The sequence below is a fragment of the Pseudarthrobacter sp. TRD_SC_9 genome, assembly GCF_055361265.1.
The window spans coordinates 3,198,628-3,254,103 of sequence record NZ_CM143956.1 but is presented as its reverse complement, the minus strand read 5'-3'; the positions used below and the strand labels follow the sequence as shown (position 1 = coordinate 3,254,103).

The window sequence follows — 55,476 nt, the reverse complement described above, 5'->3', positions numbered from 1 at the left end:
GACGCCGGTCTTCCTGTTGATGCTGGGCTCCCTGATGTTGCCAGGGCACGTCACACTGCTGGTGAACTACATCACCGTGGGAAACCTCGGGTGGCTGAACACTTACCAGGGCCTGATCCTCCCCAACGTAGCCAGTGCCTTCGCGATGTTCCTGATCTACCAGCAGATGCGTCAGGTGCCCAAAGAACTGATCGACGCCGCAATCATGGACGGAGCAGGTCACTTCCACCGCATGCGCAGCATTGTGATCCCCATGTGCCGCTCCATGATCCTCACCGGCACCATCATCGTCATGGTCACTAAGTGGAACGACTTTGTCTGGCCGCTGATCGTCACCAACACCGCAGATATGCGGACCTTGCCCATTGGGCTTATGTTCCTGCGCAGCCAGGAGGGATACAACAACTGGGGCGCCATTATGGCCGGAACGGTCATGGTTGCCCTGCCCATGCTGCTCGTCTTCTTTGTAGCCCAAAAGCGCATCATCGGCGGTCTCGCTGCCGGCGCCGTCAAGGGCTAGAAGCCACTCAAACCGCACCATCAACAACACCTCTACGGGGAGAATTACCATGTCTGATTCATTCTTGTTCAGCCGCCGCAGCCTCCTGTCCGCCATGGGCATCGCCGGCGCAGGGCTTGGTTTGGCCGCCTGCGGAGCTCCGGGAGGCAGCGGTACAGCTGCTGACGCGGACTCCAACCTGCGCAGCAACTTCAGCCAGGCAGGCGTTAACGTACCGGCTGAATACGCAGGACGCACCAATATCCTCTTTTGGGCGCCCTTCACCGGCGTCAACTTTGAAGCTGTGCAGGCGCAGTTCAAGCTCTTCAATGATTCCCAGACGGAGATCTACGCCGCTGCCGAATCCCAGGGCACCTACGCAGACCTGAACCAGAAGTTCACTGCGGCACTGCAGGCCCGCCAGGTACCGGATATTGTGTGCTTCCCCGAACTGCAGTGGCTCCAGTTCTACACAGCAGGTGCACTGGCTCCACTCGAGGGATACTTCGATGACAAGTGGTCCCTTGATGTCTACCTGGACAACTATGTCAATGAAGGCAAAGCCGCGGGTGGGACGTACGTCGTTCCTTTCGCCCGGTCCACGCCGCTGTTCTACTACAACAAGAGCCGTTACAGGGAGCTGGGACTTCCCGAGTCCGGCCCGCAGACCTGGGACGACCTGGCAGCGTTCGCGCCGGAGTTGAAGAAGGTCGATGTCAACGGCCGTCCGCTGATGCCCATGGCGTTCGGTGCCGACGACGGCTGGTTCGGTCAGGCCCACGTGCGTGCCTGGGGCGGAACTTTCTCTGACGGCCTGACGGTGACGGCAGATTCTGATCCCGTCCGGAACTGGCTGCAGTGGAAGGCAAAGTTCATCCACGAGGACACGTTTGGCTACATGGCACAGGCTGCCATGACAGACTTCACCACCGGCGTTGCCGCAGCCTGCCACGGATCCACCGCGTCGCTCAGGGGTGCAACCAAGGCCGCTCAGTTCGACATTGGAACCGCCTTCATGCTGGGCAAAAACGAGAAGGAAACCAAGGTTCCCACCGGAGGCTCAGGGCTATCCATCGTGAAGGCCGAATCCCAGGAACGCCAGGACGCCTGTGCAGAACTGTTCCGTTTCCTTGCCGAGCCGGAGAATGCGGCGCTGTGGCATGCCAGCACGGGCTACCTGCCGATCGTCAAGGAATCGCTGAACACCAGCACCGTCAAGGACCTGGTAGCCCAGGACCCGAACTTCGGTGTGGCCCTCAAGCAGCTGCCCAACGCCGAGACGGCCGATCCCATCATGTGGTACCAGTCGGCAACGACGGAGATTGCGGCGGCCATGGCCAAGGTCTACGGAGACAACGCTGAGGTGTCCTCCACCCTGGCAGGGCTCCAGGAAAAGCTCGAAGACATCATGGACGACCACCGCAAGGACCTCGAAAAGGTCATGTCTGCTTAAGGAGTTATTCCCGTGAAACCGAACAAGCTGGTTGTTGTATCCGTTGATGCCATGGTGGGCGAGGACTTTGAGTTCGCCCGGACGTTGCCGGCCTTCTCCCGTCTTTTGGACAATGCCGCGGTCGCAGAGATCGAAGCCGTCTTTCCCACTCTGACCTATCCGAACCACACCGCGCAGCTGACTGGTTGTGGTCCTGCTGCCTCCGGGATCTACAACAATCTCCAGTTCCAGCCGGGCGAGGAGGAGCCTGAGTGGTTCTGGTACAGCAGCGCCATCAAGGTCCCCACGATCCTCGAGAAGGCAAAGGAAGCGGGCCTCACCACCAGCGCGATCCAGTGGCCTGTTACCGCCCAGGCCGACGTCGATTTTCTGATGCCGGAAATCTGGGACACGCAGCGGTGGGGCAGTGAAGGAGCCCTGTACCGTGGCAACGCCTCGACCAATGTTTTCGAAACTTACTATCCCAGGCACCGGGACAAGATTGTCTGGGGTCCGAAGCGGGCATTCAACGAATTCGCCTGTTCCATTGCCGAAGAAGTATTGGCAAAGGAGCAGCCGGACGTGATGTTCCTGCACCTGGTGGCCGTGGACGCGGCACGGCACCTGACCGGACCGTTCACCCCCGCAGTACACGACGCGCTACGGGAAGTTGATGCCCAGCTGGGCCGGCTGCTCGCAGCAATCGACGCCGCCGGCAACGCTGACACCACAAACTTCGTCATCGTCAGCGACCACGGCCATCTCGCCACCGAGCAGACTACCAACCTGAACACGTTGTTCATGGACCGTGGTTTCCTGCGCGTGGACGAGGCTGGCGGTCTGGTGGACTACGACGTCTTCTGCCTCAGCGCCGGCTTTTCCGCCCAGCTGTTCCTGGCGGAGGGACTTTCTGATGCCCTCCGTGATGAGGTTGAAGCCTTCCTCAAGGAAATCGAAGCCGAGCCGTCCTACCGGATCGAAAAAATCCACACCGTCGCTGAGGCTGAGGCTCTGTTCGGGCTGGCCGGTCCGTTCAGCTATGTAGTCGAATCCGAGCCGGGCGTGCTGGTGGGCGCTAACTGGAACGAGCGCCCGCTGGTGCTGGTCGGGGATGAGGACTTTACCGGCTACCTGGGCAACCACGGCCACGCTCCGCAGCATGGCGCCCAGCCCGTGTTCATCGCCAATGGTCCCGATTTCCTGCCGGGAACACATGCGGGAAGGCGCAGCATCCTGGACGAAGCACCTACCTTCGCGGCGGTCCTCGGCCTTGGACTGCCCCAGGCAGAAGGCACTGCTATGACTGAGTTGCTGGCTCCGGCTAATGTGACGGCAGCAGTTTCAGGCCGATAATCCCGCCCTGCCCGGCACACCCCGGCGCCCTGCCAGAAGCTCATGCGAACCTCTGGCAGGGCGTCGCACTTTGACCCCCGACCATTGACAAACCTGCAAGCGAGGCATAACGTACAACCAAATGGTTGTATATCAGGGTTCCGATGCAGAAATCGACAGGGTCTTCCAGGCACTGGCGGACTCCACGCGGCGCGACATCGTCAGCCGGGTGGCCGTCTCGGAGTTTTCGGTATCGGGACTCGCGTCGCTGTACACCATGAGCTTTGCCGCCGTGCAAAAGCATGTGGCGGTATTGGAGCGCGCCTCCCTGGTGACCAAGGAGAAGCGCGGACGGGAGCAGATTGTGCGGGGAAACCACGAGGGTCTGGTCAAAGCGCGCCGCCTGCTCGATGAGTATGAGGCACTGTGGCGGCAGCGTGCCGGCCGCATCGCCGACATCCTGAATGAAAAATAGGGAGCACCGAGAAGGGGATCATCATGGCAGTCGTCAGTTCCACCAAGAACCTGGAGGCACTCAGCCTCACCCTGGTAGCGGAGTTTGACGCCGGCGTCGAACGCGTGTGGGAACTCTGGCAGGACCCGCGCCAGCTTGAGCGCTGGTGGGGACCGCCCACCTGGCCGGCCACCTTTGAGCAGCACGACTTCGTCCCCGGAGGCAAGGCGAGCTACTACATGACCGGGCCGGACGGCGAGAAGGCCCGCGGCTGGTGGCGTTTCACCGCTGTGGACGCGCCGAACACACTGGAGTTCGACGACGGTTTTGCTGACGACCGCGGCGAGCCGGTAGGGGATATGGGGACTACTCACGCCGTGGTTACCCTGGAGTCCGCGGGTGGCGGGACCCGGATGACTGTCCATTCCACCTTCGAGTCCGAGGAGCAGCTCGAAAAGATGGTGGAAATGGGCATGGAGGAAGGCATGAAGGAAGCCATGGGCCAGATCGACGGCATCCTGGCAGAACAGCCGCAGCACTGAGCCCTTTTGTTGACTCCCGTGCGCGGGCCGGCTAAAGCGCCAGTGTCATAAAGACGCTGTTCGGGTCCTCCACATATGAGCCGAAGGGCGGGCAGGGCTCAAAGCCGGCTTTTGCGTAAAGGGCCCGGGCGGGCTTAAAGAAGTCCATGCTACCGGTCTCCAGGGAGACCCTGCGGACCTGCCGCAGGCGGGCGTCAGCCAGGGTGTGGGCCAGCAGTGCTGATGCCACACCCTGGCCGCGCCGGGCCGGATCTGTCCGCATGCTTTTGAGTTCCTCGTGGCCGGATTCGAGCACGGGTGCTGCGGCCAGCGCGGCGGTTCCGGCAATACTGGTTTTGGCCATCGCCACCCAGAGCCTGACGTGGGGGCTCTGCAGTGCCGTCAGGTCCAGGGCGTGCCGGCTCTCGGCGGGCGCTGTGGGGGCCATATCGTCCAGGTGGGCCTGAAGGAAGCTGCCAAGGCGCGGATCTGAAAAGTCGGCGCGCTCAATCCGCAGGGTCATGACTCCTCCGCCAGGCTTTTGATGAAGTCGTCGGCTTGGGCCAGGTTCCGTGCCAGCTTGGCGCGCTCGTGGACGGCCCGTTCCAGGAACTCTTTCAATCGGCGCTCCTCCTCTTCCGTGGGAGTCCTCCCCGATGACAGGATGGTCAGGATTTCCGCCATCTCCTCGAGCGAGAACCCGAGGGGTTTCATCTGCTTGATCACCATCAGGCGGTCGAAGTCGTCCTCCGAGTACACCCGGAAGCCGCCCTCGGTTCGCGCCAGGGCGGGTAGCAGGCCAACGTCGTCGTAGTGCCTGATGGTCCGCAGGGACAGGCCGGTGCGTTCCGCGAGCTCGCCAATATGCATGGTCAAGCTGCCGATCTTTGCCGTCATGGGACGCCTCCATCCTGGTCGGGTTCAAACTCTACCATCACGTTAGGGTAGGGTTTGAGGAGCAGTGAGTCTCTAAGACTAGTCCCTGCCCGGGTGCGATGCCGCGCCCCCCACGTTCTTCCAACAAAGAGAAGGCGCTTCCAGGCGTCTTCAGGACCACGAAACGGAGCCAGCAATGGCCGTCAGAACCACAGGGTATGCCCCGACGGAAACCCCCGAAGAGCTGCAGTCAGTCCTTGGCACGCTAAAGTCCCCGCGGCGGCTCAAGACTGAAGTGCTGGCAGGCCTGGTGGTGGCCCTGGCGCTGATTCCTGAGGCCATCGCCTTCTCGATCATCGCCGGCGTCGATCCGCGGCTGGGACTGTTCGCTTCCTTCACGATGGCTGTGACCATTGCCTTTGTGGGCGGCCGGCCTGCCATGATCTCCGCGGCCACTGGAGCCATCGCACTGGTCATTGCTCCGTTGGTGAGTTCCCACGGCGTGGACTACCTCATCGCCGCCGTGATTCTCGGTGGTCTCTTCCAGATAGTCCTGGGACTGTCCGGGGTAGCGAAGCTGATGCGCTTTATTCCGCGGTCGGTCATGGTGGGGTTCGTCAATGCGCTGGCCATCCTGATCTTCATGGCCCAGGTGCCCGAACTCCTTGGGGTGACCTGGTTGGTCTATCCGCTGGTGCTGCTGGGCCTGGCGATGATTTTTGGCCTGCCGAAACTGAGCAAAGCAGTCCCTGCCCCCTTGGTTGCCATCGTCGTGCTGACTCTGATCACCGTGTTGGCGTCCGTTGCCGTCCCCACCGTTGGGGACAAAGGCGACCTGCCGGAGTCGCTGCCGTCACTCCTGATACCGAACGTTCCGTTCACCCTGGAAACCCTGCAGGTCATCTTCCCGTTCGCAATGGCCATGGCGTTCGTTGGCCTGCTCGAATCGCTGATGACCGCCAAGCTGGTGGATGACGTCACGGATACCCGCTCCAACAAGACCCGTGAGGCATGGGGGCAGGGCGTAGCCAACATCGTCACCGGATTCACCGGCGGCATGGGTGGTTGCGCGATGATCGGCCAGACGATGATCAACGTCAAGGCATCCGGCGCCCGCACCCGGATTTCCACCTTCCTGGCCGGTATCTTCCTGCTCATTCTGGTGGTGGTCCTGGGCGACGTCGTCTCAGTGATCCCGATGGCCGCGCTCGTGGCCGTGATGATCTTCGTCTCCGTGGCCACCTTCGATTGGCACAGTATCCGTCCCGGAACTCTGAAGATGATGCCCAAGAGCGAAACCACCGTCATGCTCGCCACCGTCATCGTTACCGTAGCCACCCACAACCTCGCCATAGGCGTAGGCGTGGGCGTGCTGGTTGCCATGGTGATGTTCGCCCGACGGGTGGCGCACTTCGTCACCGTGGAACGCACCGTCAAGGTCGTGGATGGGCAGGAAACCGCCATGTACGTGGTGGACGGCGAGTTGTTCTTCGCGTCGTCCAATGACCTGTACACGCAGTTCGAATACGCCCACGACCCGGAGCATGTGGTGATCGACATGCATTCCTCGCACCTGTGGGACGCGTCCACCATCGCTGCACTCGACGCCATTACCGAGAAATACCGGCACCACGGCAAGGACGTGAAAATTATTGGCCTGAATGATGCCAGTGTGTTGATGCGTGAACGCCTGGGTGGCAAACTCGGCGGCGGCCACTGAACCAAGGGGACCGGAGATTAGCCTAGGTGCCGGAGCGGGGATTCTCCCGATCCACGTGTGAGCCGCCGTCCTGGGCAGGATCGGCGTCCGGGTTGCGGCGGTCGTCGCGGGCACCATCACGGGTACCTCTAACGTCAGGGTCAAGCTCATCTGCTTTCCGCGTCCGCTGGCCCACATCTTCGCGGAGCGTACTGGCCTCTGTAGCGTGCTGGTCAGCCTGCTGGCGCAGCCGCGCCGCGTCCACCTGCGCCTGCTCTGCCTCGGCCCTGGCGTGCGCCGCCTTGGCTTCCCGTTCCCGTGCGTCGAGTTCCCTTTCCTCCGCCTCACGGCGGATTTCCGCGGCCTCGTCGCGGTGCGCATCATCGCGCCTTTGCTGCAACGCCTTGCGGCGCCGTCCGGTTGCGAGCAGCAGAAGCACAACCAGCACCACCACCACGGCAACAGCAACCCAAATCCATACAGTTGTATCCAAAGTACCCACCACTTTCGTTCGATGTGACCGACCGGCGGAAGCCGCTCCGGCTGAATCTGTCCAGAGCATCAATACTTGGCCAACAGCGGCACCTACCGTTCATTAGTAATCCTACTTACTATTTTACGACCAGTATTTTGCGGATGGGAGATTTTCCGGAGCCGCAGGCAATCAGTAAGTGAGGCGGTGGCACGCTGTGGGCAGCAGTGATTTTCGACGGCGGCGGCTGGAGCGCCTCGCGGAGCTCCGGTCATACCGCGGCGCCGGGATCACGGCCGAGGAGGAAGCGGAACTTTCAGCCGCAGAGGCAGCAGACCGGCAGAGACGCCGGAAGACCAGCGAGGCCGCCCGCGCCGACCACCTGGTGCGGGAAGCCATGGCGCAGGGCAAGTTTGACAACCTTGAGTACGCGGGGAAGCCGATTCCGGGACTGGGCGAGGGCTACGATCCGGACTGGTGGATCAAAGGACTCCTCCAGCGCGAGGACGTCAGTGGTCTGGGACCCAAGGCCATCCTGCTGCGCAAGGAAGACGCCGAACTGAACGCCAGGCTGGATGCGCAGCACACAGAAAAGCTGGTCCGGGACATCCTCGTGGACTTCAACGCCCGCGTGGTTGACGCCCGACGGCAACTCCAGGGCGGGCCTCCGGTGGTCACGAAGACCAGGGATGTCGACGCCGAACTGCGGCGCTGGCATGAACGGCGGGCTGCGCAGAAAGTAACGGAGCCACCGCCGGCTGAACCTCAAAAGGGCGGCTGGCGGCGGCTCCTGAACCGTCGTTCCTCTCGAAAAACTACCTAGATGGTGCGCGGAGCCTCGGCCAGGCCTGCGCGCAGTTCCTCTGCGTTCTGCCTGGTTCCGTAGGCCGGACGGTCGCGCTCGACGCGCCAGCTTTCGGACAGTGGGCCAACGTTGACGGTGTCGAATCCGAACTCGTCGTACAGCTTCGTGACCAGCGCGGCCGCCTCCGCGAAATCGCTGGCGGTGGCCAGTGCCCGACGGTTTGGGACTTCGGCTGGGGTGCCGTCCTTGGTAATTTCCGCGGCCACGATGTGGTTGAAGCCCTTGGCCACCTTGGACTGTGGGAGATGATCCTGAAGCAACCCTGACGTGGTGGCCTCGCCGTTGTCCAACGCGGGGATCCGGCCATCCCGTTCCCAGTAGTAGTTGTTGGTGTCGATCACAACCTTCCCGGCAAGAGGCTCCACGGGGATGTCCTGATAGTTCTTGAGGGGAACAGTTACCACCGCAAAGTCGCCGGCGGCTGCCGCGTCCGCCGCCGTCGCGGCCCGCGCCCGTGGGCCCAGTTCCTCCACCAGGCCGGAGAGCGTCTCCGGACCGCGTGAGTTGCTGATAACCACTTCGTATCCGAGGTCGACTGCCTTGCGGGCAATCTGGCTGCCAATATGTCCTGCACCGATGATTCCGATTGTTGTCATGTCCCGGGCAACAGCGCCGGGCCCGGTGAAAATTCCGTGATGACGCAATATGTCGTTAGATGACCGGCTCCCGTTAGGTGGAGCTGCCCAAGGCCACCGCTCGCAGCGACGTCCGGCACGCTCAACACAGCTGTAATCATTCAAACTGTCTGGCGCTGAGACACTGATCCTCGGCGTAAGCTGCACAAATGCTCGATGACACCGGCAACGACGGCAAAGTTCTCGGGGTGACCGTTTTGGACATCCAGGATTTGCCCGGCGAAGAAACTGCCATCGTCCTGCTTGACTACATGGAAATGGGCAAAGGCCCTGTCCGAAATTTAGTGAAGCTTACGCGGTGCGGTTCAGTTGTCTGGATAGCAGATCTTCCCGATACTGGCCCCGGGGAATGCTACGTAGCTATGGACTTGGCTGATCCCGGCAAAGTTTTCGCCAATACCTGGAACGGCTACCGAGTGGCTATCGATTCGGAGACCGGCAAAGTCATGGGGAGGAAGTTCACCAAATAGCACTTCGTGACGAGGCTTCGATTTCCCACTAGGCACTCCAGGTGATGAGCCCTTAAAGGGCGTTGACGGGGTTTGCTATTCCCGGGCAATAAGGGCCGCCAGAGCGGTGCGGGGTTCTATGTCGAAGCCAGTTGCGCGTTCGCCGGACCAGTTGAGTCCAAGTAGCAACCCGTCTCGCTCGAGGCCCTCGATCCATCGGGATCGCCAATCAATGAGAGGAATCGCTGCTGGGGTAAATCCGGCATACTCCGAAAGTGAGTTAATGACAGCCTCGGCACGAGAAGCCGAGGACCAAAAGGGCATTGCTCGTTTTCCGCCGCCTCCATAAGGTGCCGGGATTCCTTCAGAATCACGGATAGTCCACACTTGTCCTTCACGGACAATCTCGACGAAGAACGATGCCGCATGCGCGCTACTGATGCTCATGTGGTCTTCCAGGCGTGCAACTCACCCAGCTGTACGCTCATTTCCCCCAACTGGACTCGTTTGCGGAATCGGGTCCGGCCATAGTGCGCGAGGATCACAAGTGCTACTCCCTCGGAGTGCTCCAGTTCGATCTGGATTGCGTCGCTCCCCCCGGTCCGCGCATCAGCCACATAGGCGGCTGCCCGCAGCGAATCCCGGTGAGCAGCCACACCATCGCGTAGAAGTGACAGTCCTTCTATCGAATCTTTCCCTTCCGCCATTGCCAGATCCGCTATGGGCGCAGGCGTCGGTGCATCCGCAGCAATGGTGGCGCCGAACGGATACAGCTCACCGTGACGTCCAAGCGTCTGTACAGCGAAGGGCAGAACCGTGTTGAGTAGTTCGTCCAGGTCACCCTGCGCCAGTTGCGATGCAGAGTTTCGCCATGTAGTCATTTGTTGAGTCTGGCATACGAAAAACCCGTCAGCTGATCGGTATGTGAATACACGACCGGCGCTCAGGGGCAGTACTAGTCGGCGTGTTTCTTTGGCGGCCGAGATCACCAACCAGACGTGTTGGGCGGTAATCTCGACTGGCTCTTCCCTTTCGACAAACATTGCCCCATAGCAACGGGCGGCCACCTCCAAGGGTGACCGCCCGCCGTCGAATTTCACCTGAAGAGCTAGCCTGCGAGGCCCGCCAGTCCGAAGATGGCGGCTGCGATGCCGAAGCCCATCACGCCGATGAGGGTTTCCATCACGGTCCAGGTCATCAGGGTGGTCTTGACGTCCATGCCGAAGAAGCGGCCCACCAGCCAGAAGCCGGAGTCGTTGACGTGGGAGACCACTACCGAGCCGGCGGCGACGGCGATGACCAGTGCCGCAACCTGCATGCCGTTGAGTCCGGCGAGGGCAACCGCGGGGGCGATCAGGCCCGCCGTCGTCGTCAGGGCCACCGTCGCGGAACCCTGGGCGATCCTGAGGATGGCGGAGATCAGGAAGCCAGCCAGAATCAGCGGGATTCCGGCGTCGCCCAGGACGTCCGCCAGGGCGCTGCCGATGCCGGAGGTGCGCAGCACGCCGCCGAACATGCCGCCGGCACCGGTGATCAGGATGACCGAGCAGACCGGGCCCAGCGAGGATTCAAGCAGCTTCTCCAGAGCGCCGGCGCTCTTGCCGCGCCTGCGGCCCAGGACGAACATGGCTACCAGGACGGCAATGAGGAGGGCCACCGGGGTTTCGCCGATCGTCCGCAGCACCTGGTACCAGGTTTCACCCTTGGCAGTCTCCGGCAGAAGGCCTGAGGAAGTGGCTGTGCTGAGGCCCGTGTTGAGGAAGATCAGCACCAACGGGAGCAGCAGGACCAATACAACTGTGCGGAAACGCGGCGGGTTGGCTTCGGCTTCGGCGTCGGCACGGCCCAGCAGTTCGGGAACGGGGAGGACCAGCTTCTTGCCGGTCCAAAGGCCGAAGAGGTAGCAGGTCACGTACCAGGTGGGGATCGCAGCGATCAGGCCGACGATAACAACCAGGCCAACGTTGGCGTCAAAGAACGTGGCGGCCGCAACGGGGCCGGGGTGCGGCGGCAGGAAGATGTGCATCACGGAGAAGGCGCCGGCAGCCGGCAGACCGTAGCGGAGAACCCCGCCACCAAGGCGGTGCGCAACGGCGAAGACCACGGGCAGCATGACTACCAGGCCGGCGTCGAAGAAGATGGGGAAGCCGAAGATCAGCGAGGCGACGCCCAGCGCGAGAGGGGCCCGCTTTTCGCCGAAGAGGTTGATGAGGTAGTCAGCCAGCGACTTGGCGCCGCCGCTGGTTTCAACAATGCGGCCCAGCATGGCGCCGAGGCCCACCAGGAGCGCAACTGCTCCCAGTGTGCTGCCGAAGCCGCTGACCAGGACGGAGACCACCTTGTCCGCCGGGATTCCCGTAGCGAATGCCGTCGCGAGGCTGATCAGGATCAGGGCCAGCAGTGCGTGCATGCGCAGTTTGATAATGAGGAACAGCAGGGCCAGGATCGCCAGGCCGGCAATCAGGAGCAGGGGACCTGCGCCGAGGGTTTGTTCCCATCCTTCGATGGTCATGATTCTCCTTTGAAACGGGGGGAAAGGGACTAGTTGTTGGCGTGCAGGTGGAGCGCGGACAGGACGTCCTCCACCAACTGCCCGGGGGTGCGGCTGATATCCAGTACCAGGCTGCCGGTGGCCGTTTCCTGCACCGTCAGCGGTTCGAGGGTGGCGAGCTGGCTGGGCAGCAAGGTGGGCGGCATAAAGTGCCCCGTGCGGTTGTGGATGCGTTCGCCCAGGAGGTTGGGATCGCCGTCGAGGTGCAGGAAGACGACGTTCCCCTGGGCTTCAGTGAGCAGGTTGCGGTAGCTCCGTTTGAGGGCCGAGCAGGTCAGGACTGTGCATTGCCCGGCTTCTGCCTGCTCTGTCATCCAGTCGCGGATGGCGGTCAGCCACGGCCAGCGGTCCTCGTCATCCAAGGGCGTGCCGCTGTTCATCTTGGCGATGTTGGACTGCGGGTGGAATTCATCAGCTTCGGCCATAACCCAGCCAAGCCGGGCGGAGAGTGCCTCGGCGAGGGTGGTTTTACCGGCACCGGAAACACCCATCACCACAAGGTGGGTGGCAGCAGACTTCATTGCTCTACCTCCGTAGAAGACGTCGTTGGCTTCGGGTGAAGCTCCAGGCAACCGACAATACTCGGCTCGAAAAATAAGATAGCACCATTTCAGGTCTAGATACTACCTTTTCGTGATACTGGTCATATCTTTCGGAGAAACGGCATACTGGTTATGCGCTGCGGCGCAGAGGAGGCAAGAATGTCGAGGGCGACACCCACTTCAGTGCCGGGTCCGGCAACAGGTTACCGGCCGGCGGCTGTACCAGGATCCGGGCCGCGGCCAGTACCGGGGGCCTCGCCCGATGCCCTGCACGTGCGCGTGCTGGACGCCCTGGGCGAGGCGATCGTTGCCGGCGACATCCCGCCGGGCGAGCGGCTCACTCTCGAGGGCATTCAGCAGGAATACGACATTTCCCGCACCCTGGCCCGCGACACCATGCGCGTCCTCGAATCCATGAACCTGGTCTACTCGCGCCGCCGGGTGGGCATTGTGGTCCAGGAGCAGGAGCATTGGAACTACTACGACCCCAAGCTGGTGCGCTGGCGCCTGGCGTCCCGGCACCGCGCAGAACAATACGCCAGCCTCACGGAACTGCGTATCGCCGTCGAACCCATTGCCGCAGCAGGTGCCGCGAAACGCGCCGGAGCGGGAGAACGACGCCGGCTGGCAGCGCTCGCACGCGAGTTACGGACGCTGGGGGAGGCCGGGGACCTGGAGGCTTTCCTGGCGGCGGATATTGAGTTCCACCAGCTGCTCCTGCACAGCTGCGGGAACGAGATGTTCAAAGCGTTGGACGTGATGGTGGCCGAGGTCCTGTCCAGCCGGACCAGGCAGGGGCTGATGCCTTTCAAGCCACGACCCCAGGCGCTCAAGGCCCATGAGGACGTGGCGGAAGCCGTGGCTGGCGGCGACGCTGCCGCCGCGGAAGCTGCCATGCACCACATTCTGGATGAGGTGCGGACGGCGATGGGGCTCTAGCGGCCGGTACTTTTTAGCCCGTCAGCACCACAGCGATTCCCAGGCCGCCCAGCGCGACGCAGGCAAGGGCGGTCCAGAGCACGGCAGCGACGTCCGCCCCCAAGCGTCCGGCGGATATCCCCTGGGAGCTGGCCCGGTAGCGCCGCCGCTGGGTGAAGTAAATCGCCCCGGCCGCGCCCGCCGCAACAGCGAACAGTGCCAGGATGGGCAGGCCATGCAGTGGCAGCCAGCGGAGGAAGATGGCGCTTACTGTGATGAGTGCCATCATGGTGCGGCCCCACGCCAGGCTGGTCCGTTCGGGCTGCAGCCCCGGGTCCTGGTGCGGGGCGGGACGCCGCATCCTTGCCGGCATGGACTAATCCAGCAGGATGACGACGAGCACCACCGCTGCTGCCAACGCACCCGCGCCGGCGAGGAGGGGGACGATGAGCGGCAGGGGCAGCGGTGCCTTGTTCCGCATGCTGCGTTCCACCCGAAGCCAGCGGACGGCGGCACCGGCGCTCAACAGCATGCCCAGGCCCAGAAGCAGGATGGCGATGCCCTGGCGGACGGGTTCAATAAAAAGGTCCGCCGTGAATGCCTCGATGGCAATACCCCCCGCCAGCAGTGCCAGGGACGTGCGGATCCAGGCCAGGAAGGTCCGTTCGTTGGCCAGCGTAAACCGAGGATCCGGTTCCGTTCCGCCGGGTAGGAGGCGCTCGGCAAGCCGGCTGCGCCGGAAAGGCTCTTGCTCTGAAGAGGACTGGTCACTGGGCACGCTCACAGTCTAGCCATCCGGTCTCCCGCTGGAGCGGTCGCCGTCGGTGCGTGACAGGTGCCTACGGACGGAAGCCGCCACCGCCCATGCCGCCGCCCGCCGTGTATTCGCCGGCCACAACGGTGGCCACTTCCACGGCTCCGTCAAGGGAACCGGCCCCTACGCCTGTGCTGACAGTGGCCGTCCCGCCCGTGTAGATGGTGTACTCCTGGCCGGCCACGATGTCCGCAGAGGAGAAGATCAACGAGGCGGCAGCTTTGGCGGTGCCGAAGGAGGCCACCACGTTACCAGTGGAGTCGGCGATTTGGAGGAGGGTCCCGGCCGGAACGGAGGAGCCGAGGGAAATCTGGAGGCCCGATTGGGTGGAGGTGGTGCCCGGCGTAACCACCATCCCGGCGCTGCCGGCGGCGGCCACCGTTCCGCCGTTGACAGCGAGTTCACCGTTGACGTCCAGCGCTCCGTTCCCGGAACTGGTGGGGCCGTTCACTACCAGAGTACCGCCGCTGATGGTGGCGTTGCCGTTGGAATCCAGGCCGTCGCCGCCGGAGTTGAGGGTGACGGATCCGCCGGTAATCTCAACGGTGTAGTCACCCACTTCCATGCTGCCGCCGCCCATGCCGCCTCCTGCTCCTCCTCCAGAAGCGACGGTGCTGCTGCCACCCGAGGCATTGATGGCGTCGTCGTTCGAGGTCACGTCAACGGTCCCGCCGGAAACCAGGATGTGGGCAGCTTCCAGGCCCTCTTCCGAGTCAGCAACCGTTGCGGTCCCACCTGCAACGGTCAGTTGGTTGAACGCCTTGATGCCGTCGTCGCCCGCTGTAACGTTCAGGGTTCCGCCAGTGATCAGCGTCCAGCCCCGGCCTTCGTCTTCCTCGTTGTCAGACTTGAAACCATCTCCGGCTGCGGTCACAGAATAGGTGCCGTCCAGCAGCGCCAAGTAGTCTTTGCCCACGATCCCGTCATCCGCGGCGTCCACAGTGACCTCTCCTGACACCAAAACCAGGCCGTCCTTCGACGAGATCCCGTCGTTAAAGTTGCCTTCCACGTTCAACGAACCGGTGCCTGCGATGGTCAGATCGGCCTGCGAATAGAGGGCCGCGTTGGGTGCCTCGGTGCCGGTGTCGGCGTAACTGCCCGCGTCGCTGAGTGAATTGCCGGTTCCGTCCTCAAGGTAGACAATCGCTTCGTTGGCGCTCTGCACCACGAAGGGCGATCCTGTGGAGTTGGAAATCTCGACGCCGTCAAGAATGATCCGGACTACGTCCTCCTCGCCTGCCGCTACCACTACCTGGCCATCCGTGAGCGAGCCGCTGAGCCGGTACGTCCCGGCGGCGGTGATGGTGACCGTGTCCCCGTCTACGGTGACGCCGGCTGCCTGGCCAGCGGCGGATGCGCTGGCGCCGTCCTTGAGCGTGACGGCTACCTCCTCGGCGGCGTCCCAGGTGAGGTCGTCAGCGTCGTAATGGGTGTCCAGGCCCATTGCGTCGAGGGACACTGCAGTAGCCGTGGTTGTAGTGGTACCGGTAGTCGTGCCGGAAGTGGTTTCTGTGCTGGTTCCCGCAATGCTGCTGGCCGGGGAAGAGGTGGCAGCGGGGGTTGCGGTGGTGGAGCAACCGGCCAGGGTGAGGGAAAGGGCCAGTGCGCCCACGGATACGTAGTTTTTGATGCTTTTCTTCATGGTGGGTTCCTATCTCAAAGGTTCAGAGGTTCAAGGGTTGATGGAGCAGAAGGGGCTCAGGCAGCTGGTCGCAGCGGGAAGGTGGAGCCCAGCGTGCGGTGCCAGCGGTTGGCGGGCAGCTCCGGGCACAGCGCTGCCATTCCGGTGGCGAATTTGGAGATCCTGCCCGGCCGGATGCCGTGCGCCCAGAGGTGCCTGTCCAATGGGCCAGCCACGGATCCTGATTTGGTTTCCAGCACCACTGAACGGTCCAGCGTCCAGGCGGTCCCGCCGGGGCGACGCCACGTCACGTCCGAGTCGATGGTGGCGCGGCTTCCGGACTGCGGAAGATAGAGCGTGACCCGGTTGTACCGCGTTTCGAGCACGGGACCCAGCGGACCGGAAGGCGACTCGCCTACCGTCGCGAGGAGCGTCTCGGTCACGTAGTCCAGGCCCTCCTTGGTCATCCGAGACCGATCAGACAAGGCGTAGGGAATGCGTTCCTTGACGGTGGCCTCCCGTGCGCCTTCGGTTTTGACTTCGAGGAAGCTGATGCCGCTATTCACATAGGTTCGTGTCCGCACCTTGTAGCGACGGCGGCGGCCATGCGCTGCCAGGAAATAGCTGTCCAACTGCGGGTTGTCGAAGTACACGGAGTCGTAGTCGAAGGACCGGGATTCGGCCATCTCCAGGACCCGGACTTCGCCGCGGAAGGATTCCAGGATCTGCCGGGATGCCGCCTCGGGAACCACGTACTTGCGATCCACACGGGTCTGCAGCGCGGCGGCCTCATTCAGTTCCTCCAGGCTCACGCCCGGCAGTTCGTGGAGGCGGCGAACCGCTGCTGGGCCGGTCACGCCACACGCTCCGGTTGGCGGCCCGCGGTCGTCAGCATGACGTTCGACGCCGGCACTTGGGCTGAAAGGGACAACTCCGGGGTGAGCGCGGAGCTGGCGGAGTCCGGGTTGCCCCCTGGGCGGTACGCGAACCGTACGTCCACGATGGTCTTGTCGTTGACGAGGTCCAGTTCCTGGACGGTGGCCGAGTTGATGCGCCCGTTCAGGACTTCCGCTAGCCTCTGGTGGAGTTGTGCGTCGTTCGCAATGGCACGGTCCAGGATGACTATCTGGTGCCGGTAGGCCGGTAGTACCTTCGGGTGGTCTCCAATGAACATGACCATCAAGATCAGGGCCATGAGGGACAGTGCCAGCCACACAGGCTCAATGCCGAGGCCAGCAATCAAGCCCAACGCCAGCGCCGAGAAATAGTAGGCCACCTCGTGTTGGGCCAGCTCGGTGGAGCGGAGCCGGATGATGGACAGGACGCCGAAAAGCCCCAGCCCCAGCCCGAGTCCTGCCGAGGAGCCGGTCAGCGCAGTGGCCACGGCCAGTACTCCAACGTTCATGCCCAGGTAGGACACCACCAGGTCCCGGCGCCGGTGGCGGCGAAGGTACAGGAAGAAGGTGAGGATGCTGATGGCCGCGAGGTCCGCGGCGATGAAAAGTAGTGAATTCATGTGGTTCTCCGAAATCTGTTGTAGTGCCGGTATCTACTTTTCCGGCGCACCCTGTGCCGTTGCTGTGACGGGACCTAGGCAGGGATATGAGTGTCCAGGTGGTGGCCGGGCCGTGAAGTGCGGGTGAACAGGTACCGGCTTTGCACAGCGAAACTGACGGCAAGCAAGCCAATTTCCGCCACGACTTTTGCGGCCAGGTCCGGCAAGGACAAACTGCTCAGCAGGGCAATGGCGCCGTAGTTCGCTGCCAGCAGGACAACGGCCAGGCCGAAGTAGCGCAGGGCCGCGGTGCGTACGGGTGACGCCTTGCCCTGGGCAAATACCAGGCGGCGGTTCGCCAGGAAATTCACTCCGGAGCTCACCACGCGGGCGCCAACAACGGCAACCAGCAACGAGCCCGTGAGGCCGGCGAGGAACAGGAACATGGCCGTGTCCAGCACAAATGCTGACAATGAAGAGGCCAGGAATTTCAGCAGTGGTCCGTAAATCCTCAGAGAATCCGCCACCGGCCGGAAATGCGACCCCGAGTTGTGGTCCAGGTAGACGGTGGCGATATCGATTGTGGTGATGGCGTAGCCGGCTTGTTTGGCCTCGAGGAGGAGGTTTAGTTCGTATTCGTAGCGCTCGCCGGGGACGGAGCGCAGCCATGGGATCATCCCGGCAGGGTAGCCGCGAAGGCCGGTCTGCGTGTCGGCGATGCGCTCACCGGTGGCCAGCGTAAACAGCAGCCGGGTGGCGGTGTTGCCGAACCTGCTGCGGGCCGGAACGTTGCCGGTGAAGCTGCGTGTGCCCAGCACCATGGTGAGGGAACCGCCCACCGCGTCCGCCACCCGGAGGATGTCCCCGATGGTGTGCTGGCCGTCGCTGTCAGCGCACACCACGTCGCGCTCCGGCAACCTGTCCGCGATAAAGCCGAACCCTGCCTTCAACGCGAATCCCTTGCCCCTGTTGCGGGCATAACCCAGGACGTGGCATCCCAGCCCCTTCACGGCGTCGAACACGTCCTTGTACTGCGAACCGCTGCCGTCGTCCACCACCACGATCGAAATCCGCGGCCCGGCTTCCCGGATGGATCGGACCAGGGCGGGCAGTTGCTCGTCCGGCTCATATGCGGGAATCAGGATGACCATGGTGCTCAACCCGCTACATAGAGGATGTCGGAGGTGCCGCGTTCCTTGTTTTCGCCGAGCGGATTGTTCACCAGCGCGCCGTTAAAGTACATGGTGGAGGAGCCTCCGCCGTCGATGTTGTAGGCGGTTGTGGCCCCCAGGCCCTGCATAATGTCCGCCAGCCCGGTCATGGTCACGCCGGCGCTGTAGCCGGGGCTGCGGCCGTCCACCACCACAAACACCAGGTGGTTTGCGTCGATGATTCCGACGGCAGTGCGTGGCTGTTCGCCCTGGATGGAGTGGTTGCCGAAGTTGGTGTCCACCTCCACGTCCTCGATACCCGAGGCAATCTGGCCGTTGTGAAGCAGGGAAGGGCCGAAGGAGAGAGTGTTCCAGGCTCCGTCCGCCAAGAGCTGTTCGGCGGTAGTGGAGGTTTCGTCGTAGACCTTCACGGTCCCGTCCGTGAAGAAGACCAGGCCCTGGCGGGCGCCTTTATCGCGGAACACCACGCCGTTGCGGATAACGATTCCGGTGTCCCGGAAGCCGTAGTAGTCCCCGTTGATGGCGAACACGGCGTTGTTCGCTGCGGCGATTGCCGACGTCGTCTCCGTGATGTTCTCCCCAAAGCTGTCGTTCGCGAACGCGGAACGGAGCGTCGTTGCGTTTTCGAGCACGACGTCGGCAACGTAATAGGTGACGGTGCCATCACCGGTGCCGGTAGTCACCGTTGAGATGGAGATGCTGGTGCTGTCCGTAACGAAGGACGTTTCGGTCAGGATGGCATCAGCAGCAGCGGAGGACGTTCCGGCCGAACTGCCGGCGGCTTCCGCCGTCGTGCCGCTCTGGCTTGCTTCATAGCCGGAGACGTCTGCGATTTCCACGTGCTGGACCACAAACCGGTCCAACGCCCAGGCTGTGGCGCCGCCGGCTGTGACCGTGAGGGCCAGGGCGGAGGTGAGGACCGCGCGCCTGGTGGGTTTGTGTTCGGTGTTGTTGTTACTCAGTGGTGTCATGCACCAGTTTTAGGCAGCGCAGTTAGCTCCGGGGTTTGCCGGAGATGTGCGCAGGCTGTGAAAGCGGACATGCCGGAACGTACGAGCCCATCCGGGGGACCGCAGCAGCTCCCGGCACGGGGCGCTACTTTTCGTCCGGCCCCAGGTCAGGCCCTGCCACAAACCGAACAGCGCGGGTGGAACTGCCCTGCAATTCAAGGATCGCGATCTCATTGTCGCCCTTGCGGATCAAAGGGCCGGGCACGTACAGGGTGCGCTGCGGGCCACGGCTCCAGTAACGGCCCAGATTGAAGCCGTTGATGAAGGCGTTGCCCTTGGTCCATCCATCAAGGCGGAGATAACGGTCCCCTGGACCGGTCGCGGTGAACGTCCCGAACGACACTGACGGACCCGCGACGCCCCCATTCCCCGTCAACTCCCGGGCCAGGGCACGTAGTGGTGCCAGTTCGGCCAGGTAGAAGGGCGCAACGTTCCACCCTGAGAGTTTCTCGCCGTTCAGGGTGGCGGGGCCGATCAGTCCTTTCGGTTCGCCAATCCGTGGCCCGTAGTTCACCCGGCCCTGGTCCTCAACGAGGATCTGCAGGAGTCCTTTGTGGGGCAGCGCGATGGACCGTTCATCAAGCTCCCGGCTCAGGATTCCGACGGGAACGCCGTCCAGGAAAAACTGCGCCCGGTCCCTGACTTCGGCGACGGACAGCAGGCCCGCTTGCTGCAGTGTCCGCTCGTAGAGATGGAATCCGCGGTAGGTGCCGGTGACCTCGCTGGTGGGAACGACGTCGGAGGCCGTTGGCACAGCGTTGAGTGCAGAAGCCGCCTCCAGCAGGGGGATGCCGGCCGTCACGGTCACCAAGGCTTCGGGTGCAGGTTGCGCCGGTTCGGGCAACTCGTCCGGAACCTCGAAGTGCCTGGCGATGACTTCCCGGAAGGCAAAGTATTTCTCCGTGGGGTGCCCGTTTTCACTCAGCGGGGCGTCGTAGTCGTAGGAGGTGATGGTGGGTTCGTAGATGCCTTTGTCGTTGGCCCCATTGCTGAATCCGAAGTTGGTGCCGCCATGGAACATGTAGATATTGACGGAGGCGCCAGCTGTGAGAAGGGCATCAAGCTCTGCTGCAGAAGCGGCGGCGTCGGTGGTGTGGTGGTGGGTTCCCCAGTTGTCGAACCAGCCGTTCCAAAACTCCGCGCACATCAGCGGGCCGGTGGGCTGCCGTTCGCGGAGATAGGCCAGCCGTTCAAGGGAACGGGAGCCGAACGTGCCGGTCTTGTGCAGTTCCGGCAGCGAGCCGTCCTCGATCATGCTGCCGGCGGGCTGGTCGCAACTGAAGAGCGGTACGTCCACGCCCAGACGTTTAACAAGGTCCACGAGGTGCTGCAAGTACACCTTGTCGCTGCCATAGGCGCCGTACTCGTTCTCGATCTGAAACAGGATCACCGGGCCGCCCCGGGTGATCTGCCGCTCCACCACGAGGGGCAACAGGGACGTGAAGTAGGAGTCCACTGCCGCAAGGAAGCCCGGTTCGCTGCTCCGCACACCGACCGTGGGATCGGTAAACAGCCACGCCGGCAGGCCGCCGTTGTCCCATTCGGCGCAGATGTACGGGCCCGGCCGGACGATGGCGTGCATGCCCTCGGCCGCCACAAGATCAAGGAAACGGCCCAGATCGAGTCCTCCATCGGTGTGGAATGTTCCCGGAACGGGGGAGTGCTCGTTCCAGGGCACGTAGGTCTCGATAGTGTTCAGCCCCATGAGCCTGGCCTTGTGGATCCTGTCAGCCCACTGATCGGGGTGGACCCGGAAGTAGTGGATGGCCCCGGACAGGATGCGGAACGGGTTGCCGTTCAGCAGGAAGTCCTGGTTGCCGATGGCGAATGAATCCATAAGGTTTTCCTCATTTATTGACGGGGGGACAGGTGCTGGCTTAGACGGGGGCTTCACGCAGGACGGCATGGAAGGCGTAGGCCGCGTTGCTCCAGATGACAAACAGCAGTGGTGCCGGCGCGAGAGCCACTCCCAGCACCGGGTGGAGTACGGAGGCCGTTGCGATGATGCCCAGCAACACCAGCATGGCCAGGCTGAGGTACCAGCGTTGGACGCAGAGGTACAAGGACGCCTTCATCAGACTCTTCATCCGGGCTTCTGGGAGCAACACCACCCCCGCTGTGGCCGTAACCGTCAGGCATACCGTGACGGCTGCCGCCACCAGGATGACCGGAACCAGCACGGCCGCAGCAGGCATGGCCTGGACAATCACCAGGTCGACACCGAGGAACAACAGAACGGCCACAGCAGCAAGGCCCAGCAGGAATGCGCGGAGGAATCCCCGCTTGTACCCGCGGAGAAACGCTGCCACGGGTTTCACGGCGGTACCTTCGTCGTTCAGGGCCCCGAATGCAGCGAACAGCCCCGCGAGCGACGGCGGCACGGTCACCGAAAGTGCCAGGAAGAACGGCCAGGCAGCCGCGGGGTCTGCCACCAGGGCAAGGCACAGAACCAGTGGTGCGTTGGCCAGCGCCATGAGGACATTCCCCGCGAGGAAGGTATAAACGAAACCGAAGATGGTGCCGAAGGTTTCAAATCCGGGTCCGGAGATCCGTCCAAATCCCCGCCGCTGCGGCACTGAGGTGTGCTGGCGCACTCCCGTCACCCCTTCATGCCGCTCGTGGCAATGCCCTGGATGAAGTAACGCTGACCGACCAGGAAGATAATCAGGATTGGCAGCACCGAGATCACGGAACCGGTCATGATCATGGCGTATTCGGCGTCGAACTGCCCCACAAAGGAGCGCAGCCCAAGCTGGACTGTCCACAGCCGGTTGCTGGTGAGGTAAATGAACGGGCCCATGTAGTCGTTCCAGGTGTTGACGAACGTCAGCAACGCCAGGCTGGCGAGGGCGGGCTTGGACAGCGGCAGGATCACCCGGGCCCAGATGCCATATTCGCTGAGACCGTCGATGCGGGCAGCCTCACAGAGTTCATCAGGGATGGTCATGTAATACTGCCTCATCAAAAAGACGCCAAAGGCGCCGAATGCCTGCAGCAGGATCAGGGCGTTGAAGCTGTTGGTGAGGCCCAGATTCTGCATCATGATGTACTGCGGTACCATGTAGGCCTGCCAGGGCACGGCGATGGTTCCGATGTAGGCCAGAAACAGCACGTCGCGGCCGGGAAAACGGACCTTGGAGAATCCATAAGCTGCAAGGGAGCCGGTGAGGACCTGCAGACAGGTGATGATCACCGCCAGGTAAAGCGAGTTCTGCAGGTAGCCCAGCATGGGAATCCGCGACCAGATATCGCTGTAGTTGCTCCACACGAATTCAGTGGGAATCCACTGGATCGGGACTGTCAGAACCTGGTTGTTCTCCTTCAACGAAGAGGACACCATCCAGATGAAGGGCACCATGAGGCCCAGCACCAGTACTGCCAGCACCGCGTAGATGACAACGTCGGTGATGCGGGATCTGCGTTCCCGGGTGGACCGTCTGCGCTGGGTGCTCCGGCGGTCTTCAGGAGAGGGTTCCAACCCGGTGCCAAGGAAGGGTGCCTCGGCCTTGAGGTCTTCGGCCATGTTGGTCATCAGCGTTCCCTTCGCTGTTGGATCTTGAATTGCACGACGGTGACCGTCAGGACGATCAGGAACAGCACGAGCGAAATGGCCGATGAGTAACCAAACTTCCCCTCGCCGATGCCTTCCTGGTAGATCAGCTGGGAAAGCACCGTGGTGGAGCGGCCGGGACCGCCGTTGGTCATGACCACGATGAGGTCAAAGACTTTGAAGCTGGAGACCGTAAGCATCACCACCACAAAGAAAGTGGTAGGACGCAGGGACGGAATGGTGACGTTCCAGAAACGCTGCCAGGCGCTGGCGCCATCTACTTCGGCGGCTTCATAGAGCTCGGTCGGGATGGCCTGCAGGCCGGCTAAGTAAAGGATCATGTAGTAGCCCATGTCACGCCAGACGCTGGTGATGATGACGGCGGGCATGGCCCAGTCCGAACTGGACGTCCAGCCCGGCGTCTCCACGATGCCGATGGCGTTCAGGAACTGGTTGATGGGGCCGTTGTCCGGGCTGAACAGCATGTTCCAGACAACGGCGACCGCCACCAGCGAGGTGATGTACGGAAAGAAGATGGCAACCCGGAAGAAGCCGATGCCCTTGAGCTTGCGGTTCAGCAACATGGCCAGCATCAGGGCCAGCGCCAGCGTGAGGGGCACGTGCCCCAATGCGTAGACCACCGTGTTGCGCAGGGCGATCCAGAAAGTATCGCTTTGAGCCATCCGCTGGAAGTTTTCCAGCCCTACCCAGCGCGGCGCGGTAAAGGAAGTCCATTCCATGAAGGAGAGGGCGAAGGCCGCCACAACCGGAATAAGCGTGAAGGCCAGGAAGCCCAGGAAGTTCGGCAGGATGAAGGTCCAGCCAATCAGGGTGTTGCGCCGCGCCTGCTTACGGTTGCCCCTGCTGTGCAGCGGCGCTGGTGCCGGGGCGGCAACCGGCTTGTATGTTTCAGTCGTCATAGATGACCGCTCCCGGATGCCGGGGCGTTCCTCCCATTCAGGATCGGAAAGTTCTGGGTTCCGCCCCGGCGCCGGATACCGGCGCCGGGGCGAGGGAGGGCTACTTGCCGAGGACTTCACTCTTGACGCGCTTACCCATTTCAGCGATGCCGTCAGCCACGGTGCGCTCGCCAACCATGATCAGGTCGTGTTCCTGGTTAAGGATCTTATCCGTGGCCGCGGACTTGTCGCTCACGGGCATTTCGAGGGCGGTCTCGTCTGGCGTGAATGCCTTCCTGGAAAGCTCGTCGTTCGGCAGGCCTTCCAGCTGGAAGTAGGTGTCCGTTACTGCATCGTCCTGCAGGGCCGGCACCACGCCGATCTTGGAGATGGCCTTGGCGCCCTCTTCACCAGCGGCCCATTCGATGAACTTTCGAGCCTCATCTGAATTACTGGCGTTCTTGTTCACGGCAAACGCCGTGGGGGAGCCGAAGGTGCTGACCTTCCCGTTGGACTCTTTCTGCGGCAGCGGAGCCAGGCCCCAGTCAACGTTGGTCTTGCCGTCCTTCTTGGCCTGCAGGAAGCCGGCGATGTACCAGGTACCCATCGGCATCATTGCGGCCTGGCCGGTTTCGAACATCGTGCGGTAACTGGTCTTCTGGCTCTTCGAGGTGCCGAAATCGAGGGTGGCACCACTTTGCTGGAGATCCAGAGCGGTGTTGTACTGGTCCTCGAAGAAGCCGTATTCGCCGCTGTTCTGGTCGCCGTCGTTCTGTGCCGCGGCGATGGAGTGGACCACCGATCGCCAGCTGTGGTGATAGGTGCCGTACACCGTCTTGCCGTCAACGGTTGTGGTGAGCTTCTTGGCGAGGTCCGTGTACTCCTCCCAGGTCAGGTCAGCGGGGTTTTCCACGCCGGCCGCTTTGAGCAGTTCCTTGTTGTAATACAACAGCCAAAAGTCCTGCCGGTACGGTGCAGCGTAGTACTTCCCGTCAATGTCGAAGGCGTCCACGCCCGCGAGGTTGTCCTTGCCAACAGCGTCCACCACACCGTTGATCTCCTGTAGCTGGCCGTTGTTGGCATACCGGGCGTAATCGATGACGTTCTTCATGGTAAGGACGTCGGTGGTGTCCCCGCCTGCCAGCATGGTGGTGACTTTCTGCGGGTAGTCATCGGCAAGGATGTCCACCGGTTCGATGTCGATGTCCGGGTTGGCGGCCTCGTAGCCGTCAAACAGGGCTTTGAATTCCGGTGTGCCTTCGTAGTTCCACACCGAAACTGTCAGGCGGGTCTTGCCGTCCTGGCTTTGCGGTTCAGCCGTGCCGGCGGCACCTGCGCAACCGGACAGGCCGAGCCCGGCAGCTGCTGCCAGTGCGATGGCGGCGAGGGTTGTGCGCTTCATTGCGTTCTCCTTAATAGGGTTATCAGTTTGCCGTAGTGGCGGCGGTCTTGAGGGTCAGGCGCTAAGTGAGAGGTCCTCGTGGACCACTTGGGCAAGGAGGTCCCGGCCGGTCAGATACCGTTCCAGGTCCTCAAGTGCGGCATCCGACATCCGCCGTGTTTCCGTCCCCAGGGATCCGGCGATATGTGGAGTGATGATCACATTAGGGAGGCTGTACAGCACGGAATCCGCAGGCAAGGGCTCGGGTTCAGTGACATCCAGCAAGGCCGTGATGCGCCCGGTCGCGCATTCGGCTTCGAGCGCTTTAGTGTCCACCAGAGAACCACGCGCCGTGTTGATGAACGTGGCATGGTCCTTCATGGCCTTCAGTTCAGGAGCGCCGACCATATGCCGTGTTTCCGGGAGGGCCGGGGCATGGACTGTGACGACGTCGGAGGTTCTGAGGAGCTCCTGAAGCGGGACGAGCCGCCCCCCGGCCGCGGCGACAGCCAGCGGATCGGCATGGGGATCGCTCACCAGGCACGTCACATCCTGCAACTGCTGGACGAGCTGGACCACCCGACGTCCGATGCGGGAGAAGCCGATGACCCCGATGACCCTGCCGATGTTGCCGAGTTCGCCACGCTGGGTGGCGTAACTCCAGTCATCCCGGAAGGTCCGGGCATCGTTGGACAAAACGTGGGCCTTTTTGCCCGCCAGGACAATGGAGGCGAAGGTGAACTCCGCCACCGGAATGGCGTTGGCGTCCGCGCCGTTCGTCACGAGTATGCCGCGCTCCCACAGCTCCTCGCTAACGAAGCTACGCACGGTGCCGGCGCAGTGGAAGACGGCGCGAAGTTTGGGCATCTGCTCCAATCTCGCCGCATCCAAGCGCGGCACGCCCCAGCTGGTCAGGAGGATTTCTACTTCTGCCAGACGTCCTGCCAGTCCCGGAACATCCAGCGAATCAGTCCATGGTTCCTCGCCGAGGTCCACCATCGCGCCAAGCCGCTGCAGACGGGTGGAATCAAATTGATCAGCAAAGGTTCCACTGTTCATGACCAGCAACGCCTTGGGCTTCAGTGACATAAGAACCCTCCTTTCTGCATCTCGTGGCTGGGACCAGCCGTGGCTGCATTCATGTCTTGCATCACATCTAACATTCAGTAGATACTCATAAACAAGACGGATCATTCAAATCTGTCAGGATCGATCTAAACCGTTCATACTCGAACAAATGAGTCTAAATGTCCCTTTCTACTCCTACAGCAGGACACCCCGCGCGAGTACTGGCCTCAGCCTGGGGAGACAAGGGGACCGCTGTACGCCTGGAAAGCCTGCTGGCAGGAGCTGCCGGCAGGGTCCGGGTCCGGCCCGAAGGCGACTCCGCCTTGCCCCGGCCAGCCGGAATTGCGGTGACCGCGCTGCGTCGGCAGGCCTGGGAAGAGAAGGGGACTGCCTGGCCCCAGCCGCTTGTCTCGCACTACGCCCGGTACTTTCGCGACGGGAACCGCACGGCCTACGAGGGCCTGGTAGCGGCGCGGCAGCAACGCCTGACCCGAGCGGTCGTAATGTGCCTGATACCGGAACCTGGTGGTCCTGCCGGCGCCGAGGAGGAATGGCTCGATGAAGTGATCGACGGCGCCTACCTCCTGTGCGAGCAAAGCTCGTGGAGTTGGGCAGCCCATGACGATGTGTTCTCCCGCTCCCGGGAAATCGTTCCGGACATGGCCCGGCCCTACCTGGATCTGGGGGCCGGGGAAGTGGCCGCACAACTGGCCTGGCTGGATCACGTCCTTGGCCGGCGACTTGATGAGCGGGCGCCGGGTTTGCGACGCCGCATCCGCGAGGAAACACTCAGACGGGTCATTCTGCCTTTCGTGGAGCGGCTGGACTGGCACTGGCTTGGCTTGGACGGTGATGTCCATAACTGGAATCCCTGGATCCATTCCAACCTTCTGGCCGCGGTGATCTTCCTCGTGGACAGCCCGGCGCTTCAGGCCCATACCGTCGCCCGGTGCATAGAAGGCCTCGACCGTTTCCTGGCTTCCCTGCCTGCGGACGGCGCGATTGACGAAGGCTTTGCGTACTGGTGGAACGGGGCAGGACGGGCACTGGAAGGGCTGGCGCTGCTGGAGGAGGCCACGTCAGGGGCGCTGGACGCCGACCTTCCCATCATCCGCGAGATGGTGGCATTTCCCCACCGGATGCATGTGGCGGGCAAGTGGTTCCTCAACGTGGCCGACGGTCCCGCCCAGGCCGCGATCACTCTTCCCTGGGAGATGCTGCACCGCTGGGCGCTCCGCCTTGGTGATGATGCGGCCAGCAGGCATGCAGCGGCGATGGCAACCGCCAACCTGGAGGCTGCCTCCGGGCTGGGCAGGGTTCTCCATGCGCTTCTGAATACGGTGGAGCCGGCTACCCGGCCCGAGGCGCCGCTGATTCCGTTCACCTATCTGCCTTCCGTGCAGATCATGGTGGCCCGAGAGGAAGATGGCAGCCCGGCCGGCCTGCTTCTGGCTGCGAAGGGCGGCCACAACGGCGAACACCATAACCACCGTGACGTGGGTTCGGTAGTGGTGGCCGTCGATGGCATTCCGTTGCTCGTAGATGCGGGTCAACCCACCTATACGGCCAAGACCTTCGGGCCGGAGCGCTACGACATCCGTGCCATGCAAAGCGGCTGGCACAGTGTGCCCGCGCCCTTCGGCATGGAGCAGGGCACAGGCGCGGAGTTTGCCGCTGCAGTACTAAGCCGGCCGGAACCAGGAGCACCCACACTCAGGCTGGCAATTGGAGCTGCCTACGGACTGCGTCCCGAACAGTGGATCCGCACCTCCTCGCTGGACAGCAAGGCCAGGCGTGTGACTGTCACCGACAGCTGGAAGCTGATGTCCCCTCCCGCAGGCACCGGGTCCGACGTCGACATCACCTACCTGGCAGCCGGAACCGTCTCCTGCACTGAGGGCAGCGTAAGCATCCATCCTGCGGGGATTCCCGCTGCAATTCCCTCTGGGAGCACCGGGCGCGGAGCGGTACTGCGCTGGGAGCCGGCGGCCGCCGTCGTACTCGTTGACGAATGGCATTTGGACGATCCCCTGCTGTCGGACGTCTGGGGCCAAAAGCTCACCCGCCTGCGTTTCCGCATGCCCGCCGGCCTTCGGGCTGACGGCTTATTCACCCTCACTGTGGAGGCATCATCATGAGCCCTGAACAACCGCATGAAGCAGCAGGAAAATCGCTGTTCTCCCTGCAACGGCGGGAGCGGCTGATGGAAGAGCTTCGGGCCCACGGCGCCATCACCGTCCGCGATATTGCCGGAAAGCTGGGAGTCAGTGAATTGACTATCCGGCGGGACGTAAACCTTCTGGCGGATGAAGGGCTGGTATCGCGGGTTCACGGCGGTGCGACCCTCCCCAGCCGCCTTGACCGCTCGGCAACGGCGGCCCGGCAGCAGCCGCACAGCTACGCCATCGGAATGGTCGTGCCATCGCTTGACTACTACTGGCCACAGGTCATCAGCGGGGCACGGGCCGCGGCGGAAGAGCAGAACCTCCGAATTCTGGTCCGCGGCTCCGCCTACGATGCCGCAGATAACCGCAGACAGGTCCAGGCGCTGCTGGATACCCAAAATATTGACGGGTTGATCGTGGCGCCGGACATGACCGGAGAACAGGGCCACGAACTGCTGCGCTGGCTAAACGCGCTGCCCATACCCGTGGTGCTGGCCGAACGACGTTCCCCCCTCGAAATTCCGGCACATCGGCTGGACTGGGTGGCCACCGATCACGCATTCGGCGCCGGAATCGCGGTGCGGCACCTGTGGCAGGAGGGGCACCGCCGGATCGGCTGCCTGGCAGATGCCGCCAGCCCCACAAGCCCACACGTGGTGCGCGGTTGGCAGCAAGCCTTGGCTGCCCTGAAAATCCCCTTGGAGAACTCAGTGCACGAGGATTCCGCGAGGCAGGAAAACGGCAAGCGTACACAGCACTTCGATCACGTCCTTGAGCTTTGTGACAAAACCGGGACCACGGCGATGCTGGTCCACTCGGACACGCAGGCAGTGGCCTTCGTGCAGCACTGCGTGGACAGGGGACGCCAGGTGCCCGGGGATATGGCGATTGTGGGATACGACGATGAAGTGGCCTACCTCGCCGAGCCTGCCATTTCAGCTGTCCGGCCGCCCAAGCAATACGTAGGCAAGGTGGCGGTGCAGCTTATGGCAGCCCGGCTGGCTGAAGGACGGATGCGGCCGGTGCACCGAGTTGAACTCAATCCGGAGTTGATTCTGCGGGAGTCCTCCATTGGCGCACCGAGAATCTCCGTAGGCAACGTCTTGGGAGACTCCCAGTGACGGCCGAATCAGCAGCTTCCTCCGGGGTGGCCCGGCAGGCAAAAAGACCCAAAAGGGCAACCCTGCTCAGCGGTGCAGGCCGGTACGCGGACCCTTGGCATCCGTTCCCAGAGACGTCAGGGGCCTTGGCGGCGCTGCTTCGCGAGGCAGGGTTCGACGTCGGGATCCCTGACGACGTGGACGCTGCCCTGGCGGATCTGGCGGATCTGAGCGGGGACGAACTGCCTGACCTCTTGGTAGCCAACGTCGGTTTGCCCCGCGATGGCCTGCCGTCCCCGCAAACGCCCAAAGCTTCGGCCGGACTGCGGCGCTGGCTGGACTCGGGACGGCCGCTGCTGGCCAGCCATGTCAGTGCCACCAGCTTTGCGGACCTGCCGGAATGGGAAACCGGGCTGGGCGGCCGCTGGATCCGCGGGACCTCCATGCACCCCGACTATGGTCCGGCAGCCATCCGCATCCGGCATGGTTCCGGAGGCATCGTTGACGCAATTGATGATTTTGAACTGCTGGATGAGCGGTACAGCTACCTGCGGACGGCGCCTGGCATCAGTGTCCATGCGACCCATCTCCACGACGGGATCGAGCACCCGGTGATGTGGTCCTTGGAGCGCCCGGCAACGGACGACGGCAGAACCGGCAGGACTTTCTACGACGCCCTGGGCCACGACGCCGCCTCCTTCCAATCCGCCGAACACCTGGAACTGCTCCGGCGGGCCATCTTATGGCTGAGCGCACCCGATCCGATTCAGCCACCTTCTGACTCCTGAGGATCTGAGGACCTATGCCAAGTACCGCTTCTTCCGTTGCCCTGAACCTGCCGCCGCTCGACTGGCACCTTTCACCCCGGACGGGACTCACCAGGGAGCACTGGTGCAGCTACGCTGACCACCTCCTGCGCTCCGCCCACCGCTATGCCTCCGGGGATCACGCGAACCTGTACCTGCCCGGCGCCAAAAGCGCCTACGGCCCCCGCAGCGACTCACTGGAAGCTTTCGCCCGGACCTTCCTGCTGGCGTCCTTCCGGATGGCGGGGAATCCCGAGTCCACGGGCTGGATCGCGCAATGGTATGCCCAGGGGCTCGACGCCGGCACCGATCCGGCCAATCCGGACCGGTGGCCCACGCCGGGCGAGCTGGCACAAGCCAAAGTGGAGGCGGCTTCCCTGGCTGTGGGGCTCGCGTTGACCAGGGACATGCTGTGGGACAAGCTTCCGCATCGGGTGCAGGAGCAGCTGATCGCGTGGTTTGAGACGGTGATCGGTGAGGAGTACCCGCCCATCAACTGGGTGTGGTTCCAGATCGTCGTCGAAACATTCCTGGCCTCTGTTGGCGGCCGGTACTCGGACGAGGACATAGACGCCGGGCTGGCGATCCATGATTCCCTGTACCGCGGCCACGGCTGGTTTGCTGATGGTCCTGAGCGGGCTTACGACCACTATGTGGGCTGGGCCTTCCAGGTGTATCCGCAGCTTTTGCAGATCATGGCTCCTGACGATCCCCGGGTCCGGGCCCGGGCGCAACTCGACGGCGACCGCCTCGCCGATTTTCTTGACGACGCCGTGCACCTCGTTGGAGCGAACGGAGCCCCGCTCATCCAGGGCCGCAGCCTGATCTACCGCTTTGCCGCCGCCGCCCCGTTCTGGGTGGGCGAGCTTTCCGGCCACTCCAGGCTGGACCCTGGCGTCAGCAGGCGCGCCGCATCAGGCATCCTGAGCTACTTCACCAGCCGCGGCTCCATCACCGACGACGGGCTTTTGTCCATCGGCTGGCATGGCGAGTTTCCAGGTATGAAACAGTCCTATTCCGGGGCGGGCTCGCCGTACTGGGCTGCCAAGGGCATGCTGGGCCTGGCCCTGCCGCCGGATCATCCCGTGTGGACTGCTGTGGAAGAGCCGCTGCCTGTGGAAACCGGGGACACGCAACGGCTGATTGCCGCTCCCGGCTGGCAGGTGAACGGAACCCTTGCCGACGGCGTCATTCGCATCCGCAATCACGGTACCGACCACGCCAACGCAGGGGTTGCCGTGGCTGACTCGCCGCTGTACGCGCGGCTGGGGTACTCCACCCACAGTTTCCCCGACCTGGAGCCGGAGTCGCTGGATAATTCCGTGGTCCTGGTGGACAGCGAGGGCAGGCTCACCCACCGCACGGGTTTTGAGTTCCTGGGTCATCGGGAGGTCGGCGGGGTGCTTGCAGGTGCCTCCCGGGGCGTCCTGAAGTGGATCGACGTTGACCCGGACGCCGGGCCCGATCACGGCAGCGGCGCGAAAGGAACGGCCACCCCGGGGCCCGAGGTTACGGTGGTCTCAGTTACCCGCGGAGCAGTGGAACTACGCCTGGTCCGGGTTGCCGGCACTGCAGGCAGCGTCGCTGGTGAAGGCAGCCTGTTGCGGATCGGTGGCTGGCCCCTTGACGCGGGCGCATCCCTTCGAAGCGAAGTCCGCGCGGTAGACGTTCAGGGGCAGGCACTGGATGACGCCGGCACCTGGGTGCGTGTGGCTCCGCACCCGATGGGGGAGGAGTTGACCATTCCGTGGGTGGGTACGTCCGCGCCTGTGACCCGTGGTGAGTATGCGGTCCTGATCGGGCTGGGCGGAGAGACCATGACTGCGGAGCTTGATAACGCGCGTCTTTCCGGCGGCCGCAGCTTTGTCTTCGCCGATGGAACCACCGTAGACCTTGACGCCTTGTGGACGAATCTGCGCCAGCTGCCCGTGGATGGGCCGGCCGCCTAAGCAGTCCCCCTTCATGGAACCGCTGTGAATGCTGTGTTTTGCCAGTGGGTGTCAGTGGTGTTCGACCCAGCAGGCGAGGATGGTGGTTGAGAGCTGGTAGGCCAGGGCGTTGCGGGTGATGCTTTCCGGTCCCAGGGTTGCAGGGAGGTCGGTGGCGTCCACGTGAAGGACGAAGCTGTCTTTTTGGAATACTGCTGACCCGTCTGTGGTCTCGTAGGCCGGGAACCCCAGGCTGGCGAGCCCTTCAATGGGCGTGGCATTTTCTGCCAGGGCCTGCATGGCGTCAAAGTAGGTCAATGCCGTGGTTTGGTCCGTGGCTTCTTTGACGGAGATTTCCAAGTCGCCTTCGTCCAGGTGGTAGGTGCAAGTGAAGGTGTTGTCGGCCCAGTTGCTGACTGTGTGGGGGGTCCCTTTCAGGTCCAGTATTGTGGTGAGCCGGTCCATGGGCTGGTCCCCGCAGACCATCTTCGCGGCATCGCTGGGCCCGTCTGCGTTCGTAAGCGGAGCGGGCGTTTCTTCGCTGTGGTGCGCGCCGCTGTGGCCGCCGGCCGTGTCAGATTGCGGTGACGCGCCCGTCGGAGCGGGAACGGTTGAGGGCGGAGCAGGCGCTGTTCCTGACGATCCGGTTGCAGCGGTGCAGCCGGTGAGCAGGAGGGCGGACATGGCCAGGGAGACCAGCAGGGTGTTGGGGCGGTTCATTCCTCGTCCGTCCTTGCCGCCGTCCGGATAAGGGGACCGGCGGCCGGGTTGTCAGGCTTTAAGTTTGGCGTAGATGACGTAGTTGTCATTGAAGAGTCCGGTGGCGGGGTCGTACCCGTCGCAGGTGATGAGACGGAGCTCGGGGCCGGGTGTGTTGCCGTAAACCTCGAAGGTGGGGAAGCTGTTCTTGCTGTAGAGGGCCCCGCGATCGACGGTGAACACGGCCGTGCTCCCATCGGTTCGGGAAACGTTGATCTCATCGCCGGTTTTGAGTTTCTGGAGGTCCGCGAAGACACCCTTGTTTCCGCCCCGGGCGTTGACGTGCCCCAGTATTATGGAGGGTCCAGGTTCGCCGGGGGTGGGGGAGCCGTGATACCAGGACGCCGGGGCGCCGCTGCCGGTGTCCTCGGGGACCTCCAATGACCCGTTCTCCCGAAGGCCCATACGCAGCAAATCAGTGCGGACATCGATTACTGGGATGCTCAGCGTGACCGGTGCAGACGCAGGCATCACAAGACCCACCGGAACCGCAGGAGTTGCTGCCGGCATGGAAGGCTGGGCGGTGCCGGCTGCTGCCGACGGCGGCGCGGGAGCAGTGGCTGGTGGCGTGCCGGTGCCGCAGCCGGTCAGTGCCAAGGCGAGCAGAAGCCCGGCTGCCGTGGTGGTCTTCAAACCTCCACGGCGGCCGGGCTTCGTGTGTGTCACTGTGTCGAACCGGTCAGCTGTGTTTAGCCGGCTGATTCTGCGCTGCGACGACGGAGAACGTAGGCGCCGCCTGCCAAAGCGATGAGGGCCAGCCCCCCGCCGATAGCGAGTGCTCCGGTATCGGTGCCGGTTTCCTGGGCGATGCCGGTTTCAGCGCCGCCGACGGGCATCTTCATCTGTCCGGCGGTCAGCGTTCCGCACAATGCCGGCGACGTGGCTGCCAGGGGCAGTTCGGGGACGAGGTCGGACTTGGCTGCCGCGCCGGCCGGGCTGAGGGTGGCCGGGTCAAGGCCATGGACAACGACGACGGCGGTCCCGGCGTCGAGGGATGCCTTGGTCTCAGCATTCAGTGGGAACGTGCGGTCAATCGTGTAAGCGGCGCCCTGACCGGCGGCCTTGATGTCCAGACCGGCTGCGGGGCTGGTGTCACCGCTGGTGGAGAGGGTGGTGAGGATGCCGCCGTAGTTGGGTGCGCCCTCGGTGGTGGAGATAACCTGGTCACCATCCTTGTCAGCCGAAGGGTCCGGGCAGGTGCCCTGCGCCCCGCCGTGGATGTGCTGGACGTGCGGGTAGGGCATGTCCATGAACGTTGCCGGCATACCCGAAACGTTCAGCACCACATGAGCCTCATCGCCGGTGACGTGAAGTTCGATGGTGGCTGCACCGGAACTGCCGTTGAGCTGGCCCAGAGTGGCCTGGTAGGACTGGTCAGCGGCCATGGCCGGCGATCCGGAAAGGGCAAGTGCGCCCAAAGCGAGGGTAGGTACGGCCATAAAGCGGAGTGACTTATTCATTGGAATATCTCCTCATACACGCGCGTGTGATGGTGACTCCCCAAGCAAGGGGCACCAGTCTTGAAGCAGACCATCCCACCGCAGACTGAGGATGTGTCCTATATCACAGTGTAGGGCCAAATGCTAAAGCGTAACCCAAAAGGTTCTCTATTTTTTATGGGGCGCCTGCGCCTACGGGGATTCTTCCGCAGCCGGCTCCTCAGCGGTCTCGTCCCGCGCACTGATCAGCAGACCAAGCACCGCGCCCGCCACACACACGATTGCCGTGACTAAGAAGATCTCCCCGTACTGCAGGGCGTACGCTTCGCGAATCCGGCCGGCCTCGGCTGCCACCCGTTCCTCAAGTGTGCCGCCCGTGCCGGCGGGCAGGCTGGCCAGATGCTGGTTGAACCGATAGAGGCCCCAGGCGCTCAGCGCCGCGATGCCGAGCAGCATGCCGATCATGCGGGAGACCACCACCGCTGCGGACGCAATCCCATGCTGGCCGGCGGGAACCACCCGGAGCGTCGCCGAGGACAGCGGGCCGATCACCAGGCCGAGACCCAGTCCGGCGATTGCGAGGTCGGTGTCCAGTGTCGGCAGGGAGAACAGTCCGAGATCATGTCGTTCCGCCAGCACGTCGACGCGCCACTTTGCGATCAGCAGATAACCCACAGCTGCTATGAGCAGGCCGGTGCAAGCGACGATCCGGTCGCCGATCCGGGTGGCCAGCCATCCGCCGAGCAGCGCCCCCACCGGCAGCGCGACGAGGAAGCGCAGCAGCAGGAGGGTGGCCTGGTTCTGGTCCTGGCCCAGAACACCCTGACCGAACAGTTCGACGTTGACCAGCGTCACCATGAGCGCGGCACCTGCAGTCATGGACGCGCCAAGCGCCGCCAGGAATGGTCCGAAATGCACTCCCGCCGGCTCCAGCAGGCGGGTGCGGGCGAACCTCTCCCAAACGAAGAACGCGACGGCGGACACCGCTGCGGCGATCAGCACTGGCATTCCCCAACTTGGCAGCACCGATTCGCCGTCGGGCTTGGGGTTGTAGAGCCCGATCACGATCAGACCCAGGGCGACGGCCAGCAGCAGACCGCCGAGCACGTCCACCTTTTGGGGAGTATCAGTTCTCTGCCGGCCTGGAACGCTGAAGTGGATCATCACCATCGCGATCGCCGCAAGCGGCACGTTGACCCAGAAAATGGCCTGCCATTGCTGGAACAGCCCAACCAGGGCGATGCCGTAGATCGGGCCGAGCACGCTGCCCAGCTCCTGGGCCGCACCGACGCCGCCGAGCACAGCTGCACGGTTGCGTGCGACCCACAGTTCGGCGGCCAAAGCCAGTGTCACCGGCAGCAGGGCCCCGCTGGCGGCGCCCTGGAGAGTGCGGCCTACCACCAGCACGGTGAGATCGGTGGACAGTGCGGTGACCACCGATCCGAGCGCGAAGCCGGCCAGGCTGGCCTGGATGAGGATTTTGCGCCCGAACCGGTCCGACGCACGGCCCAGCAAAGGCATCGCCGCGATGTAGCCCAACAGGTAGCCGGTGATGATAGGTGTAACCCGTTGAAGCTGATTCACTCCGATGCCGACGTCACGCATGATGTCGGTCATGATCGTGACGACGACGTAGGTGTCCAATGCGCCCAGCGTCACCGCGAGGCTGGCAGCGCTGATTGCGATGCGGCGGTTGATTGGCGCCCGCCCGGCGGCGAGAGGCGGGCCCTGGATCAACTTGCGGGGTTGTCGACGGTAACCGGGACGCCCCACTTGGACAGGGTCATCGTGACACTGTTACCGGAGCTGGGCTCCAACTGGATCTGCGTTAGTTCGCTGTTTTCTTCGGAGATCCAGACGGTGCCGGGCACGGGGTCAGTCGCCCCGATCTGGGGTGCAATTTTGTTGACGGCGTCCGCGGTGACGTTGCCCGTGATGCGTACAGAGTCAGCACCTTCGACGGCCTCGTTGCCGTCGATCGTGGCATCGGAGAAGTTGGCGAGCACACTAGCCAGCCCCGCGTCGGGGTCCAGGATCGTCGCGGGGTCGTAGACCTGGGAAGCCTGCCCGAAGTTGGACAGGCTGCCCCCGGACGTGATGGCGGCCCAGAGGTCGCCATCGAAGACGACAAACTCGACCCCTTTGAGCTGCTGGCCAAGGTATGTCATGTCGAGTGTGCCCTTGGCGGCGACTGCGGGATCCCGGGTGAGATCGCCCTCGATGAACTCGACCGGCAGCCCTTCGATCTCGCCCTCAACCACGAGCTTGAGATGCGCACTGGTCTGTACTTTGGTGGCCTCACTCGACTCCTGCACCAAAGCCGCGGGGTCGGGAGTATCCTCCGGCGATGGGGTAGGAGAGGGTGAGGGGGATGTGCACCCTGCAACCAGGGCGACGACGGCGATCAGAGGCGCGAAGATCGCCACAAAGCGGCTTTGCTTGGATGCACTATACATGGCCGAACTCTACATGACTGCTTCACATTGCTGAAGGCTTGCCTGACACTACCCACCATGCTGTTCTCGAACCACGCTACAGCGGCTTCGCGCCGATCCTCCGATAGCGAACTGCTTGCATGCAGAAAACTGCTCCCCGGAAGTCGGAACTGAATTTCTCAGTCCAACTTCCGGGGAGCAGTTCAGGCCCTGCCGGGGCGCTTTCTGGTTGCCGGCGCTACCTATTCGCGGTGCTACTTAGGCGAGGCGAAGTAGCTCACACATTTTCCTTCGTTCTTGAACCCCGGATCCACGTTCGTGGCCCAGCCATTGTTGAGGCAGGCGGCTTTTCCTGTCGTGAAGTTCACTGTGTATTCGCGGATGCTGCCGTTCGGCGCGGTCACGGTGACCGTTGCTACCGGGTTTTCGGCAGTTGCCTGCACCACGGACACCAAGGCGTTCGTATCCAAGGGGTAAGCGGCAACGGTAGGCCAGACCGCCGACGACGTCAGCACGGTGTAGTCGCCGGTGCCGGGCGTAAAGCCGGAGACGGACCTCTGATCCACCAGCAAACGGCCCAGATCGGCGAGGCCTGCGTCCCCCAGCCGCGTGCCCGCGATGGCTACCTCGGCCACCTTGGTGTAAGAGCCCGGAGTGGCCAGTACCACCCGGATGCCACGTGTTTGCACGGCATTGAAGGACACCTTTACCGGCGCAGCGAGGGTGGGGCCGGCGACGGTACCGGCGGAGGTATCGTGCCAGGTTCCGGCTGGATCCTGATACTGGATCTTGAGGCTCGCAGGTGCTTTCTCTGCCAGGGTCACGGTGACCGAGTCCACGGTGTAGTCCCGCCCGAACGCGTACGTGAGGCTGTCACCGCTGCGGCCTCCGCTGACCCAGTTGGACCAACGGGTGGATACGTTGCCGTCGCAGGTGTTCTTTGCAACAAACGCACCCTCCGTATAGGTTGCAGTGACTGCCGTAGCCGGATCGTCCCGGCAGATGTTGCTGCTGGGGATCCGTTCCACGATCAGGACGGTCAGCAGCGCATCCAACGGTGTGCCGCCGTCGACGCCGATGCTTGCCTTTCCCGAAACCGTGACGGTTCCGGGTGCCTGCAGTAGGGAGGCGTCCAGGCTGTTCCAGTCCCAAGTAACGGCGAGGTTGTTGCGTGCAGTGGCTGTACCCACCTGTCCGGGGACGGTGGTGGGAGCTGCTGCCTGTACGTCGGCGACGGTGGCACCCTCTCCCACTGTGACCGAAACAGGATCGGTGCCCGTGTATGTTCCAACGGTCACGGTGACCTTGGCATCGGTAAAGGACTGTCCGTAGACGTCAGTGCCGGAGCCGCTGATGGTCACGGTGCCGCGCTTATTCCACACTGCCGGATCGACACTGTCCCATTGCACCGCTACCGGGCGGCCTTCTCCGTTGGCGTACAGGGGAGTGACTGTAGGCGGCAGTACCGGGGCTACGCCAAGCGGCGTGCTCAGTTCCACCGCTTTGACGCCCTGGAGCAACAGGTCCTCGAGGTCCGTGAATCCCCAGGACTGGTGGAGGCTGCCGGTGGCGGTAGCCGTGGCGCCCGTCGAAGAGCCGAGCGAAACAGGTGCGCCGGCTGCTGTCTGGTTACCGGAGACCTGGAGGGCGATGGCAGCCGCGGCATTCACCAGCGACCATTGTTTGCCGTTTTCCGTCGTGGGAACCCACTGCGCGGAAGGATCCGCCAGCGCCTGTTCAATACTCAAGGTGCCCAATGATGCGGCACCGGCCTGGCTGGCATTCAACACGCCGCCGTTACCTTTGAGTACCCGTCCGTCTTTGTTGGTGACCACCCAGCGGCGGTCGTTGGCGTACTGATCCTTGCCCGGCACCGCGGTGAAGGTCCACAGTTGCGGGTTGACCTCAGCCGCAGAGGTTCCCGGATCCTGGATAGAGAAGGTTCCGTCTGGGCGGGCCGTGAGGTACTTCCCGCTGGCATCGCCGGTGAGGTGATAGGTGTGACCGTCCTGCACAGGCACGGCGTCCTCCGCGACCCCGCTGACGCCGTCTACCAGGAATGTCACCACTGAGGCGGCAGGAACATCCAGCGTGGCAGATTTCGCGGCCGTATCGACGGCGACGGGGGTGCCCTTAACCAGCGCGTTGCGTTCGATGTCGTCCAGCGGCGACTTCGTGGTGACCACCGGGGTGACTGTGGCGCCGGGAGCGATCGTGGCGAAGCGGCTGAGATCGACGGTGACTTTTTCCGCCGTCGGGGTGTCATTGAAGTGCACGAGTGTGGCGCCGTTGCCGTCGGCGTCCAGTGCGCTGGCCGTCTTGGCGTTGTCGTTCTGGATCAGGTAGTCACCGGGGCGGATGTAGTGCGTGAAGTTCCGCGTGGTGTTGTACTTCTGGTTGGTCAGGACCTTGCACTTGGCGGCCTCGGCGGTGGCGCCATCGTTGAGGCGGCGGTTGGAGAAGCCTTCACGGCCCTCGTAGTTGCAGTCGAAGTCAATGTAGATGGAGCCCCAGCCCTTGTTGGCTTTCTCCTGCTTGTAGGTATCCTCAACGGGCTGCCAGAACACCCAGGCGTCCGGCTCGAGCTCGCGGAGGTCGTTCACCATCCGGCCGGCAATGCCCAGGCCGTTGGTGATGTTGGAACGGTCCCAGCCGCTGGTGGAATCGCCCAGGGCCGGATTGCCGTTCCAGAAACCACCCACTTCGCTCATCCACAGGGGTTTGTCCGTGGAGGTGGCCAGGTCGCGGACGCGTCGGCGGTCGTTGGTGCCGTAGGTGTGGACGTTGAGCTGGGCAACGGCGTCCTTCGCCTGCTGGCTGTAGCCGTTCCAGTTGGTCATGAACCTGCTGGGATCAGTCTCATCCATGGCCGAGATGACGGCGTCCGTTGTGGTGCTGTCCTTGGCGAGTTCACCGGCCAGCATCTTGATGATGCGGTCCTGGGCGGCCGGGTAGATCAGCGCGCCCTCCTGCTTTTGCGTGTAGCTGGTGGGCGGCTTGCCCGTGGCCGGGTCAATGTCGGTACCCCAGTAACCGGAGTTCGGTTCATTGAACGGATCAATGGTGTCCACCGTGATGCCGCTGCCCTTTTCAAGAAGTTCGACGGCGTTCTTCATGTAGGCGGCAAACTTCCCTTCCGCCTGGGGCAGCAGGTTCTCGCCCTTGGCGGTGTTGACCTGGCCTGATACGTAGCCGCTCCTGGTCATGAACCACGGCGGGGAGTTGCTGAAGGCCTCCCAGTGGGAGATCTGGTCGTCTGCGGCGAGCCGCTCCACCCACCAGCGTTGGTTTTGGTCAGCGTCCGGGTTGTACGAGGCAGGATCATCCGGGTTCCATTGCTCCAGGAAAGCGAGCTTGTTGGCCTGGGTTTTGTCCACAGAGCCGTCCGGGTTGTACAGGTTTGAGGCTGCCTTGCCCGCCTCCGGTTCGGTGACCGGGTTCCACCAGCCTTCCACCGCGCTGCCGTCGTGAAGGTAGTCCGGCACATCAGAGGCATGGCCGCCACCTACGTTGTAGCGGGCGATGTTGAGGTTGAGCCCGTTTTCGCCAAAGACTTTTTGATAAAGCTCTTCGCGCAGCTCCGGAGCGTAGCCTGCTGTGGCATTGGCGAACCAGACGAGGCTGGTACCCCAGCCTTGAAAGGCCTCGCTGCGGCTGGCCGGATTGGGGGTGATGGTTACGGCGGTGGCTGCATCTGCAGCGTGCGCCGGGGCCGGTTGCGGCAGGAGCGCCAGACCAGCTGCAGCTGTCACCGCCGCGGCCAGGACGGCGACTGGCCGCCGGAATCCTCGATGGGAAAACGTCATTGTTATACCTCTTGGTGTTTGAGTGTGGTGACGAGCCCGGATCTGGGTGAAGCTGCTCATAGCGTTCAGCCCGGGCACTGCGAGACTATGGTCGAACCGGCTCCGGAACAAGGTAATCGAACAGGAACGACCAAAGTCGCTCACAGCCATTCATGCTCGCCCCTTTCAAACGTCGCGGCGGGAAGCTGCCGGCCTCCAGCGAAGGAATGTTGGACGGCCCCTGCGCGTTCCCCGGGGATGACACGTATTGGATTTCTCTCCTTCGGCCATTGGGGTCCTGGCCAGGGTTCACGCACCCGCACGGCAGGTGAGGCCCTCACCCAGGCGATCGAGCTAGCAGTCGCAGCCGAAGAACTGGGCATCAACGGGGCCTTCTTCCGGGTGCACCACTTCGCGCGCCAGCAGGCCTCACCCTTCCCGGTGCTGGCAGCCATCGCAGCCCGGACGAGCAAGATCGAGATGGGTACCGGCGTCGTCGACATGCGGTACGAGAACCCCCTTTATATGGCCGAGGAGGCGGCTGCAGTGGACCTGATCAGCGGCGGCAGGCTGCAGCTCGGCGTCAGCCGTGGATCACCCGAGCCCGCGCTCAACGGTGCCGAGGCCTTTGGTTACCGGCCTGCGCCCGAGCAAGGCGATGCGGACATGGCGCGGGATCATACTGCGCTGTTCCGGAAGGCCATCAGTGGGGCAGGGGTGGCGCCAGCGGATCCCAGGTATGCCGGCACCTCCGGCCTGTTGCCCGTGCAGCCGCAGTCGCCCGGACTGTCTGAGCGGATCTGGTGGGGCGCCGGCACCAGGAAAACGGCAATCTGGGCCGCAGAGCAGGGCCTAAATCTCATGAGCTCAACCCTGTTGACGGAGGATACGGGGGTGCCGTTCGATGAACTGCAGGCCGAACAGATTGACTTGTTCCGGGCCGCCTGGGCTGCCGCCGGCCATGACCACACCCCTCAGGTATCGGTAAGCCGCAGCGTACTGCCCATTGTGGACGAGGAAGACCGCCGGTACTTTGGCGGCTCAGAGCTGCGGGACGGCCGGGACCAGGTAGGCGCCATCGACGGGTCCATTGCCAGGTTCGGGAAAAGCTACGTCGGCTCCCCGGAACTCCTGGCCCAACAACTCAGCCAGGACGCAGCGGTCAGGGCCGCCGACCTCGTGATGTTGACGGTCCCGAACCAGCTGGGCCTGGACTTCAATGCCAAGCTGCTGGGCAACGTCACCAGGCACATTGCGCCGGCCATCGGCTGGACGGCGCCCGCAATGTAGAGGACGCGGAGCCTGTAGCCGGCTACAGGATTGGCTTCGGGGGAACCAACACGTCACAATGTCCGTTGGGGGTATTAACGGCTTGGGGGAAAATTACTAGGTCATAAATGGTCCACCCCGGGGCCATATGACGAAAGCAGGACAAATGACCCAAGCCCATTTAGGCTTAACTGCATGAGGCTCCGACGGCTGGCGAACGCCGCTTCCGTGTTGACCACACCGTTTTCGCCGGAAGATTTCCTGGCACTGTTCAATCCGGTGTTCTCGTCCCGCCAACTGCGGGGCGTTGTTACGCGTGTCGTCAAGGAGACGTCCGATTCGGTCACCATCTTCTTCCGCCCGGGCCGCGGCTGGCATGCCCACCTTGCCGGGCAGTGGGCCCGCATTGGCGTCGAGCTAGACGGCGTCCGGCACTGGCGTTCCTATTCGTTGAGTACGCCTGCCGGCAAAAACCCGGCCATCACCGTAACGGACATGGGGGCTGTCTCCGGCACCCTGGTCCGCAATACAAAGCCCGGCGATGTGCTGTTCCTGGCGCCCCCGCAGGGCGACTTCGTTCTCCCTGAGCACCCGCGTCCGCTCCTGATGCTGACCGCCGGCAGCGGTATCACGCCGGTGATGTCCATGATCCGCACGCTGATTCCACGGCGTCCTGATGCCGACGTCGTGCTCATTCACTCTGCCCGGACACCAGGTGAGAGCCTCTTCCGCGAAGAGCTGGCCGAGCTTGCGGACCAGTTCCCGAACTTCCGCCTGGCCCAATGGTTCACCCGCCGCCAGGGACGCATGGACTTCAGCTCCATGAAGGAAATCGAAGAGATCTGTCCGGACTGGAGTGATCGCGCCGCTTACGCCTGTGGCCCGGAAACTTTCCTGGACGACGCCGAGGCACTGTGGAACCAGGCGGCCCTGGCTGCTCCTGAAGCTGCTGCCTCCGCCGGAGCAAAAGGCGCCGGTACCCTGAAGATCGAACGCTTCAGCACCAACCTGGCCGGCGGGGAAGGGCACGACGGCGGACTGGTCACTTTCGAGTCCTCGGACCGTGAGGTCCAGGCCGACGGCGCCACGCCCCTCCTGGACGTCGGCGAGGACGCCGGGGTACTTATGCCCAGCGGTTGCCGAATGGGCATCTGCCACAGTTGTCTAACCCCGCTGCTGTCCGGCAGCGTGCGCGACCTCCGGACCGGTGAAGTTTCCGGTGACCCGGGCCAATTAATCCAAACGTGTGTTTCGGCAGCCGCCGGACCCGTCAACCTCGAAATCTGAGGAGCAACGAATGTCAGTAGTCACAGCGAACAGGCCGGCAGCCGCCGGCACCACCAAGCCCCGTCCCGGAGCTCTTGCCGATTCCGGCAGCCCGCTGGTTCGTCCTCCGGCAGCCGCCCACCTCACGGACGAGCAAGTTGCCGAATTGGGCCGTGAACTTGACGCCATCCGTGACGACATCCTGTCAAAGCGTGGCGCCTCTGATGCCGCTTACATCCGCCGCATGGTTAAAATCCAGCGCGGCCTGGAGCTTTCCGGCCGTGCTGCACTCCTGGTCAGTAAAAACAAGGGTGCCTGGGTTGCCGGCACCGCCATGCTGAGCCTGTCCAAGATCCTGGCGAGCATGGAGCTGGGGCACAATATCCTGCATGGCCAGTGGGACTGGATGCGGGACCCGGACATCCACTCCACCACCTGGGAATGGGACTTCGTTACCCCGGCCCGCTCCTGGCAGCACACCCACAACGATCTCCACCACCGCTGGACCAACGTCCTGGGCAAGGACAAGGACGTCGGATACAACCTCCTGCGCATGGATCCAGACCAGGAATGGAAGCCCTTCAACCTGGGCAACCCGGTCTACAACGCCATCCTGGCACCGATCTTCGAGTGGGGCATTGCCGTCTACGACCTGGAAATTCCTGACTACCAGGAAGGCCTGAAGTCCAAGGAGGCAATGCTCAAGGACTTGAAGGCCCTGGGCCGCAAGGTGGTCACCCAGTTCACCAAGGACTACGCGGCCACTCCCGCGCTGGCCATGCTCACCGGCTCCGGCAAGCAGGCTCTGGTGGGTACGCTGACGGCCAACGCCGTCCGCAACGTCTGGGCCCACGCAGTAATCTTCTGCGGACACTTCCCCGAAGGAACGGACACGTTCACCGAGGAAATGGTGGAGGGTGAGACCCGCGGTGATTGGTACATCCGGCAAATGATTGGTTCCGCCAACATCTCCGGCTCCAAGTTCATGCACCTCATGACCGGAAACCTGTCCCACCAGATTGAACACCACCTGTTCCCGGACCTGCCCTCCAGCCGGTACGCGGAAGTTGCTCCCCGGGTCCGCGAGATCTGCCAGCGCTATGGCCTGAAGTACACCACCGGTCCGCTGCTGAAGCAGGTTGGCTCCTCCTGGGCCAAGGTCTTCAAGCTGGCGCTGCCCGGCAAACGGGCGTAACTGCCCGGCAGGCCCGGCCAGTAACGGCAGGGCCTGCCGGAGGGCTGTTGGCGGTTACTTCGCCAGGAATGCCAAAAGCGCTTCGCTGACTTCTGCCCCGTGCGTCCACAACAGGCCGTGCGGGGCGCCGTCTATCTCCACGTAATCTGCAGCGGGCAGGGCTTTAGTGAAGCGCCGCCCGGTGACGTCAATGGGCAGGATCCTGTCCGCCGTGCCGTGCAGGATCAGCGCTGGAACGTCGATCTTGGTGATGTCGGCGCGGAAATCCGTCAGCCAGGCCGGCTGCGCGGCCACTGCGGCAACTGCCCCGGACCTCGATGCCACGTTCCAGCTCGCCGTCAGGGCTTCCTGACTGAGCCGTTCAGTCCCCAGGAACGTGTCCGTGTTGTAGAAGTTCTTGAAGAATTCGGTGAAGAACGCGTACCTGTCCTGGACGACGGCGTCGTAGAGTCCTGTGAAGACCTCCGCCGGCACGCCGTCCGGGTTATCTTCGGCCTGCAGCAGGTACGGCTCCAGGGAGCCCAGGAAGGCGGCCTTGGCTACGCGGCCCGAACCATAGGTGGAGAGGTAGCGGGCCACCTCGCCGGTACCCATGGAGAACCCCACCAGCACGGCGTCACGCAAATCCAGTGTTTCCATGAGGGTGGACAGGTCAGCTGCGAAGGTGTTGTAGTCGAAGCCGGTGGTGGGCTTGCTGGAGTTTCCAAAACCCCGACGGTCGTAGGTGACTACCCGGTAACCAGCGTCGAGGAGGGCGGCTGTCTGCTTTTCCCAGGACGAGCCATCCAGCGGGTAGCCGTGGATCAGCACCACGGGCTGGCCGGTCCCGTGATCCTCGTAGTAGAGCTCGACGTCGGTGCTGTTCTCGGTTCCTACGGTGATGAAAGCCATCGCGGCAGTCCTTTCCAATGCGTCAGTTGCCCATCAGTCGGTCAGGGGCCATTGCCCCCACCGCCCTTAGTCTATGGACGGCTGCGCCGCGAAAGAACCCCGCTCAGGAGCGCTCGCGGACGCCCTCCCAAACGAGCCGCATGGCATCCTCCACGCGTTCTGCAGCCGCCGCCGGATCCTCGGGTCCCCGCACCACGAACTGGTAGTAGTACAGCCCGTTGATGAGGTCGATCATGGCTTCGATGTTCACGCCGGCGTCGATTTCGCCTGCCTCAATTGCCGCCCGGATCCGGGCGGCAACTGGCTCCCGGCGGCGGGACACATGGCGTTCCCAGGACAACGAACGGATCCTGTCGTTTTCCAGGCCCAGTGCCACCCGCTTCTTGACCAGCGAGCCCACCCGGCCCCGGCCCTGTTCCACGCTCTGGCCATAGCTGGAGAGGATGGAATCAAGGATGCTACCGGCAGGGAGCAGGGTCACCTCGGAGCGGACGCTGTCCAGTGCGGCGGCCAGCAGTTCCTCACGGCTGCTCCAGCGGCGGTAGAGCGCCGCGCGGCTCACCCCGGAGCGCTCGGTGATCGCAGAGATCGTGACATCCTTTGTGTCCAACTCAAGCAGGAGTTCCACGGTGGTGGCGAGGACTGCTGATTCCAGGGCTGTGTCCCGTGGACGGCCGGGCTGGCGCCGAGCGCCGGAGGCGTCGGAAAGCGCTGGTGGTATGGCCAAAGTGGTTCCTCACTGAGTATGTGCAGGGGCAGCTGATTCATTTACGAAACCACCGGTATCTGAATCTGAATGAGAAGACTGCGGTCTTTCACATGTCGCGAAGGTTAACACTCGCCGCAGGGAGGCCTTGACAGCCTGCAGCGACGCATGGTTGGTTAGTTACATATGTAGCTAACCGACGAGGCTGCAAGGACAGATAGGCCGGCACTTGGACGACTCGCGACCGATCTTTATCCAGATCGCAGAGAAGGTCGAAAACGACATTATCGAAGGGGCGCTCCCCGAAGAGGAGCAGATCCCTTCGATCAACGAGTTTGCGGCGTTCTATCGCATCAACCCAGCCACCGCACTGAAGGGGGTAAACCGTCTTGTTGATGACGGCATCGTGGCAAAACGCAGGGGGATTGGAATGTTTGTGACGAAGGGAGCGCGGAGCCGGCTCGTAAAACGCCGGCAGGAGCGTTTTGCGGCGGAGTATGTCCAGCCGCTCATTATCGAAGCCCAAAAGCTGGGCATCAGCATTGACGAACTGGCGGGCATGCTGCGCGCCGAAAGGATTCAAGCATGACCAGCTCAATAGTCCGCGTTAGCGGCTTGACCAAGCGCTACGGCAATATGACCGCCGTTGACGCCGTGGATTTTTCCCTGGAGGAAGGCCGAATCTACGGGCTGCTCGGCAGGAACGGTGCCGGCAAGACCACCATTATGCAGCTGCTCACGGGCCAGCTGTTTCCCACCTCCGGATCTGTCGAAGCCTTCGGCAAGGAACCCGCGGAGAATGCGGATGTGCTCCGGCAGATGTGCTTCATCGCAGAATCCCAGCGTTATCCCGAGAGTTTCTCGCCACTGCATGTCTTCAAGACAGCGCGCTGGTTTTTCGAGAACTGGGATGCGGAGTTTGCCGAACAGCTCACGGCCGAATTCCGGCTTCCGGTGAAACGGCCCATCAAGAAACTCTCACGCGGGCAGCTTTCGGCCGTCGGGGTCATCGTTGGCCTGGCATCGCGGGCGCCGCTGACCTTCTTCGATGAGCCGTACCTGGGACTCGACGCCGTTGCGCGGCACCTGTTCTACGATCGGCTGCTGGAGGACTACGCAGAGCATCCGCGCACCGTTGTGCTCTCCACGCACCTGATCGATGAGGTCGCAAAGCTCCTGGAGCACGTCATCATCATTGATCAGGGCCGCATCCTCCTGGACAAGGACGCCGACGACGTGCGTGGATCTGCCACCTCCGTCGCGGGGCCGCAGGCCACCGTGGCGGCCTTCGTTGAGGGCCGGACCGTCATTGGCCGCGAAGGCCTGGGCGGCCTGGCGTCGGTCACCATCGAGGGCCGGCTCAGCGGGCTTGAACGCCAGCAGGCCGCCGAGCTCGGACTCGAGCTGGCACCGGTATCGCTTCAGCAACTTGTTATCCATCTGACCGGCGCAGAACCGGCATCCAGCAAGGAGGCGGCGGCATGACCGCCCTGGCCAGCACAGTCGACGTCCGGACGAGCGGCTCACCGCGCCGCCGTGAAATACTCCGGATCCTTCGGCTGCACACCGTTAACCCATCCATCTTCTTCGGTGTGCCGCTGCTGATCCTTGGCGGTGCCTGGGCCGTCAGCGCCATCATCGCCATCATCATGCTGGGCGCGGGGGCCTCGGCGGAGGACCTGGAGGGCATGCGCTACAGCTGGGCAGTCCTTTCGCCACAGTGGTACCTGATGGTGGTAGGTGTCCAGGCTGTTGGATTGACCTTTTCCTTCGCGCTGGGATTCGGTGCCACCCGCCGGGACTTCTGGGTGGGCACCGGCCTGATGTTTGTGGCCACATCAGCAGTGTTCGCCATCCTGATCGCCTCGCTGGTCCGGCTCGAGATCCTCAGCGGCGGGTGGGGCTTCGGAGTGCATATGTTCAATGCGCTCTGGTTTGGCCGCGATGGGTGGCTGATGGACTTCTACAGCGCCTTCGCACTGCAGCTGCTGGTCCTTTTCCTCGGGGCCAGCATCACCACGGTTTACATGCGGTGGCGGATACGCGGCATGATGGTGGTGCTGTTTTCCGCGGTCGCGCTGCTGCTCGCACTGGTCGCCTTCGCCACACTGGGCGCGCACTGGCCAGCGATCATGGGCTGGTTTGGCAGCATCGGCGCCGCGGGGATCTTTACCATCCTGCTAGCCATCGCTGCCGTGTGCGCCGCCGCCGGGTACCTCGTGATCCGGCGGGCGACGCCACGCTAGGCCCCGCCGGGCGACTACCCGTCGACGGGGGTGCGGTCCGGTCAGGCGTCGTAGTACGTTCTGACCGGACCCTGGCCCAGATTGAGCACCACGGTCCGGGCAACTTCGCGCAGCTTGATGTTGCGTGTGCTGGATGCTGTTTTGAGGATGTCAAAAGCCTCGGCCTGTGAGCAACGGTTCTGAGCCATGATGATGCCTACCGCCATGTCGATCACCGTCCGTGTTTCCAACGCGGCCCGTAGGTCCGCTGCCGCTTCGCTGTAGCGGGCCAGCCGGACGGCCAGGTCCAGGGCCATAGTTGTCTGCCGGACAAAGTCTTCGGCAATGGCGCGGGTCCTGCCCTCGAAACGGTTGGCGCGGCCGGAGTAGAGAATAAGCGCGGCCAGGGTATCGCCCTCCAACTTGAACGGCACAGCCAGGATCGAACGAATACCCAGACCCATCACCACCTCGGCGTATACCGGCCACTCCGTGTCCTCTTCCAGATCCGGGAGTTCGATGGTGATCTGCTCACGCGATGCCTTCATGCCGGGGCTGTCGCTGAAGCGGTATTGGACCTGGCTGACCTTCTCAGCTTGATCATTGCTGTTCGCAACCGTGACAGGTTTACGGTGGCGCCAAAGAGTCACCCCGCAGAGGACTTCGTCTCCCTGGCTGGACAGTGTCCTGGCAGATATGCCCGCCAGTTCACGAAGGAACGCCTCCACGTCTTCGCTGTCAAGGACAAGCTGGTGCAGGTGCTCCGATATTTTTGCTTCAAATTGCGCAGTAGAATCACTGGCCACGATGATTGGTGCCATTCGCTTAGGTCAAAACGAGCCGGCCAGCCTCGCGTTGATCCCTTGATGCGGGAGTGCGGCGGAAGCAAAGGCGGATCGACGAACTTTCCTACGGCCTCTGCTTAACCGTGTGGAAAGTATTGCATGACAACGCCCCCGGTTTCGAGTCGGTGGATAACCGCCACTCGGGGATAAGCCGCCAGTCAGGGGGTACAGTTTTTCAGCACGATCATTGTTCCCATGGCACGAACGGACTCTTCAGTGGCAGAGCAGGCAACAGCATCCCCCAACTGGTGGCAGGGCTTCAACCAGAAGTTTGTGGTAGAGGAGCGCTACATGGAGCCGGCGGATCGCCACAGCCTGTACCGCATCTCGGTGATCCTTGCCGTGGCGGGCACCCTTATGTTCCTGCTGGTGCTTTCCAGTGTCCTGCTCGACGACGGGCTGGCAGTGATCGACCAGCCGCTTCGTCACTGGCTGCTGGATACGCGCTCAGACACGGCAACCAGGGCGATGCAATTCCTTGCAGTCCTTTTTGGACCAGTGGCGCTGCCGATTATCGTGCTGGTAGTGAATGTGGTGTGGGGGGTTGCCGCCCGGCATGCTTGGCGCCCCATTCTGCTCGCGGCAGGAATGATCACCGGAGTTGTCATCTCGCAAATCATCCTGCACCTCGTGGACCGTGCCCGGCCACCCACGGAATTGATGCTCTTCGGAGTGGACCACACCTTTTCATTCCCGTCCGGGCATGTGCTGGGGGCCTGTGATTTCCTGTTGATCGGCGCCTACCTTGTCGGTTCGAGGTCGCGCACCGTCAGGGTCGGCGTGGCCTGTTTCGCCTTGGCCGCGTTGGGAATTTTGCTTGCCGCACTTAGCCGGCTGTACCTGGGGTATCACTGGTTTACTGACGCTTTCGCCTCAGTGTCGTTGGCCCTGGTCATCCTGGCCGGCGTCATCGCCCTGGACACCTGGCGGACGGCACGCATTCCGGGTGAACCCATCACCGGTGAGCTCTCGACCCCAGAGCAACCGGGGGACTAGCCAGGGAGGCTGCCGGGATGCCGGTTTACTCTGCGGACTGCTTCCGCAGCCGGCTCCGGGCACGTTTGAGGTCGATGCGCAGCTTCGCGTTGACGGCTTCCAACTCGAGCACCTTCGCCACTCCCGCGAGGTTCAGCCCTTCCTCCAGCAGTTCGCCGATCCTCAGCAGGACCGCAACGTCGCTGTCGCTGTACTGGCGGGTGCCGCCAGGGGTCCGGTGCGGAGTCAGGAGGCCCCGCGTCTCGTACAGCCTGATGTTCTGTTGGCCTGTGCCAACCAGGTTTGAGACTACTGAAATTGCGTACCGGGCCTGCAGCTGCGCGGCTTCGGGACGGGATTGGGCAGCAGCAGTACCGTCCGCAGGGGCACCTTCTGCACTGTCAGTGGAAAAGGTCCAGCGGGTTTCTTCCGGGGGCTGGGTTTCGGTGGACATTTCCCTCTAAAACCTTCGTCGGGGGCTTGCGGTCGATTCACTTCAATGCTATAAAAAATCTATACCGACCACCACAGATAAGTGGGCGGTAGATACAGTAAAACACATGAACCTGAAGGAGTGGGGTAATGATGCTAATGCGTACGGACCCGTTCCGTGAGCTGGACCGGTTGACCCAGCAGGTGTTCGGAACCACGGCGCGGCCGGCGGCTATGCCGATGGATGCGTGGCAGGAAGATGGCGAGTTCGTGGTCGCCTTCGATCTGCCCGGCGTGGATGTGGATTCGGTTGACCTTAATGTTGAGCGTAACGTCCTGACTGTCCGCGCCGAACGCCGGGATCCCACGCAGCCAAACGTCGAGTTGGTTGCTGCCGAACGGCCGCGCGGCGTCTTTAGCCGCCAGCTGATCCTGGGTGAGACCTTGGATACGGAAAACGTCAAGGCAAGCTACAGCGACGGCGTCCTGACTTTGCGGATCCCCGTCGCCGAAAAGGCCAAGCCACGGAAGATCGAGATCGAAACGAAGAAGGACCAAATGCAGGAGATCGGGAGCTGATCCCTTCCTGATCAGCCCTGGTACAGCAGGAGCCGGGTGGGCGGTACGGCGTTGCCGCCCACCCGGCCGTTTACCCTGCGATCTGCCACGTCCTGCACTCTCCGGTGGAGGTGAGCGATGCGGAAGCCTGACTACTACGCGATCTTTGGCGTCAGCGCCGACTCGACGCCGGCGCAGATTTCCCGTGCATACCGCACCCTGATGCGCACTCACCATCCCGACGTCGGGCATGCCCGGCAGGGCAGCAAAATGTCCGACGCCGGCAGTCCGGAACGCGAATACGACCAGACCGCGAGGGGACAGGGAGCCCGGAACGTCCCGGTGCGCCGGAGCACCCCTGCGCAGCGGCAGGAACACAAGAAACCGGCGGACATCAGCGTGACGCCGGTCCGCTGGGAAAGTGGACCTTGGGCCTAACCAGGCATAGCTAGGGCCGCAGCCTGACTCGCACGGCAAGCCCGGCACAGCACACCACCGCCAGGCCACCCAGCGCAGTGGTCCACGTGAGCTCCTCGCCCAGCAGCAGGCCTGCCCAGCCGATTGTCAGCACGGGCTGGACCAGCTGGATCTGGCTAACTTGCGCCATGGGCCCAATGGCCAGGCCGCGGTACCAGGCGAAGAATCCCAGGAACATGCTGACCACGCCCAGATAGGCGAACGCTGCCCACTGCTCAACGCCCGCGGTCGGTGGTTGCTGCACCACGGCCGCTGCCGTCAGAAAAACCATCAGCGGCGACGCCAGGACCAGGCTCCAGGAGACGGTCTGCCATGCACCGAGCTCGCGGGCCAGCAGGCCCCCTTCTGCATATCCGACTGCCGCCGCTATCACAGCGCAAAGAAGCAGCAGGTCGGCCCAGCGCAGCTGGCCTGCACCACCTGAATGAACTACTGCGAAGCCGATGGCCGCCACGGCACCGGCCAGTGTCGTCCACCAAAATGCACTGCGAAGCCGCTCGCGTCCCCGTATTGCTGCCGCCGTAGCGGTGGCTGCGGGGAGCAGCGCAATGACAACTGCTCCGTGGCTGGCGGGCACGGTGGTGAGGGCGTAAGAGGTAAGCAGGGGGAATCCGACGACGATTCCTCCTGCGATAACAGCAAGCCGTCCCCACTGCTTTCCCTGGGGCAGCCGTTGCCGGGTGAGTGCCAGGGCAGCGGCGGCAAGGAGTGCGGCCACTACTGCCCGTCCCGCACCGGTGAAGAGTGGCGACATGCCCTCGACGGCCAACCGTGTAAAGGGGACGGTGAAGGAAAATGCCGCTACTCCAAGCAACCCCCAGAGCAGGCCGGCTGGCCAACGGGACGGTATCGCAGGCCGGATTTCGACAGTAGCGCTACTATAGGCTTTCATGAACAACGATAGCAGCTCGAGGATTGTGGATCGGCTGGCGTCCTGGATCTCCAGCGCGGCTCCTGGTGCGCGGCTGCCGTCCACCCGTTCGCTCGTTGCTGAATTCCAAGCAAGTCCGGTCACGGTGCAGAAAGCGCTCCACACCTTGACGGTCCGCGGACTGATCGAAAGCAGGCCAGGCGTGGGCACCTTCGTGCGGACAGCACGGACTGCAAAACCATCCGATTACGGCTGGCAGACCGCGGCACTCCGATCGCCCCAAGGTCCACTCCGGGCCGCGGCTACCGCCATGCGGGACGCACCGAATGACGTAGTTGCTTTCCATTCGGGTTATCCGGACCGCGAACTCCTGCCGGAACGGCTGGTGCGCGCCGCGCTCGCGCGGGCAGCGCGGGGAGACGCCGCCCTGTCCCGGCCACCCGCCCCCGGGCTCCCGGAACTCCAGTCCTGGTTCGCTCGGGAACTCGCCGCGGCGACTCCCGCCGGCACCACCGCGCCCACGCCGGCGGACGTGGTGGTGCTGCCGGGAAGCCAGAGCGGCCTCAGCTCGATATTCCGGGCCCTGCTGGTCAACGGCCAGCCGCTGCTGATGGAGTCGCCCACGTACTGGGGCGCAAGCCTGGCGGCGGCGCAGGTAGGCGTGCCGGTTGTTCCCATACCCAGCGGTCCTGACGGCCCGGAGCCGGACGAGCTGGCGCGGGCGTTCGAGGAGAGCGGTTCGCGTTTGTTCTATGCGCAGCCGAACTATGCGAACCCCACAGGAGCGCAATGGTCCGCAGAGCGCCGTCAGGAAATCCTGGCAGTGGTGCGGCAGTATGGTGCGTTCCTCGTCGAGGATGACTGGGCCCATGACTTCGGGATTACCACCAGCCCCGTCCCGCTGGCCAGCCAGGACGAGTCCGGGCACGTCGTCTACCTCCGTTCGCTGACCAAGAGCGTTTCGCCGGCCATCCGGGTAGCGGCGGTCATAGCGCGGGGCCCCGCCCGGGAGCGACTCCAAGCGGACCGTGCTGCCGAGTCCATGTATGTCAGTGGCCTTTTACAGGCGGCAGCACTGGACGTCGTCACGCAACCCGGGTGGCAGACCCACCTTCGGAGCCTCCGCCACCAGTTGCAGTCACGGCGGGACCTTTTGGTCACCAGCCTCCGGGAGTTCGCGCCAGATGCCCACATCACGCAGGTTCCGAAGGGCGGGCTCAATCTCTGGGTGCGGCTTCCGGATGCGATCGATCCCGTTCAACTGGGTATGGACTGCGAGCGGGCCGGCGTGATGATCGCCGCTGGTACTGAGTGGTTTCCTGCAGAATCTGCGGGCCCGTACCTGCGGCTCAACTATGCAGGCCCCAACCCGGCGGGGTTCGCGGAGGGCGCGCGTGTCATCGGCCGATGCATGAAGCTCTGACCCAACCGGGCCGCCGCAGTTGCGCTGAAAACGGCTCGTTACAGCAGCCACTGCCACCCGTCGGCTGAGGGGGATAGAAACTCGTAAGCCTGCTTAGGTATAAGATTTTGGGATCAAAGGCAGCGCCGGTCAGTCCGAAAAAGCCCGGACATCCGGTTGCCCCGGAAGTGAGGAACAACGTCAATGCACATCAGTGCCAAGGAGCTTGCGGCCCTGATTCCGCCGGAGTTCGTTCTGGGAGTGGCCACCTCTGCGTTCCAGATTGAGGGAGCGGTGAAAGAGGGCGGCCGCGGTCCTGCAGGTTGGGACGTCTTTGCTGCCAAGGAAGGCACAATCGTTGGCGATCACAGCCCGCAGGTGGCCGCCGACCACTACAACCGGATGCCGGCCGACGTCGAGCTCCTGAAACAGCTGGGGGTCGACTCCTACCGCTTTTCCCTTGCCTGGCCCCGGATCCAGCCGGATGGAAGAGGTCCTGCAAATCAGGCAGGCCTGGACTTCTATGACCGCCTCCTGGACCAACTGCTGGCCAATGGCATATCCCCTATGGTCACCCTGTACCACTGGGACACCCCGTTGCCGCTGGACAACGTCGGCGGCTGGATGAATCGGGATACCGCCTACCGGCTGGGGGAGTTCGCTGCCATTGCGGCCGAGGCCTTCGGTGACCGCGTTGACCGATGGGTGACCATCAATGAGCCTGCCACCGTGGTGACCAACGGTTATGCCCTGGGCCTGCACTCGCCGGGGGAGAAGCTCATGATGAAGGCCTTCCCGGCAGTGCACCACCAGTTGCTGGGGCACGGCCTTGCGCTTCAGGCGCTTCGCCAGGCCGGGGCCAAGGGCGAGGTGGGCATGACTAATGTGTATTCGCCCACCGTCCCCCACTCCATCAATCCGCTGGACAAGCTGGCGGCCGGACTGGTGGACCTGGCACAAAACCGGCTGTTCGCCGACCCGGTTCTCACCGGCAAATATCCGGACGTGATCCGGGCGGCCAAGTTCTTCTCCTCGTTTGAGCACCCGCCGGAGGATATGGAGCTGATATCGCAGCCCTTGGACTTTTACGGGTTGAACTACTACATGCCCACCCGCGTCGCGGCGGGGCAGGGCGACGGAGCTGTACCTCAAGGGATGGCGGAAGCCTTGGGGGAGGACCTTAGCGAGTCAGCCTCCGGCACCCCGTTCCATATCGAACCGTGGCCTGATACCCCTATCACGGCATACGGCTGGCCGGTCAAGCCCGAGTACCTGACCGTGGCGCTGAAGGAGATGGTGGAACGCTACCCGGACCTGCCGCCGGTGATCATTACCGAGGGCGGCGCCAGTTTCGAAGACATTGTAGTGCGGGACAAAAACACCAACCACAGTTTCATTCCGGACGAACGACGACTCAAGTACCTGTCCGACCACCTCGAGACTGCGCTGCGGGCTACGGCTCCCGGGGGCGAGGCAGACTCGCTGCTCCTGATCGGCTATTACGTGTGGTCGCTGATTGACAACTTTGAATGGTCCGGTGGCTACGAGCAGCGGTTTGGTCTGGTGCACGTGGACTTTGACACTCAGGAGCGTCGCCCCAAGGCCTCGTACTACTGGTTCCAGGAACTCATCGAGGAGCGCAATTTGGCCTCGAGTGCCGGCCGGGCCGTGGCTGCAGCAGCCACGTGACCG

56 protein-coding genes (1 of these 56 only partly in view) are annotated in these 55,476 nt (G+C 63.3%); 24 read left to right on the top strand and 32 right to left on the bottom strand.

The window, feature by feature from the left end:
- The 5 genes from ACWA13_RS15240 to ACWA13_RS15220 form a co-directional block, all read left to right on the top strand.
- Positions 1-520: the 3' portion of a carbohydrate ABC transporter permease gene (locus ACWA13_RS15240; protein WP_463935015.1), read on the top strand. Its footprint begins 419 nt before the window's first position; 520 of the gene's 939 nt are visible here — the last part of the coding sequence; its start codon lies off the left edge, out of view; its stop codon occupies positions 518-520.
- 49 nt (positions 521-569) lie between these two features.
- Positions 570-1,952 carry an extracellular solute-binding protein gene (locus ACWA13_RS15235; protein ID WP_463935014.1) on the top strand — a complete coding sequence of 461 codons (1,383 nt, stop codon included), beginning with the start codon at positions 570-572 and terminating at the stop codon, positions 1,950-1,952.
- Between the two features lie 12 nt (positions 1,953-1,964).
- Positions 1,965-3,284 (top strand): alkaline phosphatase family protein, encoded by a 1,320-nt coding sequence (locus tag ACWA13_RS15230; protein WP_463935013.1) that lies wholly within the window; start codon positions 1,965-1,967, stop codon positions 3,282-3,284.
- Between the two features lie 121 nt (positions 3,285-3,405).
- Entirely contained in the window at positions 3,406-3,738 is a 333-nt protein-coding gene (locus ACWA13_RS15225) for an ArsR/SmtB family transcription factor (RefSeq protein WP_463935012.1), read from the top strand.
- Between the two features lie 23 nt (positions 3,739-3,761).
- Positions 3,762-4,259 (top strand): SRPBCC family protein, encoded by a 498-nt coding sequence (locus ACWA13_RS15220; protein WP_463935011.1) that lies wholly within the window; start codon positions 3,762-3,764, stop codon positions 4,257-4,259.
- A 31-nt stretch (positions 4,260-4,290) separates the two neighbouring features.
- Here the strand turns inward: ACWA13_RS15220 and ACWA13_RS15215 are convergent, their stop codons facing one another.
- Together ACWA13_RS15215 and ACWA13_RS15210 are read right to left on the bottom strand one after the other, a co-directional pair.
- Positions 4,291-4,761, bottom strand: coding sequence for a GNAT family N-acetyltransferase (locus tag ACWA13_RS15215; protein ID WP_463935010.1), 471 nt, complete (start codon positions 4,759-4,761; stop codon positions 4,291-4,293).
- Complete coding sequence (locus ACWA13_RS15210) at positions 4,758-5,135, bottom strand: MerR family transcriptional regulator (RefSeq protein ID WP_463935009.1); 378 nt, start codon at positions 5,133-5,135, stop codon at positions 4,758-4,760. Before ACWA13_RS15210 ends, ACWA13_RS15215 begins: the two co-directional genes overlap by 4 nt.
- A gap of 175 nt (positions 5,136-5,310) precedes the next feature.
- Here ACWA13_RS15210 and ACWA13_RS15205 point away from each other — a divergent pair, with 175 nt between their 5' ends.
- A complete protein-coding gene (locus ACWA13_RS15205; RefSeq protein ID WP_463935008.1) occupies positions 5,311-6,834 on the top strand; it encodes a SulP family inorganic anion transporter in 1,524 nt (507 codons plus the stop codon).
- Positions 6,835-6,856: 22 nt separating this feature from the next.
- On the opposite strand, the gene ACWA13_RS15200 is transcribed toward ACWA13_RS15205, so the two are convergent.
- Positions 6,857-7,306, bottom strand: a complete 450-nt coding sequence (locus tag ACWA13_RS15200; protein WP_463935007.1) for a hypothetical protein — start codon at positions 7,304-7,306, stop codon at positions 6,857-6,859.
- Positions 7,307-7,484: 178 nt separating this feature from the next.
- Here ACWA13_RS15200 and ACWA13_RS15195 point away from each other — a divergent pair, with 178 nt between their 5' ends.
- Positions 7,485-8,108 carry a DnaJ family domain-containing protein gene (locus tag ACWA13_RS15195; RefSeq protein WP_463935006.1) on the top strand — a complete coding sequence of 208 codons (624 nt, stop codon included), beginning with the start codon at positions 7,485-7,487 and terminating at the stop codon, positions 8,106-8,108.
- Here ACWA13_RS15195 and ACWA13_RS15190 read toward each other — a convergent pair.
- Positions 8,105-8,746 carry an NADPH-dependent F420 reductase gene (locus tag ACWA13_RS15190; RefSeq protein WP_463935005.1) on the bottom strand — a complete coding sequence of 214 codons (642 nt, stop codon included), beginning with the start codon at positions 8,744-8,746 and terminating at the stop codon, positions 8,105-8,107. The genes ACWA13_RS15195 and ACWA13_RS15190 overlap by 4 nt on opposite strands.
- 188 nt (positions 8,747-8,934) lie before the next feature.
- Here ACWA13_RS15190 and ACWA13_RS15185 point away from each other — a divergent pair, with 188 nt between their 5' ends.
- Complete coding sequence (locus ACWA13_RS15185; RefSeq protein WP_463935004.1) at positions 8,935-9,255, top strand: DUF7957 family protein; 321 nt, start codon at positions 8,935-8,937, stop codon at positions 9,253-9,255.
- A 75-nt stretch (positions 9,256-9,330) separates the two neighbouring features.
- Here the strand turns inward: ACWA13_RS15185 and ACWA13_RS15180 are convergent, their stop codons facing one another.
- The 4 genes from ACWA13_RS15180 to ACWA13_RS15165 all read right to left on the bottom strand — a co-directional run bounded on the left by ACWA13_RS15180 (position 9,331) and on the right by ACWA13_RS15165 (position 12,306).
- The gene (locus ACWA13_RS15180) at positions 9,331-9,681 is read right to left on the bottom strand and encodes a DUF2750 domain-containing protein (RefSeq protein ID WP_463935003.1); all 351 of its coding nucleotides are present in this window, start codon (positions 9,679-9,681) and stop codon (positions 9,331-9,333) included.
- The gene (locus ACWA13_RS15175; protein WP_463935002.1) at positions 9,678-10,115 is read right to left on the bottom strand and encodes a hypothetical protein; all 438 of its coding nucleotides are present in this window, start codon (positions 10,113-10,115) and stop codon (positions 9,678-9,680) included. Before ACWA13_RS15175 ends, ACWA13_RS15180 begins: the two co-directional genes overlap by 4 nt.
- Before the next feature lie 227 nt (positions 10,116-10,342).
- Positions 10,343-11,746: a GntP family permease gene (locus ACWA13_RS15170; protein WP_463935001.1), complete on the bottom strand. Its 1,404-nt coding sequence runs from the start codon at positions 11,744-11,746 to the stop codon at positions 10,343-10,345.
- A 29-nt stretch (positions 11,747-11,775) separates the two neighbouring features.
- Positions 11,776-12,306: a gluconokinase gene (locus ACWA13_RS15165; protein WP_463935000.1), complete on the bottom strand. Its 531-nt coding sequence runs from the start codon at positions 12,304-12,306 to the stop codon at positions 11,776-11,778.
- Positions 12,307-12,486: 180 nt separating this feature from the next.
- Here ACWA13_RS15165 and ACWA13_RS15160 point away from each other — a divergent pair, with 180 nt between their 5' ends.
- Positions 12,487-13,266: a FadR/GntR family transcriptional regulator gene (locus ACWA13_RS15160; RefSeq protein ID WP_463934999.1), complete on the top strand. Its 780-nt coding sequence runs from the start codon at positions 12,487-12,489 to the stop codon at positions 13,264-13,266.
- Between the two features lie 13 nt (positions 13,267-13,279).
- On the opposite strand, the gene ACWA13_RS15155 is transcribed toward ACWA13_RS15160, so the two are convergent.
- The 13 genes from ACWA13_RS15155 to ACWA13_RS15095 form a co-directional block, all read right to left on the bottom strand.
- Positions 13,280-13,618, bottom strand: coding sequence for a DUF202 domain-containing protein (locus tag ACWA13_RS15155; RefSeq protein ID WP_463934998.1), 339 nt, complete (start codon positions 13,616-13,618; stop codon positions 13,280-13,282).
- 3 nt (positions 13,619-13,621) lie between these two features.
- Positions 13,622-14,029 carry a YidH family protein gene (locus ACWA13_RS15150; protein ID WP_463934997.1) on the bottom strand — a complete coding sequence of 136 codons (408 nt, stop codon included), beginning with the start codon at positions 14,027-14,029 and terminating at the stop codon, positions 13,622-13,624.
- Between the two features lie 55 nt (positions 14,030-14,084).
- Positions 14,085-15,701 (bottom strand): carbohydrate-binding domain-containing protein, encoded by a 1,617-nt coding sequence (locus tag ACWA13_RS15145; protein WP_463934996.1) that lies wholly within the window; start codon positions 15,699-15,701, stop codon positions 14,085-14,087.
- Positions 15,702-15,757: 56 nt separating this feature from the next.
- Positions 15,758-16,537: a polyphosphate polymerase domain-containing protein gene (locus ACWA13_RS15140; protein ID WP_463934995.1), complete on the bottom strand. Its 780-nt coding sequence runs from the start codon at positions 16,535-16,537 to the stop codon at positions 15,758-15,760.
- Entirely contained in the window at positions 16,534-17,196 is a 663-nt protein-coding gene (locus tag ACWA13_RS15135) for a DUF4956 domain-containing protein (protein ID WP_463934994.1), read from the bottom strand. The genes ACWA13_RS15140 and ACWA13_RS15135 overlap by 4 nt, the downstream gene beginning before the upstream one ends.
- 74 nt (positions 17,197-17,270) lie before the next feature.
- Positions 17,271-18,326 carry a GtrA family protein gene (locus ACWA13_RS15130; protein WP_463934993.1) on the bottom strand — a complete coding sequence of 352 codons (1,056 nt, stop codon included), beginning with the start codon at positions 18,324-18,326 and terminating at the stop codon, positions 17,271-17,273.
- Positions 18,327-18,331: 5 nt separating this feature from the next.
- Entirely contained in the window at positions 18,332-19,318 is a 987-nt protein-coding gene (locus ACWA13_RS15125; protein WP_463934992.1) for a phosphodiester glycosidase family protein, read from the bottom strand.
- A gap of 124 nt (positions 19,319-19,442) precedes the next feature.
- A complete protein-coding gene (locus ACWA13_RS15120) occupies positions 19,443-21,194 on the bottom strand; it encodes a glycoside hydrolase family 35 protein (RefSeq protein ID WP_463934991.1) in 1,752 nt (583 codons plus the stop codon).
- Positions 21,195-21,234: 40 nt separating this feature from the next.
- Positions 21,235-21,951: a DUF624 domain-containing protein gene (locus ACWA13_RS15115; protein WP_463934990.1), complete on the bottom strand. Its 717-nt coding sequence runs from the start codon at positions 21,949-21,951 to the stop codon at positions 21,235-21,237.
- Between the two features lie 5 nt (positions 21,952-21,956).
- Positions 21,957-22,889, bottom strand: a complete 933-nt coding sequence (locus tag ACWA13_RS15110) for a carbohydrate ABC transporter permease (RefSeq protein WP_463934989.1) — start codon at positions 22,887-22,889, stop codon at positions 21,957-21,959.
- Complete coding sequence (locus ACWA13_RS15105; RefSeq protein ID WP_463934988.1) at positions 22,889-23,827, bottom strand: carbohydrate ABC transporter permease; 939 nt, start codon at positions 23,825-23,827, stop codon at positions 22,889-22,891. Before ACWA13_RS15105 ends, ACWA13_RS15110 begins: the two co-directional genes overlap by 1 nt.
- 100 nt (positions 23,828-23,927) lie before the next feature.
- The gene (locus tag ACWA13_RS15100) at positions 23,928-25,208 is read right to left on the bottom strand and encodes an ABC transporter substrate-binding protein (protein WP_463934987.1); all 1,281 of its coding nucleotides are present in this window, start codon (positions 25,206-25,208) and stop codon (positions 23,928-23,930) included.
- A gap of 54 nt (positions 25,209-25,262) precedes the next feature.
- Entirely contained in the window at positions 25,263-26,276 is a 1,014-nt protein-coding gene (locus ACWA13_RS15095) for a hydroxyacid dehydrogenase (RefSeq protein WP_463934986.1), read from the bottom strand.
- 158 nt (positions 26,277-26,434) lie between these two features.
- Here ACWA13_RS15095 and ACWA13_RS15090 point away from each other — a divergent pair, with 158 nt between their 5' ends.
- Genes ACWA13_RS15090 through ACWA13_RS15075 form a run of 4 tightly spaced genes read left to right on the top strand, consistent with a single transcriptional unit; the run spans position 26,435 to position 32,275 of the window.
- Positions 26,435-28,393: a heparinase gene (locus ACWA13_RS15090; RefSeq protein ID WP_463934985.1), complete on the top strand. Its 1,959-nt coding sequence runs from the start codon at positions 26,435-26,437 to the stop codon at positions 28,391-28,393.
- Entirely contained in the window at positions 28,390-29,541 is a 1,152-nt protein-coding gene (locus ACWA13_RS15085; protein ID WP_463934984.1) for a LacI family DNA-binding transcriptional regulator, read from the top strand. The genes ACWA13_RS15090 and ACWA13_RS15085 overlap by 4 nt, the downstream gene beginning before the upstream one ends.
- Complete coding sequence (locus ACWA13_RS15080) at positions 29,538-30,308, top strand: ThuA domain-containing protein (protein ID WP_463934983.1); 771 nt, start codon at positions 29,538-29,540, stop codon at positions 30,306-30,308. The genes ACWA13_RS15085 and ACWA13_RS15080 overlap by 4 nt, the downstream gene beginning before the upstream one ends.
- 14 nt (positions 30,309-30,322) lie before the next feature.
- Positions 30,323-32,275: a DUF2264 domain-containing protein gene (locus ACWA13_RS15075; RefSeq protein WP_463934982.1), complete on the top strand. Its 1,953-nt coding sequence runs from the start codon at positions 30,323-30,325 to the stop codon at positions 32,273-32,275.
- Between the two features lie 51 nt (positions 32,276-32,326).
- Here the strand turns inward: ACWA13_RS15075 and ACWA13_RS15070 are convergent, their stop codons facing one another.
- The 6 genes from ACWA13_RS15070 to ACWA13_RS15045 all read right to left on the bottom strand — a co-directional run bounded on the left by ACWA13_RS15070 (position 32,327) and on the right by ACWA13_RS15045 (position 40,693).
- The gene (locus ACWA13_RS15070) at positions 32,327-32,974 is read right to left on the bottom strand and encodes a hypothetical protein (RefSeq protein WP_463934981.1); all 648 of its coding nucleotides are present in this window, start codon (positions 32,972-32,974) and stop codon (positions 32,327-32,329) included.
- A 51-nt stretch (positions 32,975-33,025) separates the two neighbouring features.
- A complete protein-coding gene (locus ACWA13_RS15065; RefSeq protein WP_463934980.1) occupies positions 33,026-33,679 on the bottom strand; it encodes a sortase domain-containing protein in 654 nt (217 codons plus the stop codon).
- Between the two features lie 23 nt (positions 33,680-33,702).
- Positions 33,703-34,473 carry a hypothetical protein gene (locus tag ACWA13_RS15060; protein ID WP_463934979.1) on the bottom strand — a complete coding sequence of 257 codons (771 nt, stop codon included), beginning with the start codon at positions 34,471-34,473 and terminating at the stop codon, positions 33,703-33,705.
- Positions 34,474-34,644: 171 nt separating this feature from the next.
- Positions 34,645-36,189, bottom strand: coding sequence for an MFS transporter (locus tag ACWA13_RS15055; protein WP_463934978.1), 1,545 nt, complete (start codon positions 36,187-36,189; stop codon positions 34,645-34,647).
- Positions 36,186-36,908 (bottom strand): LppX_LprAFG lipoprotein, encoded by a 723-nt coding sequence (locus tag ACWA13_RS15050; protein ID WP_463934977.1) that lies wholly within the window; start codon positions 36,906-36,908, stop codon positions 36,186-36,188. The genes ACWA13_RS15055 and ACWA13_RS15050 overlap by 4 nt, the downstream gene beginning before the upstream one ends.
- A gap of 233 nt (positions 36,909-37,141) precedes the next feature.
- A complete protein-coding gene (locus tag ACWA13_RS15045; RefSeq protein ID WP_463934976.1) occupies positions 37,142-40,693 on the bottom strand; it encodes a discoidin domain-containing protein in 3,552 nt (1,183 codons plus the stop codon).
- 237 nt (positions 40,694-40,930) lie between these two features.
- Between ACWA13_RS15045 and ACWA13_RS15040 the strand changes: the two genes are divergently transcribed.
- The 3 genes from ACWA13_RS15040 to ACWA13_RS15030 all read left to right on the top strand — a co-directional run bounded on the left by ACWA13_RS15040 (position 40,931) and on the right by ACWA13_RS15030 (position 44,402).
- Positions 40,931-41,962, top strand: coding sequence for an LLM class flavin-dependent oxidoreductase (locus ACWA13_RS15040; RefSeq protein ID WP_463934975.1), 1,032 nt, complete (start codon positions 40,931-40,933; stop codon positions 41,960-41,962).
- A 174-nt stretch (positions 41,963-42,136) separates the two neighbouring features.
- Positions 42,137-43,228: a ferredoxin reductase gene (locus ACWA13_RS15035; protein WP_463934974.1), complete on the top strand. Its 1,092-nt coding sequence runs from the start codon at positions 42,137-42,139 to the stop codon at positions 43,226-43,228.
- Positions 43,229-43,238: 10 nt separating this feature from the next.
- Complete coding sequence (locus tag ACWA13_RS15030) at positions 43,239-44,402, top strand: fatty acid desaturase family protein (protein ID WP_463934973.1); 1,164 nt, start codon at positions 43,239-43,241, stop codon at positions 44,400-44,402.
- Positions 44,403-44,456: 54 nt separating this feature from the next.
- On the opposite strand, the gene ACWA13_RS15025 is transcribed toward ACWA13_RS15030, so the two are convergent.
- Both ACWA13_RS15025 and ACWA13_RS15020 read right to left on the bottom strand, forming a co-directional pair.
- Positions 44,457-45,293: an alpha/beta fold hydrolase gene (locus ACWA13_RS15025; protein ID WP_463934972.1), complete on the bottom strand. Its 837-nt coding sequence runs from the start codon at positions 45,291-45,293 to the stop codon at positions 44,457-44,459.
- 103 nt (positions 45,294-45,396) lie between these two features.
- Entirely contained in the window at positions 45,397-46,020 is a 624-nt protein-coding gene (locus ACWA13_RS15020) for a TetR/AcrR family transcriptional regulator (RefSeq protein WP_463934971.1), read from the bottom strand.
- Positions 46,021-46,228: 208 nt separating this feature from the next.
- On the opposite strand from ACWA13_RS15020, the gene ACWA13_RS15015 reads away from it, so the two are divergent.
- Genes ACWA13_RS15015 through ACWA13_RS15005 form a run of 3 tightly spaced genes read left to right on the top strand, consistent with a single transcriptional unit; the run spans position 46,229 to position 48,245 of the window.
- Positions 46,229-46,588, top strand: a complete 360-nt coding sequence (locus ACWA13_RS15015; protein ID WP_463934970.1) for a GntR family transcriptional regulator — start codon at positions 46,229-46,231, stop codon at positions 46,586-46,588.
- Positions 46,585-47,484 carry an ABC transporter ATP-binding protein gene (locus ACWA13_RS15010; protein ID WP_463934969.1) on the top strand — a complete coding sequence of 300 codons (900 nt, stop codon included), beginning with the start codon at positions 46,585-46,587 and terminating at the stop codon, positions 47,482-47,484. Before ACWA13_RS15015 ends, ACWA13_RS15010 begins: the two co-directional genes overlap by 4 nt.
- A complete protein-coding gene (locus ACWA13_RS15005) occupies positions 47,481-48,245 on the top strand; it encodes a hypothetical protein (protein WP_463934968.1) in 765 nt (254 codons plus the stop codon). Before ACWA13_RS15010 ends, ACWA13_RS15005 begins: the two co-directional genes overlap by 4 nt.
- Positions 48,246-48,286: 41 nt before the next feature.
- On the opposite strand, the gene ACWA13_RS15000 is transcribed toward ACWA13_RS15005, so the two are convergent.
- Positions 48,287-49,045, bottom strand: a complete 759-nt coding sequence (locus ACWA13_RS15000; protein ID WP_463934967.1) for a GAF and ANTAR domain-containing protein — start codon at positions 49,043-49,045, stop codon at positions 48,287-48,289.
- 219 nt (positions 49,046-49,264) lie between these two features.
- On the opposite strand from ACWA13_RS15000, the gene ACWA13_RS14995 reads away from it, so the two are divergent.
- Positions 49,265-50,065 carry a phosphatase PAP2 family protein gene (locus tag ACWA13_RS14995; protein ID WP_463934966.1) on the top strand — a complete coding sequence of 267 codons (801 nt, stop codon included), beginning with the start codon at positions 49,265-49,267 and terminating at the stop codon, positions 50,063-50,065.
- 25 nt (positions 50,066-50,090) lie between these two features.
- Here ACWA13_RS14995 and ACWA13_RS14990 read toward each other — a convergent pair whose 3' ends face one another.
- Positions 50,091-50,381, bottom strand: coding sequence for a MerR family transcriptional regulator (locus ACWA13_RS14990; protein WP_463937949.1), 291 nt, complete (start codon positions 50,379-50,381; stop codon positions 50,091-50,093).
- A 245-nt stretch (positions 50,382-50,626) separates the two neighbouring features.
- Between ACWA13_RS14990 and ACWA13_RS14985 the strand changes: the two genes are divergently transcribed.
- On the top strand, positions 50,627-51,055 hold the full coding sequence (locus ACWA13_RS14985) for an Hsp20/alpha crystallin family protein (RefSeq protein ID WP_463934965.1): 429 nt from the start codon (positions 50,627-50,629) through the stop codon (positions 51,053-51,055).
- A 117-nt stretch (positions 51,056-51,172) separates the two neighbouring features.
- Positions 51,173-51,472 carry a DnaJ domain-containing protein gene (locus ACWA13_RS14980; protein WP_463934964.1) on the top strand — a complete coding sequence of 100 codons (300 nt, stop codon included), beginning with the start codon at positions 51,173-51,175 and terminating at the stop codon, positions 51,470-51,472.
- Positions 51,473-51,482: 10 nt separating this feature from the next.
- Here ACWA13_RS14980 and ACWA13_RS14975 read toward each other — a convergent pair whose 3' ends face one another.
- Complete coding sequence (locus ACWA13_RS14975; RefSeq protein ID WP_463934963.1) at positions 51,483-52,403, bottom strand: DMT family transporter; 921 nt, start codon at positions 52,401-52,403, stop codon at positions 51,483-51,485.
- On the opposite strand from ACWA13_RS14975, the gene ACWA13_RS14970 reads away from it, so the two are divergent.
- Positions 52,402-53,805 (top strand): aminotransferase-like domain-containing protein, encoded by a 1,404-nt coding sequence (locus ACWA13_RS14970; RefSeq protein WP_463934962.1) that lies wholly within the window; start codon positions 52,402-52,404, stop codon positions 53,803-53,805. The genes ACWA13_RS14975 and ACWA13_RS14970 overlap by 2 nt on opposite strands.
- 183 nt (positions 53,806-53,988) lie before the next feature.
- Positions 53,989-55,473, top strand: a complete 1,485-nt coding sequence (locus tag ACWA13_RS14965; RefSeq protein ID WP_463934961.1) for a GH1 family beta-glucosidase — start codon at positions 53,989-53,991, stop codon at positions 55,471-55,473.
- Positions 55,474-55,476 lie beyond the last annotated feature (3 nt).

Excerpts from the sequence above, each read along its gene's own strand:
- ACWA13_RS15125 (WP_463934992.1), bottom strand. The coding sequence starts at position 19,318 with ATGACACCACTGAGTAACAACAACACCGAACACAAACCCACCAGGCGC.
- ACWA13_RS15120 (WP_463934991.1), bottom strand. The coding sequence starts at position 21,194 with ATGGATTCATTCGCCATCGGCAACCAGGACTTCCTGCTGAACGGCAAC.
- ACWA13_RS15100 (WP_463934987.1), bottom strand. The coding sequence starts at position 25,208 with ATGAAGCGCACAACCCTCGCCGCCATCGCACTGGCAGCAGCTGCCGGG.
- ACWA13_RS15205 (WP_463935008.1), top strand. The coding sequence starts at position 5,311 with ATGGCCGTCAGAACCACAGGGTATGCCCCGACGGAAACCCCCGAAGAG.
- ACWA13_RS15185 (WP_463935004.1), top strand. The coding sequence starts at position 8,935 with ATGCTCGATGACACCGGCAACGACGGCAAAGTTCTCGGGGTGACCGTT.
- ACWA13_RS15090 (WP_463934985.1), top strand. The coding sequence starts at position 26,435 with ATGTCCCTTTCTACTCCTACAGCAGGACACCCCGCGCGAGTACTGGCC.
- ACWA13_RS15030 (WP_463934973.1), top strand. The coding sequence starts at position 43,239 with ATGTCAGTAGTCACAGCGAACAGGCCGGCAGCCGCCGGCACCACCAAG.
- ACWA13_RS15215 (WP_463935010.1), bottom strand. The coding sequence starts at position 4,761 with ATGACCCTGCGGATTGAGCGCGCCGACTTTTCAGATCCGCGCCTTGGC.
- ACWA13_RS14975 (WP_463934963.1), bottom strand. The coding sequence starts at position 52,403 with ATGAAAGCCTATAGTAGCGCTACTGTCGAAATCCGGCCTGCGATACCG.
- ACWA13_RS15155 (WP_463934998.1), bottom strand. The coding sequence starts at position 13,618 with ATGCCGGCAAGGATGCGGCGTCCCGCCCCGCACCAGGACCCGGGGCTG.
- ACWA13_RS15000 (WP_463934967.1), bottom strand. The coding sequence starts at position 49,045 with ATGGCACCAATCATCGTGGCCAGTGATTCTACTGCGCAATTTGAAGCA.
- ACWA13_RS15235 (WP_463935014.1), top strand. The coding sequence starts at position 570 with ATGTCTGATTCATTCTTGTTCAGCCGCCGCAGCCTCCTGTCCGCCATG.
- ACWA13_RS15190 (WP_463935005.1), bottom strand. The coding sequence starts at position 8,746 with ATGACAACAATCGGAATCATCGGTGCAGGACATATTGGCAGCCAGATT.
- ACWA13_RS15070 (WP_463934981.1), bottom strand. The coding sequence starts at position 32,974 with ATGAACCGCCCCAACACCCTGCTGGTCTCCCTGGCCATGTCCGCCCTC.
- ACWA13_RS14965 (WP_463934961.1), top strand. The coding sequence starts at position 53,989 with ATGCACATCAGTGCCAAGGAGCTTGCGGCCCTGATTCCGCCGGAGTTC.
- ACWA13_RS15160 (WP_463934999.1), top strand. The coding sequence starts at position 12,487 with ATGTCGAGGGCGACACCCACTTCAGTGCCGGGTCCGGCAACAGGTTAC.
- ACWA13_RS14980 (WP_463934964.1), top strand. The coding sequence starts at position 51,173 with ATGCGGAAGCCTGACTACTACGCGATCTTTGGCGTCAGCGCCGACTCG.
- ACWA13_RS15110 (WP_463934989.1), bottom strand. The coding sequence starts at position 22,889 with ATGACCAACATGGCCGAAGACCTCAAGGCCGAGGCACCCTTCCTTGGC.
- ACWA13_RS15135 (WP_463934994.1), bottom strand. The coding sequence starts at position 17,196 with ATGAATTCACTACTTTTCATCGCCGCGGACCTCGCGGCCATCAGCATC.
- ACWA13_RS15165 (WP_463935000.1), bottom strand. The coding sequence starts at position 12,306 with ATGAAGTCTGCTGCCACCCACCTTGTGGTGATGGGTGTTTCCGGTGCC.
- ACWA13_RS15225 (WP_463935012.1), top strand. The coding sequence starts at position 3,406 with ATGGTTGTATATCAGGGTTCCGATGCAGAAATCGACAGGGTCTTCCAG.
- ACWA13_RS15105 (WP_463934988.1), bottom strand. The coding sequence starts at position 23,827 with ATGACGACTGAAACATACAAGCCGGTTGCCGCCCCGGCACCAGCGCCG.
- ACWA13_RS15050 (WP_463934977.1), bottom strand. The coding sequence starts at position 36,908 with ATGTATAGTGCATCCAAGCAAAGCCGCTTTGTGGCGATCTTCGCGCCT.
- ACWA13_RS14995 (WP_463934966.1), top strand. The coding sequence starts at position 49,265 with ATGGCACGAACGGACTCTTCAGTGGCAGAGCAGGCAACAGCATCCCCC.
- ACWA13_RS15130 (WP_463934993.1), bottom strand. The coding sequence starts at position 18,326 with ATGGTCATCCTGATTCCCGCATATGAGCCGGACGAGCAACTGCCCGCC.
- ACWA13_RS15035 (WP_463934974.1), top strand. The coding sequence starts at position 42,137 with ATGAGGCTCCGACGGCTGGCGAACGCCGCTTCCGTGTTGACCACACCG.
- ACWA13_RS15095 (WP_463934986.1), bottom strand. The coding sequence starts at position 26,276 with ATGTCACTGAAGCCCAAGGCGTTGCTGGTCATGAACAGTGGAACCTTT.
- ACWA13_RS15210 (WP_463935009.1), bottom strand. The coding sequence starts at position 5,135 with ATGACGGCAAAGATCGGCAGCTTGACCATGCATATTGGCGAGCTCGCG.
- ACWA13_RS15025 (WP_463934972.1), bottom strand. The coding sequence starts at position 45,293 with ATGGCTTTCATCACCGTAGGAACCGAGAACAGCACCGACGTCGAGCTC.
- ACWA13_RS15085 (WP_463934984.1), top strand. The coding sequence starts at position 28,390 with ATGAGCCCTGAACAACCGCATGAAGCAGCAGGAAAATCGCTGTTCTCC.
- ACWA13_RS15045 (WP_463934976.1), bottom strand. The coding sequence starts at position 40,693 with ATGACGTTTTCCCATCGAGGATTCCGGCGGCCAGTCGCCGTCCTGGCC.
- ACWA13_RS15180 (WP_463935003.1), bottom strand. The coding sequence starts at position 9,681 with ATGAGCATCAGTAGCGCGCATGCGGCATCGTTCTTCGTCGAGATTGTC.
- ACWA13_RS15145 (WP_463934996.1), bottom strand. The coding sequence starts at position 15,701 with ATGAAGAAAAGCATCAAAAACTACGTATCCGTGGGCGCACTGGCCCTT.
- ACWA13_RS15005 (WP_463934968.1), top strand. The coding sequence starts at position 47,481 with ATGACCGCCCTGGCCAGCACAGTCGACGTCCGGACGAGCGGCTCACCG.
- ACWA13_RS15075 (WP_463934982.1), top strand. The coding sequence starts at position 30,323 with ATGCCAAGTACCGCTTCTTCCGTTGCCCTGAACCTGCCGCCGCTCGAC.
- ACWA13_RS15040 (WP_463934975.1), top strand. The coding sequence starts at position 40,931 with ATGACACGTATTGGATTTCTCTCCTTCGGCCATTGGGGTCCTGGCCAG.
- ACWA13_RS15060 (WP_463934979.1), bottom strand. The coding sequence starts at position 34,473 with ATGAATAAGTCACTCCGCTTTATGGCCGTACCTACCCTCGCTTTGGGC.
- ACWA13_RS14970 (WP_463934962.1), top strand. The coding sequence starts at position 52,402 with ATGAACAACGATAGCAGCTCGAGGATTGTGGATCGGCTGGCGTCCTGG.
- ACWA13_RS15220 (WP_463935011.1), top strand. The coding sequence starts at position 3,762 with ATGGCAGTCGTCAGTTCCACCAAGAACCTGGAGGCACTCAGCCTCACC.
- ACWA13_RS15175 (WP_463935002.1), bottom strand. The coding sequence starts at position 10,115 with ATGACTACATGGCGAAACTCTGCATCGCAACTGGCGCAGGGTGACCTG.
- ACWA13_RS15170 (WP_463935001.1), bottom strand. The coding sequence starts at position 11,746 with ATGACCATCGAAGGATGGGAACAAACCCTCGGCGCAGGTCCCCTGCTC.
- ACWA13_RS14985 (WP_463934965.1), top strand. The coding sequence starts at position 50,627 with ATGATGCTAATGCGTACGGACCCGTTCCGTGAGCTGGACCGGTTGACC.
- ACWA13_RS15010 (WP_463934969.1), top strand. The coding sequence starts at position 46,585 with ATGACCAGCTCAATAGTCCGCGTTAGCGGCTTGACCAAGCGCTACGGC.